This is a genomic window from Roseospira goensis (genome assembly GCF_014197795.1).
In the GTDB taxonomy this organism is placed as follows: domain Bacteria; phylum Pseudomonadota; class Alphaproteobacteria; order Rhodospirillales; family Rhodospirillaceae; genus Rhodospira; species Rhodospira goensis.
Window position 1 is genome coordinate 112,213 of the sequence record NZ_JACIGI010000001.1, and the last position, 55,632, is coordinate 167,844.

The following is a 55,632-nucleotide window of genomic DNA, read 5'->3' on the forward strand; positions in this document are numbered from 1 at the left end:
CATCCGCGTCCGCGTCCGCGTCAGCATCCGCGTCAGCGTCAGCGTCCGCGTCGGCATCGGCGTCCGCATCCGCGTCGGCGTCCGCATCCGCATCCGCGTCGGCATCGGCGTCAGCATCCGCATCGGCGTCAGCGTCCGCATCCGCGTCGGCATCGGCGTCAGCATCCGCATCGGCGTCAGCGTCCGCATCCGCGTCGGCGTCAGCATCGGCGTCGGCGTCGGCGTCGGCGTCAGCGTCGGCATCCGCGTCGGCATCGGCGTCCGCATCCGCGTCCGCATCCGCGTCATCGTCGGCGTCGGCCCCGCCGTCCGGGATCACGCCGGCCGCCGGCGCCGCCGCGGCGTCCGCATCGTCGACCAGCCCGTCGTCCTCGACGTCGAACACCACGTCGAACGCCAGATCGAGGTTCCCCAGCAGATCAAGGGGCGTCAGCCCATCGCCGATCGCCCCGATCGCATAGAGGTCGAATCCGGCGCCACCGCCACCGCCGGCCGGAGCCGGCGCGGCCGGCGCCGCGGCCGCCGGCGCACCCGCGGCCGGGGCCAGGTCGCCCAGGTCGACGCCGTAGTCGGCGGAGAGAATCTCGGGGGTGATGACCGTTCCGTCCGCCAGCGTCAGCACCGGCGGCAGCGCGCCGGAGTCCGGCGCGGCAAAGGTCAGGAAGTCGGCCAGCACGATGGCACCGCCCCCCTCGGCGGTGATCACGAGGTCGCCACCATCCTGACGGATCGACACGCGGTCGGGGTCCGCGTCGATCACATAGGCCTGGCCGGGAATGACGAACTCTTCGAGCGTCTCGCCGGGCGGGGGCGGCGACAGCGTCACCGCGTCGGCGGCCACCGGCGCCGGGGGCGCACTGTCCTGCGCCTGCGTGGTCTCGTCCTGCACCGGCCCGTCGGGGCTTGGCGTGGCCGCGGTTTCCGCGCTGTCGGGCGCGTCCGGCTGCGCCGCCTGACTCACCTGCTGGGAGGATGGCGTCCCGCCCGTTGTGTCGGCCATGATCGGTCTCCCCGAAGGTCCCGGCGCGGAGGGCCCTGGGCCCGGTTTCCGCCGTGGACTGAATCCATCATCGCAGCACACACGGGTGCTGACCTATCGTCCGAGGCTACGGCGCGGCGGCGGCCGCGGCATCCCCCATATGAGGGAAAACGGCGCCGGCTTGTGTTCCCGGCAGCCATGGCACATACACATACAGGAGGGCACATTCAGAAAGGCACATCCGGAACGGAACGTACTCGGGACCGGACGAAGGCGGACCATGCTGCGGCGGCGCGCGACCATCACCGAACAGTGGGACCCGGGGTTCGAGACCGCCCTGATGGCCGCCCTGGACGCTGCCCCGGACGGCGCTCCGGACGGCGCCGCCGTGGCCTGGGGCGGCGGTCGCGACCCGCGCCGCTTCTTTCCCGCCCTGCGCGGGCGCGTCCATGTGCTCGACCTGGACCGGCTGGACACCCAGGAGCCGGCCGCGGCCGTCGCGGCGCTGCGCCGGGCCGGCGTCGCCCTGGTCGTGACCGACCGCACCCTGCCCCGCGTCGCACCCTGGCTGGAGCCGGATCTGTCGCGGCTACGGGTGCGGCTGCGCGACGGGCTGGACACCCCCGGCTTCGCGCCGCTGGCGCTGTCCAGCGGCTGGGCGTTACATCGCCTGGTCGACCCCGCCGCCGGCCCGGCGCGGCCGGACGCGGACGGTGCGGCCCTGGTGGCGCGGGCCCGCGCCCTGCTGGCGGACCCCGCGACGAGCGACACGGACATCGACGACCATGGCGGCGGCGCGGTGACCGTCACCCTGCTGCGCCCCGAGGGCGGCCCCCTGGCCGAGCGCACCGCCGCCGATCTGGCCGGCGCGGTGGCGGCGCTGCGGCGCGACTGGCCGGCCCTGAGGGTCGAGGCGGCGGCGATGGAAGATCTGGCCCTGCCCGAGAGCCTGGCGGCGGCGGCGGTATCGCTGCGTCTCGGCGTCTCCGTGGCGCGGGACCCGTGCCTGCTGGCCGACCGCGACGTGGCGGCGCTGCCCTGGCTCATCGACCTCGGGCGCGACGGGCTGGCGGCCGGGACGGTGGCGGTCGGGCCCGAGGCGGTGCTGGCCGACGGCCTGACCAGTCCCGTCCTGCATCTGGAGGCACTGTTGCGTCGGCTCGATCCGGCGCGCTTCCTGCGCCCGGCGCGCTCGGCGGCGGTGGCCCGGACCCGCCCGCAGGTGGTGTTCGAGGCCGCCTGGCGGGCCGCCGACGACGTGCCGCTGTGGCGCCGCCGGGCCGACGCCTGGACCGAGCCGGCGCCGGCCGCCGCGCCGCTCCGCCTGGTGCGGGGCCAGCCGCTGTGGTCCGTCGAGTCCGTGGATCGGACCGCGCTGCGCCGGGCCCTGGCGCTGGGCGCGCGCCGGCTGGTCGCGGACCAGCGCCCCGACGGCTCGTTCCGCCCGTTCCACCGACCGGACGCGTCGGCCGCGCCCGCGGGGGTGCCGGCCCTGGCCCGCCACGTTCCGGTGCCGCTGGCGCTGCTGCGGGCCTACCGGCGCCTGGGCGATGCCGCGCTGCTGGACGCCGCCGGCCGCGGCCTTGCCCACGGCCTGGAGCGTCGCGCCCAGGCCGGCCGGCGCACGCTGGCCTTCCTGGTGCTGACGCTGGTGGAACTGGCCGAGCTGGGCCACCTGGGCGGCTGGCGGCCGCTGCTGGCCGAGCTGGGGGCTGCCCTGGCTCGCCCCGAGGCGGCGCCGCCGGAGCGCGCGGCCGACGACGCGGACGGCGACGCCGAGGCGGAGACGAGCGGGACGGCCGATGCGGTCGCGGCCCTGGCGCTGGCACGGCTGTTCGCGCTCGCGGTGCGCTCGGGCGAGCCGGACAGCCCCCTCGGCCCGGTGGCGCGGGGTGCCGTGGCGCGCCTGCGGGACGCCTGGGAGACATGGGCGGCGGACCGCACGGACGCGGACGGGCCCGACGGCGGCATTCACCCCGAGGCGGCGCGCGAAGGCCTGACCTCCGCCGCGCCTTGGCTGGCGGCCGCGGCGGGGGCCGTGTTCGAGGCCACCGCTGACGCCGAGGCCGCGCAGACGGTCCGGACCGTGCAGGACTGGATCGAGCGCACGGTGCTGGTCACGCCGGCGCGCTGTCCCGCCCCGGACTGGCTGGGCGGGCTGTTCACCCGGCCCGGCGGGCTGCCGACCGTGGCCGGCTGCCATGGGCTGATGACGGCGGCCGCCGCGCTGACGGTCGCGCGCTCCGACGCCGAGGCCGAGGCCCGAAGGCGCGCCGCCCGGCTCGGCGCGCGCTTCTGCCTCCAGCTTCAGGTGGACGGGCCGGCGACCCGGGACGCGCTGCCCGCCGCCGTGGCCGCCGCCGTCGGCGGGTTCCGGTTCGGCCTGGGGCAGGCGCTGGTCCGCACCGACTGGTCCGCCCGGGTGGTGATGGCGCTGGCCGACGCCGAGGCCGCGCTGTGGCCGATGGCGGCCGGCGAGGAGGCGGCAGCATGACCGCGCCGGACGCAGCCGGGCCGATCTGGACCGCGCAGGACGTGGTGGCGGCGACCGACGGCACCTGGTGGCGGGCGCCGCCCGACGGCTGGGTGGCGGGGGGGGCCTGCTACTATCACGGCCTGTTCCAGCCCGGCGATCTGCTGATCCTGCGGTCGCGCCAGGGCGAACTGGGCATGACCCCGGAGCAGGCGGCGCCGCTGCTGGCGGCCGCCAGTGGTCTCGTCTGCTCGACGCCCGCCGTCGCCCCGGACGGGCCGTGGCCGGTCTTCGTGGTGCCAGAGACCTATGCGGCGCTGATGGACCTGGGCCGCTACGCCCGGGGCTGCTTTCGTGGCCGCGTCTACGGCGTCACCGGCAGTGCCGGCAAGACCACCATCTGCCACCTGCTGGCGTTCGCCCTGAGCCGCCTCGGCCCCACCGTCCAGACCAGCCACAACACCAACCTGCCGCCGGGGGTGGCGCGCACCCTGGCCGGTCTGCCCGGCGACGTCGACCACGCCGTTCTGGAACTGGCGATCGGCCGCATGGGGCCAAGCACGCGGCTGGCCCGCCCGTCGGTGGCGATCTTCTCCAACGTCACCGCCGCGCATATGGAGTACCATCGCTCCATCGAGCAGATCGCGGACACCAAGGCCTTGATCTTCACCGGCCTGACTCCGGACGGCGTGGCCATCGTCAACCGCGACATGGCGCCGTTCGAGCGCGTCGTCGCCGTGGCGCACCGGCACGCCGCCCGTGTGGTGACCTACGGCGAGCATCCCGACGCCATGGTGCGCCTGCTGGACCACGATCCCGACGGCCAGGTGCGGGCCGCGTTCGACGGGGAGACCCTCACCTACCGCCTGGGCGCGCCGGGCCGGCACATGGCGGTCAACAGCCTGGCGGTGCTGGCGGCGGTGGCGACCGTGGGCGCCGACGCCGACGCCACCGCCACCGCCAACGCCGGTACCCTCGGCGGGGCGGACTGGCGCGGCCTGGTGCTGCCCGCCCTGGCCGACGCGACCCCGGTGGCCGGGCGCGGGGTCGAGCATGACCTGATCGTGGACGGCCGCCGGGTGCGCCTGATCGACGATGCCTACAACGCCAACCCGGCGTCGATGCGCGCCGGCCTCGCGTTGCTGGGCGACCGGGTGCCGGGTCCCGGCGGGCGGCGGATCGCGGTCCTGGGCGATATGCTGGAGCTGGGGCCGGACTCCGCGCGCTACCACGAGGCGCTCGCCGAGCCGCTGGAGGCGGCCGGCGTCGACGTGGCGCACTGCGTGGGGCCGCAGATGGCCCACCTCTGGCGGCGACTGCCCGGCGACCGCCAGGGTCTGCGGGTGGACGATCCGGCCGACCTGCTGGCGCCGCTGCGCACCGACCTGCGCGACGGGGACGTGCTGCTGGTCAAGGGGTCGCACGGCGCGGGCGTACACCGCCTGGTGACCCGCCTGGTGCAGGCCTCGCACGGCGGTGCGGCCGGTGATAAGGACGGGGCCGGGGCCGGGGCCGGGGAGGGAGAGGAGACCGCGTCATGATCCTGCCCGACGTGCCCCCGGGGGCCTTCGACGCCCCGGAACGCCGCCTGCCCCAATACGGGGCCCGCGCGGCGGACGAGGCCCTGTTGGCCGCGCTGCGCGTGGTGCTGGCGGGGCCGGACGCGGCGGCCGCCGAGGCCGCGGGCCGGTTGCCGGCGCTGGCGGCGGCGAGCGGCTTCCCGACCGTCTGCGATCGGGTCGTCCTGGTGCTGTACCAGCCGGGCGAGCGCCGTCTGCTGGGGGTGCGGCGGGGCGCGGACCTGGGCGATGCGCTGGCGCGGGTGGCCACGGCGCTGCGCGGTCATGCCCGCCGGCCCCGTTTCGCGGTGGACGACCCGGCGCGTTGCCGCCTTCAGATGGACATCGTGGTCGACCCGCCGCGCCCGTGCGACGCGCGCGCGATCGGCATGACCCGGACCGGCGACGCCCATTTCGAGATCGGCCTGGACGGCCTGATCCTGTCGCGCCCGGGCCAGCGCCGCTACGTGCTCCCGGGGGATGCCTATGTCTCCTCGTACATGAGCATGCAGCCGATGCGCCAGCGCATCGCCCGCCTGTACGGCGACGACGTGTTCGACACCCACACCGCCGAGCGGTTCACCAGCGAGAGCTACGTCAGTTACGGGACCACTTGGCTGCGCCTGTACCGGGGCCATCCGGTCAACGGCGCGCTGACCGTGGAGCGCATGCAGCGGGCCACGCGGCTGGCGATCGACCACGTGGTGCGCCACCTGGGGGGCGACGGGCGGTTCCTGTACTACTACGACGCCGCCACCGACTCGCGGCGCGATCACGAGCATCCGACCCGCGATCCGGACACCAACCCCTACTACAACATCGTGCGCCACAGCGGCGGCCTGCTGCTGCTGCTGTATCATGCCCGCCTGACCGGCGACCTGTCGGTGCTGGAGCCGCTGCATCGCGCGGTCGCGTTCCTGGTGGCGCAGACCCGCGCCTACACGACCAGCCGCGGCGAGGAGGCGCTCTACGTCTACTACAATCGCAAGGCCAAGCTCGGCGGCAGCGGGGTGGCGCTGTACGCGCTGGGCGAGTACCGGCGCCTGACCGGCGATCCGCGCTACGACGATGTGGCGCGCAAGATCGCCCGCCACCTGGTGGAGCAGATCGCCGACAGCGGCGAGTTCGTGTACTACAAGTACTACCTGGACCAGCATGTGACCGCCGCCGAGAACCACGCCTACTTTTCGTTCTACTATCCCGGCGAGGCGCTGTGCGGGCTGGCCGGTTACTGCCTGCACATCCTGGGCGACGGGCCGGACGACGCCGATGAGCGGGCCTGCATCCTGGACGCGGCCCACAGGGCCATGCGGTTCCTGATCGTGGAGCGCCCCGGGACCCGCGCCGAGCACTACCGCTCGCTGCCGTCCGACGCCTGGCTGATGATGGCGGTCATGGAGTTCTGGGACGATCCGGCCTTCCGCCAAGACCTCTACAAGGATTTCGTGTTCAGCGATGCCGACGCCATGGTGCGCCAGCTCTACACGGTGCGGGATGCGCCGTATCCGGACTACGCCGGCGCCTTCTTCTATGAGTTCGGCGAGTTCCCCTACGCCGACGGGGCCCGCGCCGAGGGCCTGATGGGGGCCTTCACGCTGGCCCACAAGGTCGGTGACCGGGCGCGGGTGACGCTCTACGGCAACGCCCTGCGGCTGGTGGCCTGGGCCACCATGCACCTGGTGAACACGCCGGAGTCCGTGTATTTCGCGCGTGCGCCGGATATCGCCATCGGCGGTATCCGCTTCAAGTACACCCGGCAGTGGTTCCGCATCGACACCATCCAGCACGTGGCCGCGTTCTACCTGAAGATGATGCTGGACGGCCGCTGCCCGGTGCCCACCGAGGCCGACCTGGGCCCCGCTGCGGCGACCGAGGCCGCCCCGGCCGTCCCGTCCCCCGCCCCCGCAGACTGAGGCCGTACCCATGCCGCGCCGCCCAACGCTTCGTGTACGCCGCCCGCGCGGGATCGTCGCCCCCGTGCGGGCGGTGCTGGCGGTGCTGATCCTGGCCGGGCTGATTCTGGCCGGGGGTCTGGCCGCGCCGGCCGTGGCCGACTGGAAGGACGAGCGCGAGGCGCTGGACCAGCGCCGCCTGTCCGGCCCCTACGCCATCTTCCACACCGAGGAGGGGCCGCACGCCTTCCCGGCGCGGCGCCGCAACGCTCACCTGGCGGGGTACTACCTGGATCGGCTGGAGGAGCGTCTGGCGCTGGCCGATCGGGTCTACCAGCGCGACCTGGGGCTGGCCCCACCGCTGACGCTGCCGCGCTACGCCGGCGGCGCCCGCATCGACGTGCACATCTACGACATCGGGCGCGGCATGGGCTCGACCGGCGACGAACTGCATCGCTTCGACTACGACCGGTTCGGGGAGGCCGGGCCGGCGCTCACCGTCAGCCTGTCGCACCGCTGGCATCCGCCCAACCTGACGCCGGAGCACGAGGTGTTCCACGTGTACCAGTACGCCTACACGTATTTCAAGAATTCCTGGTATCTGGAGGGGATGGCGCGGGCGCTGGAGTCCCTGTTCCGCGACCGCCCGGCGCCCACCGAGCCACTGCCGGCCGACGACGCGGCGCTGGACGCCTGGCTGGGGCGCAGCTACGCCGCCGCCCCCGTCTGGACCCGGCTGTTCCGGCGCTGTCAGCCGGGTTGCACCCAGGTGGCGGAGGCCGCCGGGGGGCCGCCGGGCGCGGTCTGCGGCCGTGCGGTGGTGCGGCCGCTGCTGGAGGCGCTGGACCGGGCCGACGACGCCGTGGCGGCGGCCCGCGGCCTGGACGGGCCGCGCTGGCCGGAGAAACAGCAGCGCGCGGCCGCCAACACCGGCCCCATGCTGGCGGCGCTGGCGGAGGTGGTGGCGGCCCACTGTCCGGTGTCGGCCGATCCGGACCTGGCCCGGTTCCAGCGCCTGCTTACGGCGCGCGCCGCCGCCGCCGCCGGGAGGGCCGAGCCATGACCCAGCCCCGCACACCGAAGCCGGACCTGCGCGCCCTGCTGGCGGCGGCGTGGCCGCGCCTGGGCGAGCGCCTGGGCTGGGCGCCGGAGCGCGTCGAGCGCGTCGCCGTGGTCACCGTCGGCCATCGCAACCCCACCCTGGACGTCACCCATGCCGGGGTCCGCTACGCCGTCCGCCTGCCGCGGCCGGTGTTGCAGGCGCCGGACTGGTACCGGCGCGAGGCCCACAACGTCGCCATCGCCGCCGCCGCCGGGGTGACGCCGCCGCCGTTGGTCCTGGACCCCGCCGACGGGCTGATGGTGCTGCCGTGGATCGAGGGCCGGCCGGCCGAACGGGGCCTGACGCCGGCGGCGGCGGCCCGCGCCGGGGCGGCCCTGCGCCGCCTGCACGACGGCGGGGCCTTCGAGGCCGGGGACGACGCGCTCGGCCGGCTCGACCGCCGCCTGCCGCGGCTGCGGCGGGACGGCGCGGCGGTGCTGGCCCATGCCCGCGGCCTGCCGGCCCTGGCCGAGGCGGTGCGCCCGATCCTGGAGGGCCTGAGCGCCACCCGGCCGCCGCCGCGGCCCTGTCACGGCGACCTGGTGCTGGGCAACATGGTGGACACCGGCCGCGACATGGTGCTGCTGGACTGGGAGACGGCGACCATGGGCGATCCGCTGTTCGACCTCGCCACGGTGTGCGTTCGCGCCCGCCTGGAGGGGCCGGCGCGGGCGGCGCTGCTCGACACCTGGTTCGGCCTGGTGGGCGATCCGGACGGCCTGGGCGCGGTGCGGGTGCGGCTGTGGGAGGTGGTCTATTGCCTCGACAAGGCGGTGACCTACTGGGCCAACGGACGCGGCGCCGCGACGCCGGACCGCCGCTGCGCGGGCTGGACCGCGCGCGGCTGGTCCCTGCTGGCGGCGCCCGGCACGCGCGCCGCCGCCGTGCGCCTGGAGCACCAGGCCGCCGGCATCGTGGCGGCGCGGGCGGGATAGGGCCGGCGCCGGACCCCGCAAGGGCGGCGGCCGGGGACCGCGGTCAGGGACGGCGGCCCCCGGTCCTGTGCTACCCCTCGACCCGCACCAGGGCGTGGTGTTTGCGGCCGGCGGACAGCTTCAACTCGCCACCCGACAGGTCGGCGTCGGTGACCAGGCGCCCGATGTCGTCCACCACGGCATCGTTCAGGCGCGCGCCGCCGCCCTTGATGAGCCGCTTGGCCTCGCCGTTGGAGGCCGTCAGGCCGGCGCGGGTGAACAGCGTCGGCGCCGGCACCCCGGCCGCCAGCTCGGCCGCCGGCACGGTCACGGTGGGCAGGTCCTCGCCCACGCCGCCCTGCTCGAACACCGCACGCGCGGTCTCCGCCGCCGCCAGCGCCGCCGCCTCGCCGTGGGCCAGTGCGGTGGCCTCATGCGCCAGCACCTTCTTGGCCTCGTTGATCTCGGCCCCGCCCAGCGCCTCCAGGCGGGCGATCTCGTCCAGCGGCAGTTCGGTGAACAGGCGCAGGAAGCGGCCGACGTCGGCATCTTCGGTGTTGCGCCAGAACTGCCAGAAGTCGTACGGGGCCAACTGCTCGGCGTTCAGCCACACGGCGCCCTGGGCGCTCTTGCCCATCTTGGCGCCCGAGGCGCTGGTGATGAGCGGCACCGTCAGGCCGTACAGCGAGACGCCATCGCAGCGCCGGCCCAGCTCGACCCCGTTGACGATGTTGCCCCACTGGTCGGCGCCGCCCATCTGCAGGCGCACCCCGTCGCGGCGGTTCAACTCCAGGAAGTCGTAGGCCTGGAGGATCATGTAGTTGAACTCCAGGAACGACATGTGGGTCTCGCGCTCCAGCCGCATGCGCACCGAATCAAAGGTCAGCATGCGGTTGATGGAGAAGTGGCGGCCGTAGTCGCGCAGGAACGGGATGTAGGCCAGGCCGTCCAGCCAATCGGCGTTGTTGACCATGCGGGCGTCGGTGGGGCCGTCGCCGAAGGTCAGGTATTTGGCGAACACGCTCTGGATCCCCGCCATGTTGGCGGCGATCTCATCGTCGGTCAGCAGCTTGCGCATATCGTCGCGGCCGGTGGGGTCGCCGATGCGGGTGGTGCCGCCGCCCATCAGCACCAACGGGCGGTGCCCGGTCTTCTGCAACCAGCGCAGCAGCATGATGGAGACCAGGGAGCCGACGTGCAGACTGCGGGCGGTGCAGTCATAGCCGATATACGCGGTGACCACCTCCCGGTTCAGCAGGGCATCCAGCTCTTCGGCATGGGTGCAGGCATCCACGAAGCCACGCTCGTGGATGATGCGCATGAAGTCGGAGGCAAAGGCGGTCATCGCTTTCGGTCTCGATTTCGATGGTGTGGGGGAGTGCGCTGGCGCTTGCCGCGCGCCCGGTCGTTTAGCACACTCCCCGGGTCCCGGAAAGCAAGGTGCCCCGCCCATGATCCCGTTTCCCGAAGGTCTGCCCCGCACGCCGCGCGCCCGTCCGGCCCGCCGCCCGAGCCGCGCCCCGGCGCATGCGCCGGACGCCACCCTGCTGGTCGTCGGCCTGATGAGCGGGACCTCGATGGACGGCATCGACGCCGCGCTGATCGAGACCGACGGCGAGACCGTGGCCGGCATCGGGCCGCACCTGACGGTGCCCTACGACGACGCCTTCCGCGCCCGCATCCGCGCCCTGCTGGGGCGCACCAGCCTGGACGACGCGGACGGCCGGCGGCTGCACCGCGACCTCGCGTTGCGCCACGCCGACGCGGTGCGGGGGCTGCTGGCCGGGGCCACCGTGACCCCGGACCTGATCGGGTTCCACGGCCACACGCTGTGGCACGACCCGGTGGCGCGCCTGACGGTCCAGGCCGGCGATCCGGCGCAACTGGCCAGCGAACTCGGGATCCCGGTGGTGGCCGACCTGCGCCAGGCCGATATCGCCGCCGGCGGCGAGGGGGCGCCGCTGGCGCCGGTCTATCACGCCGCGCTGGCCGCCCCATTGGAGCGGCCGCTGGCGGTGCTGAACGTGGGGGGGGTCGCCAACGTCACCTGGATCGGCAAGCGCGGGGTGGACGACCTGGTGGCCTTCGACACCGGTCCGGGCAACGCCCCGCTGGATGACTGGGTGGCGCGCCACACCGGCCAGGCGTGCGACCAGGACGGCCGACTGGCCGCCGCCGGCCGCCTCGACGAAGCCCGCCTGCTGACCCTGATGGACCATCCCTATTTCGCCCGCCCGGCGCCCAAGTCGCTGGACCGGCGGGACTTCGACCATGTGCCGGGGGTGCTGGAGGGGCTGTCGGCGGCGGACGGGGCGACCACCCTGGTGGCCTTCATCTGTGCCGCCGTGGTGCAGGCCGCCGCCCATATGCCGGTGCCGCCGACGCGGTGGCTGGTGACCGGCGGCGGGCGCCACAACCCGGTGCTGATGGAGACCCTGGCCGGGTGGCTGGAGGCGCCGGTGGCGCCGGTCGAGGCGGTGGGCTGGGACGGCGATGCCCTGGAGGCGCAGGCGTTCGCCTTCATGGCGGCGCGGTTCCGGCGTCAGTTGCCGATCACCTTTCCCGGCACCACCGGGGCGCCGTTTCCGATGGTCGGCGGTCGCCTCTATCAGCCCTGACCGGTCCGCCGGCCCCGCTGCTGCTGGTGCTGCTGCGGCGGCGGGCCGGCCGGTCAGGCGTGGCCGCCCTCGCTGGAGAGCAGCGCCGGGTCGATGCCCAGCCGCCCCAGCGCCTGTGCGTACTTGGCCTCCAGGTCGGGGGCGAACACAAGGTCCGAGTCGGCGTCAACCGTCAACCAGACGTTGCGGCGCAGTTCGTCGTCGAGCTGCCCCGGGCTCCAGCCGGCGTAGCCCAGGGCCATCAGCGTGCGGCTGGGGCCGGTGCCGACGGCGATGTCGCGCAACACCTCCAGCGTGGCGGTCAGGGCCACGGTGTCGTCGACCACCAGGGTGCCCTCGTGGATGTAGTCCGCGGTGTGCAGCACAAAGCCGCGCTGGCTCTCCACCGGGCCGCCGAACTGGACCTTGATCTGCTGACAGCGCGGCGTGGCCGGAATGCTGAGCTGCTCCAGCAGGTCCACGAAGCTGAAGTCGGGGATGGCCCGGTTGACCACCAGACCCATGGCGCCCTCGGCCGTGTGCGCGCAGACGTAGATGACCGCGCGCACGAACCGCGGGTCGCTCATGCCCGGCATCGCGACCAGACACTTGCCGGTCAGGAAGCCGTCGGCCGCGCCGACGCTCGCGAACGTATCGACCATGACGATGGCGCCTCCGTTGGCTCGCCGGGGGGCAGACGGCGATTCGACCACGTCCGCCCGGCGATTCCAAGCGGAACCGTACCCGCTCGCCCTGGGCCGACGCCACCCCCCGCGCGCGGTCGGTCGGCCCTTGCGGGAGGCACCACCCTGTCCGATATGCTGGAGACCGATGCGCCCTGCGGATGCCGGCCGGACCGAGGCGAGGACGAGACCACCATGACCCACCGGAGTGTCGCCGGGCCGTCGGCCCGGTCCGTTGCCGCCTGGACCCGTGCCGGGGCGCTGCTGGTCCCGCTGATGGGGGTGCTGGCGCTGGCGCTCGGGCTGGCGGCGCTGGCGCCGGGGGGCGGGGCACGCGCGGAGCTGCCGTCGTGGACGCCGCCGGGCACCAGCGCCTGGGCCGAGACGCCGGAGGGTCGGGTGCGACTGATCGCCGCCCGCGGCGCCCTCAACGGCGAGTCGACGGTCCGCCTCGGCCTCGAATTCGACATGGTGGACGACTGGAAGGTGTACTGGCGCTCGCCGGGCGACGCCGGCTATCCGCCGTCCATCGACTGGAGCGGCAGCGCCAACCTGACGGACGCGGCGATGCTGTGGCCGGCGCCCGAACGCTTCTCGGTGCTGGGCATCGAGACCCTGGGCTACAAGGATGGGGTGGTCTATCCGCTTCACGCCACCGTGGCCGACGCGGGCGAGAGCCTGCGGCTGCGCGCCGACGTGGATTATCTGACCTGCGCCGACCTGTGCATCCCGCGCACGGTGTCGCTGAGCCTCGATCTGCCGGCGGGGCCGGGCGCGCCCACCGACCACGCCCACGCCATCAACCGCGCCGAGTCGGCGGTGCCGGGGGACGGCACCGCCCACGGCCTGCGCCTGGACGAGGCCGCCGTGGTCGGCGACGGCACGGTGCTGCGCGTCGCCGTCGCGGCCGATCCGCCGCTCACCGCCCCCGACCTGTTCGTGGAAGGGCCGGAGGGGAGCTGGTTCGATCCGCCGACCGTGGCCCGCGATCCGGACAGCGGCCTGGCCGTGCTGTGGAGCCGCGTCGGCGGTCTCGACGACCTGCGCGGGGTGCCGCTGACGGTGACCGTGGTCGAGGGACCGCGCGGCATGGAGGCCGAGGTTACGCCCGTGGCGGCGGCCGCGCCGCACCCGCTGGCGGCCCTGGCCGAGGCCGGGGGGACCGGCGGCGGACCGGGCGTGGGTGCGGGGCTCGGCGGCGGCGCCCCCCAGCCGCCGCCGCTGGACGCCGCGACGCTGCTGACCATGGTGGGGCTGGCGCTGCTGGGCGGCCTGATCCTGAACCTGATGCCCTGCGTGCTGCCGGTGCTGTCGCTGAAGGTGCTGGGGCTGGTGGGGCACGGCGGGGCGGCGCCGGCGCACGCGCGCACCAGCTTCCTGATGAGCGCCGCCGGCATCGTGACCTCGTTCCTGGTGCTGGGCGCCGCCGCCATCGCGGTCAAGGCCGCCGGGGTCGCCGTGGGCTGGGGGATCCAGTTCCAGCAGCCGGCGTTCCTGGTGGTCATGATCGTGCTGTTGTCGCTGTTCGCGGCCAATCTGTGGGGCCTGTTCGAGGTGGCGCTGCCCGGCTGGCTGGCCGGCGCGGCCAGCGCGGGCGCGACCCGCGCCGGCGGCGACGACCCCGGCTCGCCCTGGGGCGCCTTCGGCACCGGTGCCTTCGCCACCCTGCTCGCGACGCCGTGTTCGGCGCCGTTCCTGGGGACGGCGGTCGGCTTTGCGCTGTCGCGCGGCTGGGCCGAAATCGGGCTGATCTTCCTGGCGCTCGGCGTCGGCATGGCGCTGCCCTACCTGCTGATCGCGGCCCGGCCCGGGCTGGCGACGCGGCTGCCGCGCCCGGGACGCTGGATGATCGGCCTGAAGGCGGTGCTGGGGCTGGCGCTGGCCGGCACCGCGGTCTGGCTGGTCACGGTGCTGGCGGCGCAGGTGCCGCCGCTGGCGGCGGCCCTGGTGGCGGCGTTGATGGCGGTCATGGTGCTGGCGCTGGCGATTCCCCGCCGGCCGCTGCGGGCCGGCCTGGCGGGGCTGGCGGCGCTGGCCGCCCTGGCGCTGCCGGCCTGGGCCGGGCTGATGCCGGGGGCCGGCGGCGCCGACGGGCGCGGCCCCGACGCGACGGCGCCGGCCGCCGGGGCCTGGCGGTCGCTGGACGTGGCCGCCATCCCCGGACTGGTGGCCGAGGGCCGCACCGTGTTCGTGGACGTCACCGCCGACTGGTGCGTGACCTGCATCGTCAACAAGCGCGCGGTGCTCGATCAGGATCCGGTCGCCGCCCGCCTTGCCGGCGACGACATGGTGCTGATGCGCGGCGACTGGACCCGGCCCGACGCCGCCATCGCCGCCTATCTGGCCAGCTTCGGCCGCTACGGCATTCCCTTCAACGCGGTCTACGGGCGGGCCGCGCCGGATGGCCTGACCCTGCCCGAACTGCTGACCCCCGGCGTGGTTCTGGACGCCATCGACGCCGCCGCCGCGCCGGTGACGGCGGCCCGGCCCGAGTCGTAACGGTCCAGGGGCCGCCACCGGCACTGCCTTCCCTCCATCCCCGAACCCAGGAGAGACGCCGATGTCCACCATCCAGGCCGGAGACCGCATGCCTGCGGTGACCCTGCACATGATGAGCGAGGGCGGCATCAAGCCGATCACCACCGATGAGCTGTTCGCGGGCAAGACCGTGGTGCTGTTCTCGGTGCCGGGCGCCTTCACCCCCACCTGCTCGGCCCAGCACCTGCCGGGGTTCGTCGCCCACGTCGACGATTTCGCCGCCAAGGGCGTGGACGCCGTGGCCTGCGTCGCTGTCAACGATCCCTTCGTCATGGCCACATGGGGCGCCAGTGCCGGCGCCGACGGTCAGGTGCTGATGATCTCCGACGGCAACGGCGCCCTGGCTGCCGCCACCGGCACCGAGATGGACGGCTCCCAGGTCGGCCTGGGCACGCGCTCGCAGCGCTACGCCATGGTGGTGAAGGACGGCGTGGTCGAACAGATGTTCCTGGAGGAGCCCGGCGCGTTCCAGGTTTCCAGTGCCGAGAACGTACTGGCCCACCTGTAGGCGCGGCGCCGGAAAACCCCGGTTCAGGCTGGCGTTGACGGGGCGGGTCGTGCATGCCAAGTCACGAAGCATGACTCATGCACTTGGCACGGTCGCGGGCGCCCCGGCGCCGGCGACGGCGATCCGCGAAACCCGCCTGCCCAACGGCCTGCGGGTGGTCACCGATCCCATGGACACGGTCGAGACGGTCTCGGTGGGCGTCTGGGCCGACGTCGGCGCGCGCCACGAGCCGGCCGACCTCAACGGTGTGTGTCATATGCTGGAGCATATGGCGTTCAAGGGCACACGCCGGCGCACCGCGCTCGACATCGCGGTGGAGATGGAGGACGTGGGCGGCCACATGAACGCCTACACGTCCCGCGAGCATACCGCGTTCTACGCCAAGATGCTGCATCAGGACCTGCCGCTAGCGGTCGACATCCTGGCCGATATTCTCCAGCACTCGGTGTTCGACCCCGAGGAACTGGCGCGCGAGCGCAGCGTGGTGGTGCAGGAGATCTACCAGTCCATCGACACCCCGGACGATATCGTCTTCGATCACTTCCAGGCCACTGCCTACGGCGACCAGCCGCTGGGCCGGCCGGTGCTCGGCACGGTGGAGAGCGTGGAGCGGCTGGAGTCGGACACCGTCGGCGGCTTCCAGCGCACCCATTACAGCCCCGACCGCCTGGTGGTGGCCGCCGCCGGCAAGGTGGACCACGACGCGCTGGTCGGCCTGGTCGAGCGCCATTTCACGGCCCTGGACCGGCGGCTGCCGGCCACCGGGCAGGGGGCGCGCTACACCGGCGGCGAGTACCGCGAGCCGCGCGCGGTCGAGCAGGCCCATATCGTGCTGGGCTTCGACGGCGTGGCCTACGAGGACCCGGACTACTACGCCAGCATCGTCCTGGCGACGCTGCTCGGCGGCGGCATGTCCTCGCGCCTGTTCCAGGAGGTGCGCGAGAAGCGCGGGCTGGCCTATACCGTCAGCGCCTTTGCCAGCGCCTACGTGGACGGCGGCCTGTTCACGCTCTACGCCGGCACCGGCCCCGAGGACCTGGCGGCGCTGACCCCGGTGTTGTGCGAGGAGATCAACAAGGTGCGGGTCTCGGTCGGATCGGACGAGGTCGCCCGCGCCCGCGCCCAGCTCCGCGCCGGTGTCCTCATGGGCCAGGAGAGCACCAGCGGCCGCTGCGAACAGCTCGCCCGGCAGATCCTGGTCTACGGCCGGCCGATCTCCAACGCCGAGGTTCTGGAGGCCCTGGAGGCGGTGGACGCCGCCGCCGTGGTGCGCGTGGCCGAGCGCCTGTTCCGCACCGCCCCGACCCTGGCCGCGCTGGGCGCCATCGACGCCATGGATCCGCTCGACCGGCTGCGGGCGCGGCTGTAGCGGCGCGGCCGGCGTCGGACCCGCCTACCCCATCAGCGCGCGGGTGTGGGCGGCGATCATGGCCTCCTCGTTGGTGGGGATGACGTGGACCGCCACCGGCGCGTCGTCCTTGGAGACCCGGGTCTCGCCGGCCGCGTTGCGGGCCGGGTCGATGTGCACCCCCAGGAACGCCAGACCCTCGCACACCCGGGCGCGCAGGCGGGCGTCGTTCTCGCCGATGCCGCCGGCGAACACCAGCGCGTCCAGCCCGCCCAGGACCGCCGCCTGAGCGCCGATCTCGCGCCGCACCCGGGATTCGAAGTAGGCGATGGCGCCCAGCGCCTCGGGCGTGCCGACCTCCTCCAGGGTGCGCATGTCGTGGCTCAGGCCGGACAGCCCCTTGAGCCCCGAGTGCTTGTACAAGAGGTCGGAGATGCCCTTGGCGTTCATGCCCTTCTGTTCGATCAGGTAGAGCACCACGCCCGGATCGAGCTGCCCGCAGCGGGTGCCCATGGCGAGCCCGTCCAGGGCGGTGAAGCCCAGGGTGCAGTCGATGCTGCGGCCGTTCTCCATCGCGCACAGGCTGGCCCCGTTGCCCAGGTGGGCGACGATCACCCGGCCGGCCAGGCGCTCCGGCGCGACCCGCGCCAGTTCCCCGGCGACGTACTCGTAGGACAGCCCGTGGAAGCCGTAGCGCCGTACACCCTCGCGGTACAGCTCTCGCGGTAGGGCATAGGTGTCGTTGACCCAGGGGTGGCGGCGGTGAAAGGCGGTGTCGAAGCAGGCCACCTCCAGCGCGTCGGGGAACGCCTGGCGCGCCGCCTTGATGCCGCTGATGTTGTGCGGCTGGTGCAGCGGCGCCAGCGGGGTGTAGGTCTCCAGCCGGGCCAGCAGCTCGTCGTCGAGCACCGCCGGCGCCGCCAGGTGTGGGCCGCCGTGCACCACGCGGTGGCCGATGGCGGCGACCTCCAGATCGCCCAGGTGCTCGCGCTTCCACGCCAGGATCAGGTCGAGGGCCTGCTTGTGGGTGCCGGGACCCTGACCGGGCGGCCAGCGGGTCTCCAGCAGCACGGCCCCCATGGGGTCCTTCAGCACCACGTGGGGCGCGTCGCCGACGCCCTCCACCTGACCGCGGGCGCGCTCTTCCAGCGCATCGCCGTCGCCCAGGTGCCAGAGTGAAATCTTCAGGCTCGACGAGCCCGCATTGAGGGTGAGGATGTGTCGGGAATCGGTCGTCATCGGCGTATCCGGGCCTGGAAGGGGACGGGCGCGGGGCGGCGGCGCGCCGGCGGGCGGCGCCGCCGGCGCCGCTACTGGGCGGCCTTCAGCGCGTGGTCGTCGGCGGCGAGGCGCGAGACCCCGCCGCTCTTCCAGTGCTGGTACAGCAGCGCCACGGCGCAGGAGACCAGCCGGGCCTTGTCGTTGTCGGCGCGGCTGGTGACCATCACCGGCACCTGGGCGCCCAGCACCAGCCCGGCGCTCTCGGCGTGGGCGATGAACGCCAGTTCCTTGGCCAGCATGTTGCCCGATTCCAGGTTGGGCACGACCAGCACCTCGGCGCGGCCGGCCACCAGCGAGGTGATGCCCTTGGTCTCGGCGGCGTGGATGTCGATGGCGTTGTCCATCGCCAGCGGGCCGTCGACGATGCCGCCGGTGATCTGGCCGCGCTCGGCCATCTTGGACAGCACGGCGGCGTCCAGCGTCGAGGGGATCTTCGGGTTCACGGTCTCCACCGCCGACAGCACGCCCACCCGCGGCCGCTCCAGGCCCACGGCGCGGCCCAGGTCGATGGCGTTCTGGGTGATGTCCACCTTGGCGTCGAGGTCGGGCGCGATGTTGATGGCGGCATCGGAGATCAGCAGCAGGTGGTCCAGACCCGGCACGTCCATGACGAACACGTGGCTGATGCGGCGCCCGGCGCGCAGGCCGCCGTCGCGCTTGGTGACGTGATGCAGCAGCACGTCGGTGTGCAGATGGCCCTTGAGCAGCGCCTGGGCGCGGCCCTTGTGCACCAGGGCGACGGCCTCGGCGGCGGCGCGGTCGTGGTCGGCCACGTCCAGGACCTCGCAGCCGTCCAGGGACCGCCCCATCTCGTCGGCCAGCGCGCGCATGCGGTCGGCGCGCCCGATCAGGACGGGCGCGATCAGGCCGCGCTCGGCCGCCATCAGGGCGCCGGCCAGGGCGGACTCCTCCTCCGGCGCCACCACGGCGGTGGGCAGCGGCGGCAGGCCCTCGCACACCGACAGCAGGCGGTCGAAATGGCGGTGGCTCTCGACCAGCAGCCCGGGCAGGCCCGGGCCGGCGGTCTCCTGCCGTTCCGCCGGCGCCACCACCTCGGCGGTGCCGTCGCACAGCAGCGTGCCGCCCGCGCCGGCGTCGGTCGCGCCCTTGAGGACCTGGCACTTCAGGATCACCACGTGCCCCGGACGCTTGTCGGTCACGGTGACACGCACCGTGAGACGATCTCCGACATGGGCGCGGCCGTGGAACTGCAACGTCTGGCCCAGGTAGAGGGTGCCGAAGCCCGGCAGCATGTTGCCGAGCACGGCCGAGAACAGCGAGCCCACCCACATGCTGGGGGCCACGACCTGGCTTTCGTCGCCGTCGTTGGCCTGCGGCAAGTGGACCGGATTGAAGTTGCCCGAGGCGTGGGCGAAGATCACCATGTCGCGGGCGGTGCACAGGCGGTGCACCATGGCCTCGTCGCCGATGGCGATCTCGTCGTACAGGCGGCTGCTGGGGCCGCGCGCGGCGGCGGCACCCGCGCCGGTGCCGGGGGCGGACTCGGGCGAGAAACGGTCGGCTGTCATGGCGGCTCCCTTCTGGATGCGGCTCGGGACAATGCTGCGGCGCACACTATCACTTTCGCGCTTGCGGAACCAATGACCGCTCCGTGGCGGCGGCGGCGTCCGGACGCTGCCTTGCACGGGGCGCATGTCGGCTCTACTGTGACGCAGCAATGCACACGGCACGCCAGGGGAGGGCCGCGCCATGGAGGGAATCGTCCACACCTATTTCGAGGATCTGGCGGTCGGCCAGTCGGCCAGTCTGGGCAAGACCATCACCGACGCCGATCTGGTGATGTTCGCCGGCGTCTCGGGCGATACCAACCCGGCCCACATGGACGAGGAATACGCCGCCACCACCCTGTTCAAGGGGCGCATCGCCCACGGTCTGCTCAGCGGCGCGGTCATCTCGGCGCTGTTCGGCACCAAGTTCCCCGGGCCGGGCTGCATCTACGTCTCGCAGACCCTCAAGTTCAAGGCGCCGGTGCGCCCCGGCGACACCCTGCGGGTCACTGCCGAGGTCACGGCTCTGAACGAGGCCAAGAAAATGGCGACCTTCAAGACCATCGGCACGGTCGGCGCCACGGTCGTGGTGGAGGGCGAGGCGACCCTGATGGTGCCGTCGCGCGGCCCCGCCGGGGGCTGAGCCCGCCGTCGGCGCCGGCACCGGATCCGGATCAGAACGGGTTGGCGCTCGGCTTGGCCCCGCCGCGCCCGCCACCGAACGGGTTGGCGCCGCCCCCGCCCCCGCCGCCACTGCGGGCCGCGATCCGCTCCAGGTCGTCGTAGCAGTCCACCCACTGGCGGAACGTGGCCATGGTGCCGTTCAGGTTCACCGGCCAGGTCGCGCCCTGAGGGAACACGATTGCCATTTCCCACGAGCGCGCCCAGCGTTCCAGGAACGCCAGCGCCCCGGATTCGTTGGACGACAGGTCGCCGACCACGGCCGAGCGGTCGACCGCGCTGACCGGGAACGAGAAGTCGCGGCCGCCGAATCGGAAGCTGACCCAGGACTCCTGGCCCTGCTCCAGAACCCAGGCCGGATCGGTGATGTAGAAGCCGACGAAGTCGTTGGCGTTGGCGAAGATGTGGAACTCCGAGCCGTCGTCCCAGTAGGTCTCCATCGAGCAGTTCATACCGTCAGCCGGGTCGAGGTCGTAGGTCAGGGTCCAGGCCCCCTCGGCCCGCGCCGGCGTGAGCGCGGCCGCGCCCCACAGCAGGCCCAGGGCGAGGACCGCGATGGCGGCGGCGGTGACGGCGCCGGCCCGGCCGGCGTGACGAGACTCGATCCCAGGCATGGCGTCCTCCTGTCCCTCGGTTCCCTGTCCCCAGTCTCCTGCCGGCGTCATCGCGCTGACGGTTGCGCCGGCCACATCAATCGGTCCGTCACCGTAACATGCCCGGCCGCGCCGGGGGACCCGCAATGAACCCGCGACGGGGGCAGGGGCGCCGCCGCCGGCCACCGATCCAGAGCGCACGGGGCCACGTACCCCAAAACACAATACCCCTTCCTCAGGCATGGGATGACAGACGATGGCCGGACGTTCGCTTTTCGGGGTCAGCTCGCGGATCGAGCAGCCGACGTACGAGGTCGTGGACACCCTCGACGACGCCACCGAGGTGCGCCGCTACGCACCGCGCCTCGCCGCCGAGGCCCGCCTGCCCGGCGGCGACGGCACCATGGCGCGGGGCCGGGCGTTCCGCATCCTGTTCGACTACATCGCCGGGGCCAACACCGGGGGCCGCAAGATCGCCATGACCACCCCGGTCGAGAGCGGCCGCCGGTCCGGGCAGCGCATCGCCATGACGACGCCCGTCGAGACCGCCGCCGGTCCGGGCCGCGGCGGGGGCGGATACGCCATGCGGTTCTTCCTGCCGGCGTCGTTCACCCTGGAGACCGCGCCGGCGCCCACCGACGACCGGGTCGCGCTGGTGGAGATTCCGGCCGCCACGGTGGCGGTGCGGCGCTTCACCGGGCTGCGCGGGACCCCGATGGTGGACCGCCAGAAGGCTAAGCTGCGCCAGACGCTGGCGCGCGCCGCCGACCGCTGGCAGGCCCAGGGCACGCCGGTGGCCTGGTTCTACGATCCGCCGATGACGCTGCCGTTCCTGCGCCGCAACGAGGTGGCGGTGACGGTGGCGCCGACCCCCCGGACGACCCCGGACGCGGCCTGATCGCGGGCCCGGACGCGGCGGCGCGGGCGCCCTCGGCGGTCACAATTCTGATACGCTCCGGCATCAAAAAAGTCTTGCGCGCTCTGGCGGTTAGCGGCAGATTCTAGGACATGGCATTCACGCGCATTGGCAGGAGCGCACCAGTCCATGATTCTGATCCGTTTCCTCGGTTGGATCATGATCGTCGTCGCGTCCGTGGCCGCCTCGGCCGAGGCCGTGCTGGCCCTCGGTCCCGGCGCCCGGCCCGCCCTCGCCACCGGCGAGATCTGGACCCTGCTGTCGGGCGTCCCGGCCCGCACCGCCGGGGCCCCCGATCACTGGCTGGAGGTCATGGCGGCCAGCGTCATGCTGCTGCCGGCGTGGCTGGCGATCGGCCTGCTCGGCCTGGGGTTCGTGCTGATCGGACGGTGGCGCCGCCGCAAGCCGCGCCTGTCCAGCTTCGGCTGATCCGGTCCTTGCGCCGTTGGTCAGGAAGCGCGGCCGACGACGGCCGATGGCTGGATCAGCCGGCGGCCGCGACGCGGGCGACTCGGTCGGCGAAGCTGCGCGTGGCCTCCTGAAGGCGGGCACGGCTCTCGGCGCGGTAGGCCATGGCCTCCCTGGCGCGCTCATCCAGCCGCTCGATGGAGCCGGCGACGTCGTCCATCATCTTCAGCAGCACGTCGGTCGAGACCCCACCCTCGCGCATCTGCTCGGCCATCAGGTCGGCGTTGTATTCGAGCTGGCCGGCGACCTGACCGATGATCTCGTCGGTCATCTGCCGGGTGGCCTTCAGGTTCTCCAGCCGCCGGCCCTGGCGCGCCTGCTGCACGAAGAGGGCGATCTGCTGGCGGATGGCGGGGATGAACTGGGTCAGGGCGGTACCCAGTTCCTCCATCACCACGCGTTCCATTTTCAGGGTCTGGTAGACCGTGGGAATGGTGGTGCCCATGATCGAGCGTGTCTTGGTCAGGTTGGTCACCACCCGGTCCCAGTGGTCGAGCCGGGCCTGCCATTCGCGCTGTTCCATCGCGTCCATGAGCTGCTCGGTCTCGCTGCCGCGGGCCGTCGGCTGGCCGGCGTTGGCCGGTCCCTGGGCGCGCCACTGCTCCAGCTTGCGGTGACCGGCCTCCACGTGCAGGGCCAGTTCGCGGAACGCGGCGGTGACCTCCTGGCCCATGGTGGCCAGGGTTTGGATGGCGATGGCGCTCTCGCGCTGATCGGTTTCGAGCTGGGCCACCACCCGGTCGACGGTGCCGCGCGCGGATTCGAACCTCTGGCGGAACTTCTCCAGTTCCTTGTGGAAGCTGAACATCAGCTTGCCGACCAGGCCGTGGTTGTCCTTGCGCAGCCGGTCGGCGCCCAGGCCCTTGTAGAGCATCTGCAACTCGACCAGCTTGTCGTGCACGCCGTCCAGTTCCGAGGCGGTGACGTGCTCCAGCACCCGGTTGCTGTAGTCCGACGCCAGTCGCGCCGGGCCGGCGGCGAAGCGGTCCGGATCCATGGCGTCCATCTCGGCCATGATCTCGTCGATGCGCCGCGCGGTCTCGGCGTCGGTCGGGTCGGGCGCGCGGGCCGCTTCCGCCCCCAAGTGTTCGATGGCCTCGGCCTCGCGGCCGCCGAGCTGGACAACCCCACTCATGCGTGCGCTTCCCTTCCGTGACGACGTGCCGGGACTGTAGCGCAGCCGGCGCCGCGACACCATGGGCGCGCTGCGGCGCCGCCTTGCTGGGGGCGTTCCGCACGCCCCCTCCCGCCGCCGTCAGGCCGGCGCGGTCGCGCGCGCCCAGGCCACCAGCGCCGCCAGCCCCTCGGCCAGCGGGGTTTCGGCGGTCATGCCCAAGGTTTCGTGCAGCCGCGCCGGATCGCCCACGCTGTGCCGGATGTCGCCGACACGGGCCGGGCCGTGCGAGACCCGCGGCGTCACGCCGATGACCCTGGCCAGGGTGTGGGACAGTTCCAGGACGCTGGTCGAACGGCCGGTGCAGACGTTGGTCACCGGGGCGTCCAGGGCGGCGGCGCCGAGCGCGGCGCGCAGCGCGCGAACCACGTCGGCCACCGCCACGAAGTCGCGCGACTGGGCGCCGTCGCCGTGGACGACGATCGGGCGGTCGGCGAGCAGGCGGTCGCAGAACACGCTCACCACGCCCGAGTACGGCGAGCGCGGGTCCTGGCGCGGACCGTAGACATTGAAGAACCGCAGGCCGTGGGTCGGCACCCCGTGCACGCCGCCGGCGACACGCGCGTGCAGCTCCGAGGCCAGCTTGTCGGCACCGTAGGCGGTCAACGGCCGCAACAGGGCATCCTCCGCCTGCGGCAGGGCGATCGGGTCGCCGTACACCGCCGCCGACGAGGCGTAGACCACCGGGACGCCGTGGTCGCGCGCGGCCTCGAACACCGCGATGGTGCCGCGCGCGTTGACGTCGTGGCAGCCGGCCCAGTCCTCGGTGCCGCGCTGCACCGAAGCGACGGCGGCAAGATGAAAGCAGCCGTCGAGGCCGCGCCACAGGTCGGGGTGGGCGCCGATGCGGTTGATGTCGTCCACCACCAGGGGTGCGTCCGCCGGCAGGTTCTCGCGCCGCCCCGTGGACAGATCGTCGAGCACCGCGACCGCGTGGCCGTCGCTGTGCAGGGCCTCGACCAGATGGGAGCCGATGAAGCCGGCCCCGCCCGTGACCAGATAGCGCGCCATGGTCGGTTGGCCCCCCCTCTTTTCGACCGGACCGTGGCCGGGTCAGAGTCGCTCGGACACCCAGATGGCCAGCCGCGAGCCGCCCTTGATGAAGCCGGACAGCACGGGATAGGCCGGCGCCCCCTCGGCCCCGTTGCGCAGGCCGATGTCGCGGTGCTCCAGCTCCTCGGCCCGGAAGCGTTCGATGGTCTCGCGCAGCGGCGCCTCGTCGTCGCCCAGGGACTCGGCCTGAGCCTTGTAATGGCCGTCGATGGCCTCTTCGACCGCCACCGTGCAGGCCATCGCCGCCTTCTCGCCCATCAGTGCGGTGCCGGCCCCGAGCGCGAAGCCCAGTGCGTGCCACACCGGGGTCATCAGGGTGGGGCGGACGCGACGCTGGCGGATCAGGTCGTTGAAGGTGTCCAGGTGAACCTGCTCCTGGTCGCGCATGTGCTTGAGCACCGCGGCGTTGGCGGTGCGCCGACCGAGAACCGCCATCTGGCCCTCGTAGATCCGCACCGCCCCGTACTCGCCGGCCTGGTCGACGCGGATCAGGCGCTCCAGGGTCGCGCGCGGCGTGCGGTCGCCGGGCAGGCGGCGCGCCCCGGTGCGCCGGTGCGGCGGGACATCGGCGCGGGGTGGCGGGGCGGTGTCTGTCGCGGTGTCGTGGGTCATCGGTCTCTCCAGCACGCCGGCTGGCGGACCGCCCATGCGGCCAGGGTCGCCAGCCCGAGGGACAGGATCATGTTGTAACCGGCCAGCGAGATCCCGAACAGGGACCACGGCACGGCGTCGCAGGGCACCACCTCCGGCGCGTCCAGGGCGCTGCGCAGGTCGGAGAGGTTGGTGGACAGGCTGGGCGGCGGCGCGCCCTCGCCGCCGCACTGCTCGGTGCCGGCCCACCAGTGCTGCTCCACGCCCACATGATAGCCGGCCAGCAGCGCCCCGGACAGGAACACGACGCCGATCACGGCGGTCAGGCCGCGCGCCCATGGCGTCGGCAGCCGCGGCCACGCCGCCAGCGCCCCCAGAGCGGCCGCGATCGCCGGCGGAAACCGCTGGTAGACGCACAGGATGCACGGCGGGATGCCGCCGACATGCTCGATGATGAGGGCACCGGAGAGCAGGCTGGCGCCGGCCAGCAGGAACAGCAGGGGCAGGGTACGCGGACCGCCCGGGGCGGTGGTGGCAAGGGAGGCGCTCATGGACGGCCAGTGTGGCGTGGGGGATCCGCTGCGGTGCGGACTCGGAGGTGTCCTGAAGGGTGGGGCGGCGGTCCGCCGAAGGCAAGGGGGAAGACGGCGCCGCCCCCCCGGGTCAGTACTGGCCGACGCCGTGGGCTTGGCGCATGGCTTCGAGGCGTGCCTGGTTGGTGCGAATCCAGCGGTTCAGCGAGGCGATCAGGTCCGGGCGCGTGACGGAGGCGGCATGGTACCGATCGGGCTGATGCGGCAGTCCGGTGTCCATCACCAGCGCGCCGGGCCGGTGCAAGTCCTCGATCAGGATGCGGGCCAGGACGTCGGCGTTCACGTAGATCGCATCGACCCGTCCGGTCAGGCCCTGTCGCACCAGCCCTTGCAGGTCCTTGTTCGGTCTGAGGACCGTCAGGCCGGCGTCGGTCCATGACCGCCATGGTCGGGGCGCGAAGCCGATCAGCACCCCCAGCGAGCGGACGCCCTCGGCCGGGGCGCCGAGCGCTTCGGGGCGCACATAGGTGCCGATCCGGCTGCGGACGATGACGTCGGAGTACATCACGGCGGCGCCCTGTTTGTCGGCCGGGTTCCACTCCGGTGCGGCCGGGTACTTCAGGTCGATGGCGCCCACCACCAGCCGCTGCATCAGGCGCGGGATGGGGAAGGCGTGATAGGTCAGGGTGTGGCCTTCGTCGCGCGCCCATGCCTCCAGAACCTCGGCGCCGAACCCGACGTAGCGCCCGGCCACCCAGCCGAAGTGCGGCAGGTAGTTCTGAGGCTCGACCCCGACCACCAAGGGGTCGGCGCTGGCGCCGGGGGCCGCCGCAAGGGCGACAATGAGGGTGGTGAGGGCGATGAGGGCCGCCTTCAGAGGCCGCGCGGTGCGGTCCGGCGGGGCCGGGGCCGGAGCGGGTCCCGAGGGCGGCCGACGAAAAGCCATCACCGACCTGACGCGGACCTGGCGGAAAAAACGCACAGGTCGCGTAATAGTCAGTCGGTGCATGCCAGAACTCTTTTTGTTGGTTTTGTCCCTTATATATCAGGACGATAACATATGGATTTCCAAGTAATCAATCTGAGTTCCAACTGTTTTCTACAATATCTCCAAAAAGGTGCGGCGCGTGTCTGCGTTTGAGAAATGAGCGCGTCCCCCCAAAGCGTGAACCGCGTCCCAGCCACCGCCATCAGTGGGGGAGGCGGCAGGGGGCGATCGCCGTCACCCCACCGGTTCCACCACCCCGCCCAGCTTGGCGGTGATGGCCCGGGCGGTGCGCGCCACCAGTCCGCCCAGAGTCGGCAGTCGGGCATCCGTGATGCGCGCCATGGGGCCGGACAGCGAGACCGCCGCCATCGGCCCGCCGTGCTCGTCGCGGATCACGGCGGCGACGCAGCGCAGCCCGATCGCCTGTTCCTGGTCGTCCAGGGCGTAGCCGCGCGCCCGCGTCACCTCCAGGTCGGCCAGCAACCGGTCCGGTGTGTCCAGGGTGCCGGGCGTGGCGCGGGTCGGCGGGCGCTCGGCCAGCAGGCGCTCCACCGCGCTCGGGGCCATCGCCGCCATCAGCGCCTTGCCGACGCCGGAGCAGTGCAGCGGCACCCGCGCCCCCGGCTTGGCGAAGGCGCGCATCATCTCGCGGCATTCCACCTGGGCCAGGTAGGTGGCCTGGCCGTCGTCCTCGACCGCCAGATTCACGGTCTCGCCGCTGTCGTACATGAGTTGGCGCAACTCCGGGCGCGCCATCGACACCAGGTCGCGGGCGCGCAGGAAGCCGTTGCCGACGCTGAAGGCGTCCACCCCCACCGACCACAACCCGGTGCCGGGGTCGACGCGGGCGAAGCGCTCTTCCTGAAGCGTGGTCAGCAGGCGGTGGGCGGTGGACGGGGCCAGCCCGACCGCCTGGCAGACCTCGGTCAGGGTCAGGCCCTCGTCCGCCGTGGTGAGCGCCCGCAGCACGGCAATGGCGCGCCGCACCGACTGCACGCCGCCGGCCTCGCCACGGCTACTCGGGCTCCGGCCGCTCATCCGGGCGCCCTCTTTTCGGGGCTGAGGGTTTCGTGATACGCAGGTCTGTGTTCGCAGTGCAGCATAGATGCCGGGTCCCCGACGCCGGATCCGGGCGGTTGACGGCCGCGCTGATGCGGCGCCCGGGCGGACGCCAACAGCATACGCCGGTGCCGGGTCGGGCCGAAGCCCGTTTTTCCGCACAGTGGAATTGACTCTCATTTCTGAGTTTCTGGCGTCCGAACCGGACGCCGACACCCATCGCAATCCTGGAGGCATCCCGATGAGTTTCACCGTGTTCGAGCAGGCCCCCGCGCGCCTGAACCGCAGCGAGCTGGCCGTGCCCGGCTCCAGCGTCCGGTTCCTGGAGAAGGCGGCGCAGGGCGACGCGGACGTCGTCTTCCTCGACCTGGAGGACGCGGTGGCGCCCGACGAGAAGGAAAAGGCCCGCAAGAACATCATCCAGGCGCTCAACGACCTGGACTGGAGTGGCAAGACCGTCTCCATGCGCATCAACGGCCTGGACACCCCGTACATGTACCGGGACCTCGTGGAGGTGCTGGAGGGGGCACCGGGCAAGCTCGACCTGGTCATGATCCCCAAGGTGGGCACCGCCGCCGACGTCTATACCGTCGACTGCCTGATCAGCCAGATCGAGGCCGCCACCAAGGCGACCAAGCGCATCGGCATCGAAATCATCATCGAATCGGCCCTCGGCATGGCCAACGTGGACGCCATCGCCGCCGCCTCCAAGCGCAACGAGAGCCTGCACTTCGGTGTCGCCGACTATGCCGCCTCGACCAAGGCGGCCACCGTCGGGATCGGCGGGCCGAACCCGAACTACGGGGTGCTGACCGACCCGCTGGAGGACGGCGAACGTCACTACCATTGGGGCGACATGTGGCATTACGCGCTGAGCCGCCTCGTGGTGGCAGCGCGCGCCCACGGCCTGCGCCCGCTCGATGGCCCGTTCGGCGACATCAAGGACGCCGAGGGCTTCAAGGCCCAGGCGCGCCGCGCCATGGTGCTGGGCTGCGAGGGCAAATGGGCCATTCATCCGACCCAGGTGGCCTTGTCGAACGACATCTTCACGCCGTCCGAGAGCGAGGTCGCCAAGGCCCGCGCCATCCTGGACGCCATGGAACAGGCCGCCAAGGAGGGCCGCGGCGCGGTCACCCTGGACGGCAAGCTGATCGACATCGCCTCGATCAAGCAGGCCGAGGTCCTGGTCCACAAGGCCGAGCAGATCGGCGCCGCCTGACGTCCGGGCCGGCCGTACCGGTCCCGCGTGCCGGGACCGGCCCGGCCGGTGCCCGCCCGCCGGCGGTCCGGGGGCTTCCGTCGCGGCCCGAAGCGGTCTATGGTCCGCCGCTTCAGGCGCCGGCGCCCGGCGGGCGGGCGCACCACCCGGAGGAGAGCCACGCCATGACGACGATCAAGGACCGCGGGCAGTTCGTGTTGACCGGCGCCGAGGCCCTGGCCCAGGCGGCCGGCGCCGACGCCGACCGGGTGGCGCGCTTCACCGGCCTGTCGCAGCCGGTGGCCGCACGGGTGCTGGCCGGCCAGAAAACCACCTGGGTCCGCTGCGCCAAGGTGGCCCGGGCGCTGAACGCGCTGGGCGCGCGCGAGGCCGGCCCCCACGCCGTGGTCCGCCAGGACGGCTAGGGCCGGGCCGCGGGTGCGCCGGCGGCCCCGTCGCCCGGCGCGCCCCGCACGGCCCGCCCGCGACAGGGGAAACCGCCCTCATCATGCACGCCGTCAACCTCTTCGTCAGCCTGTACGCCCTGTGGCTGCTGCTGTCCGGCCACTGGTCGGACCCGCTGCTGCTCGGGCTCGGCGCGGCCTCGGCGGCGCTGGCCGTGTTCGTCGCCTGGCGCATGGAGGGCCTGGACCACGAGGGCGTGCCGGTGCGCATCGCCCTGCGCACCCTGGCCTACTGGCCCTGGCTGCTGGGCCAGATCGTGCTGTCCAATCTGGCGGTGGCGCGCTGCGTGCTCGATCCCGGGCGCATCCGCCCGCGCATGGCCTGGGTGCCGGCCAGCCAGAAGAGTGATCTCGGCCAGGTGATCTACGCCAACTCGATCACCCTGACGCCGGGCACCATCGCCGTGCACATCGACGGCGGCCGCATCCTCGTCCATGCCCTGGAAGGGGCCAGCATCGACGACCTGCGCGCCGGCGACATGGATCGCCGCTGCACCCGCGTCGAGGGCGACGTCGGCCCCGGCGAGACCGTGGGAGGCACCTGAATGTTCACGGTCGCCAGCCTGTTCGTGCTTGCCACCATGGTGCTCGCCCTGCTGCGCGCGGTGCGCGGCCCGACGGTCTACGATCGCATCGTGGCGGTGAACGTGTTCGGCACCATGACCGTGCTGCTGCTGGTGCTGATCGGCTTCCTGACCGACCGGCCGGAGTTCGAGGACATCGCCTTGCTCTACGTGCTCATCAACTTCGTCGCCATCATCGCGGTGCTGAAGTTCGAGCTGTACAGCAGCCTGGCCGGCCCGCGCGCCGCCTCGGCCGAGGGGGCGACCGAGAAAGCGCGCGACGAGGCCGCCGACGGCGCGGGAGTGGACGGGCGATGACGCTGGCGCTGGAGATCCTGAGCTGGGCCTGCATCGTGGTCGGCGGCGCCTTCTGCCTGCTGTCCGGCATCGGCCTGATGCGCATGCCGGACGTGTTCACCCGCATGCACGCCGCCAGCCTGGGCGACACCCTGGGGGCCGGTCTTATCATCCTGGGGCTGGTGTTCCAGGCCGGTCTGGGCGCCGATCTGGTCGGCGTCAAGTTGCTGCTGATCCTGGTGTTCCTGCTGTTCACCGCGCCGGTGGCCACCCACGCCCTGAGCAAGGCGGCCCTGCTCGACGGCCAAAGGCCCTGGACCGCGGACGGACAGCCGCCCGAGGCCACCCTTGAGCGCGGCGACATCGCCGACGACGACTTCCTGGAGGAGATCCGCAAGGACCGTGCCGGCGGCGGCGCCGGGCGGGCGGACTGACGCCGCCATGGAACAGATCATCGACATTGTCTTGCTGGCATTCATGGTGGTGGTCGCGATCGCCATGATCCGGCTGCGCAATCTGTACGCCGTGGTGATGCTGTCCGGCATCTACAGCCTGCTGTCGGCGTCCATGTTCGTGGTCCTGGATGCGGTCGACGTCGCCTTCACCGAGGCCGCCGTTGGCGCCGGCATCGCCACCGTGCTGATGCTGGGTACGCTGGCGCTGACCTTCCGCGAGGAACGCCCGCCGAAACGGCGCACCCCGCTGCTGCCGCTGGCGGTGGTGGTGGTGACCGGGGCGGCGCTGGTCTATGGCACGCTCGACATGCCGCATTACGGCGATCCGGAGGCGCCGATCCACCAGCACGTCGCGCCGCGCTACATCGCCGACAGCCCCCTGGAGGTGGGACCGCCGAACATGGTGACCAGCGTGCTGGCCAGCTATCGCGGCTACGACACCCTGGGTGAGACGACGGTGATCTTCACCGCCGGCATCGCCGTGCTGGTGCTGCTGTCCGGCGTCACCCGGCGGCGGCAGCGCCGACGCCCGGCGCGCGGCGACGAGTCCCGGGAGGCGCGGCGATGAGACTGCATTCGGTGTTGCGCACCACGACCAAGCTGCTCATGCCGCCGATCATGCTGTTTGCGCTGTATGTGCAGTTTCACGGCGATTACGGCCCCGGGGGCGGGTTCCAGGCCGGGGTGATCTTTGCCGTTGCCTTCATCCTGTTCACCCTGATCTTCGGTCCGGTGCGCGCCCGCCGGGTGGCGCCGGCCTGGGTGACGACGCCGCTGTGCGCGGCCGGCGTGTTGCTGTACGCCGGGGTCGGCCTGGTCACCATGGCGCTGGGCGGCGCCTACCTGGACTACGACGTGCTCGCCCACACGCCGCTGCACGGCCAGCACCTGGGCATCCTGCTGGTCGAACTGGGCGTGGGTCTGACGGTGTGGGCGGTGATGGTGTCGATCTTCCTGGCCTTCGTCGGCCGCGACACCGGCGCGCTGGCGGACGAGGCGGACACGGACACGGACACGGGCGCGGACACGGGCGCGGGGGACGGTCATGCTTGAGACCGTCCTCGGCCTGTACAACTACTGGATCGTCATCGTGCTGATGATGGCCGGGTTCTACACCGTCATCGTGCGCGGTAACCTGGTGAAGAAGGTGGTCGGCCTGAACATCTTTCAGACCTCCGTCTTCCTGCTGTACATCACCATGGGCACCGTCGAGGGCGGCACCGCGCCCATCGTCGATGCCGGCGCCGACCTTTACACCAACCCGCTGCCCAGCGTGCTGATCCTGACCGCCATCGTGGTCGGGATCGCCACCACCGCCCTCGGCCTGGCGCTCACCGTGCGCATTCGCGAGTCCTACGGCACGCTGGAGGAGGACGAGATCATCGAGATCGAGGACCGCATGGACGGGGAGGTCTAGGCGCGCCATGCCGCTGGTCCAGAACCTGCCCGCCCTGCAGGTGGTGCTGCCCCTGGTCGCCGCGCCCCTGTGCCTGTTCCTGCGTGCGCCGCGCCTGGCCTGGCTATTCGCGCTGGCGGTGAGCGCCGCCGCCTTCGCCATCGCCGTCAGCCTGACCGTCTCGGTGACCGAGGTTGGCGCCTTCACGTATGCGATGGGGGGGTGGGCAGCGCCCTGGGGCATCGAATACGTCATCGACCCGCTGGACTCGTTCATCCTCTGCCTGGTCACCGGCATCGCCACGCTGGTGCTGCTCTACGCCGGGCCCAGCGTCGAGGCCGAGGTGCCGCACCGCCTGATCCCGGCCTTCTATGTCCTGTTCCTGCTGTGCCTGACCGGCCTGCTGGGCATGGTCGCCACCGGCGATGCGTTCAACCTGTTCGTCTTCCTGGAGATTTCGTCGCTGTCCACCTACGCGCTGGTGGCCATGGGGCGCGACCCGCGGGCGCAGACGGCGGCCTACCGCTACCTGATCCTGGGCACGCTGGGGGCCACCTTCTATCTGATCGGGGTCGGTCTGCTGTACATGATGACCGGCACCCTGAACATGGAGGATCTGGCCCGGCGCATTCCCGCGGTGGCCGATACCCGCACCATTTCGGTGGCCATCGCCTTCCTGGCCGTGGGTCTGGCGCTGAAGCTGGCGCTGTTCCCGCTGCACAAGTGGCTGCCCGGCGCCTACACCCACGCCCCGTCGGCGGTGACCGCGTTCCTGGCGGCGACCGCGACCAAGGTGGCGATCTACGTTCTGGTGCGCATTTTCTTCACCGTGTTGGGGCCCATCGAAGCCTTCCAGACCCTGCCGGCGGCGGTGCACGAGACCCAGGTGGTGGGGGTGCTGGCCATTATCGCCATGCTGTCCGGCTCCGCCGTCGCCATCTTCCAGCCCAATCTGAAGCGGCTGTTGGCCTATTCGTCCTTGGCCCAGATCGGCTACATGGTCCTGGGCATCAGCATGGTGTCGGTGACCGGCATGACCGCCGGGCTGGTGCACATGGTCAACCACGCCATGATGAAGGGCGCCCTGTTCATGGCTCTGGGCGCGGTCGTGCTGCGCATCGGCAGTCCGCGCATCGAGCGCCTGGACGGCATCGGCGCCCGCATGCCGGTGACCATGGCGGCGTTCCTGATCGCCGCCCTCAGCCTGATTGGCGTGCCCGGCACCTCCGGCTTCGTCAGCAAGCTGTACCTGGTCCGCGCCGCCCTGGAGGATCAGCACTGGATCATGGCGGCGGCGGTCATCGTCTCGTCGCTGCTGGCCATCGTCTATGTCTGGCGCATCGTGGAGGTCGCCTACATGCGGTCGCCGCCGGCCGATGCCCGGCCGGTGCGCGAGGCCCCGCTGGTGATGCTGGCGCCCTTGTGGGTGCTGGCGCTGGCGAACGTGTACTTCGGCCTGGAAACCACCTGGACCGTCGGGCTCGCGGAGGACGCCGCCGGCTTCATCCTCACCTACGTACCGGGCGAGGGGCCGCTGAGCGAGCATCCGGCCCTGGAGGAGCTGTTGGAGGGCGTCAACGGCGGCGGTCACGGACCGGCGGCCGAGGAGGGGGCGCACTGATGATCCCGCCCCTGCTCGACCCCGCCGCCACCATCGCCGCCGCCCTGCTCGTGCCGTTCACCGGGACCCTGCTGGTGCTGCTGTGCGGGCGCTGGCCCAACCTGCGCGAGGCGGTCTCGCTGGTCACCGCCCTGGGGCTGACCGCGCTGGTCTATTCCCTGCTCGGCCCGGTGCTGGCCGGGGCGCGGCCGACGCTGACCCTGTGGGAGGTCATCCCCGGCGTGCCGCTGGCGTTCACGGTGGAGCCACTGGGCCTGATCTTCGCCATGATCGCCAGCCTGCTGTGGATCGTCACCACGATCTATTCCGTCGGCTACATGCGCGGCAACCAGGAGCACGCGCAGACCCGGTTCTACGCCTGTTTCGCGGTCGCCATCCTGTCGGCCATCGGCATCGCCTTCTCGGGCAACCTGCTGACCCTGTTCTTGTTCTACGAGCTGCTGACGATCAGCACGGTGCCCCTGGTCACCCACACCGGCACCGACGAGGCGCGCCGGTCGGGCCGGGTCTATCTGGGCCTGTTGATGGGCACCTCGATCGGGCTGCAACTGGTGGCCATCATCGGCTGCTGGGTGCTGGCCGGCCACCTGGACTTCGTGCCCGGCGGCCTGCTGGCCGGTCACGCCGAGGGCTGGCCCGTGCTGATCCTGTTGGCGCTGTTCGTCTTCGGCATCGGCAAGGCCGCGGTGATGCCGTTCCACCGCTGGCTGCCGGCGGCCATGGTGGCCCCCACCCCGGTCTCGGCCCTGCTGCACGCCGTGGCGGTGGTCAAGGCGGGCGTGTTCACGGTGGTCAAGGTGGTGGTCTACGTCTTCGGGCTCGACCTGCTGACCGCCACGCCGGGGGTGTCGTGGATCGCCGCGCTGGCCGGCTTCACCATCCTGTCCGCCAGCTTCGTCGCCCTGCGTCAGGACAACCTGAAACGACGTCTGGCCTATTCGACCATCAGTCAGTTGAGCTACGTGGTCCTGGCGGCGCTGATCCTGGCGCCGCTGTCGGTGATGGGCGCGGCCCTGCACATCATGGCCCACGCCTTCGGCAAGATCACCCTGTTCTTCGCCGCCGGCTCCCTCTACACCGCCGCGCACAAGACCCACGTCAGCCAGCTCGACGGCATCGGCTGGACCATGCCCTGGACCATGGGCGCGTTCGCCATCGGCAGCCTGTCCATGATCGGGCTGCCGCCCACCGCCGGATTCGTCTCCAAGTGGTTCATGCTGGGCGGCGCCTACCAGGCCGAGGCCTGGGCCGCCATGGCGGTGATCCTGGCCTCCACGGTGCTGAACGCGGCCTATTTCCTGCCCATCGTCTACCGCGCCTTTGCCACCCGGCCGGCCCCGGCCGCCGACCCGGCGCAGGCCCACGGCGAGGCACCCTGGCCGATCGTGCTGGCGCTGACCCTGACGGCGGCCGGCAGCCTGGTCCTGTTCCTGGCCCCGGACGCCTTCCTGGCCCTGGCCGCGCAGCTCGTGGGAGGCGCCCCATGACCGACACCGGCCCCCGCCTCGTGCGGATCACCGAGACCCCGCCGTGTGGCGAGATGCCGGCCGTGCGCGCGCCGGACGAGCGCCAACCGTGGATCGTGCGGCCGGAGGGCATCCGGGCGCTGTGGTGGATCTTCGCCGGCGTGCTGGCGCTGACCGTTCTCGCCGAGTTGCTGGTGGACCTGCATCCCGAATTCGGTGTCGATGGCTGGTTCGGGTTCCACGCCTGGTTCGGGTTCCTGGCCTGCGTCGCCATGGTGCTGGGCGCCAAGGCCCTGGGTGTGGTGCTGAAGCGCAAGGACACGTACTACGATGCTGGCTAGCCTGCCCCCCGGCCTGATCCTGATCCTGGGCGGCCTGCTGCTGCCCCTGCTGCCGCGCGGGGCGCGCCCGCTGCTGACCCTGGGCGCGCCGCTGGCGGCGCTGGGGCTGGTGTGGGCGCTGCCGGACGGGGTGGCGCTGTCGGTGGACTACCTGGGCTATCGCCTCGATCTGGTCGAGACCGACGCGCTGTCGCGCCTGTTCGGCACCATTTTCGCCCTCATGGCCCTGGTCGGCGGGCTGTTCGCGCTGCCCCAGAAGACCGTCCTGGAACTGGCCGCGGCCCTGGTCTACGCCGGCGGCGCGCTGGGGGTGACCTTCGCCGGCGACCTGATCGGGGTGTTCATCTTCTGGGAGCTGATGGCGATCGCCTCCACCCTGGTGATCTGGTCGCCCGGCACCCCGGCCAGCCGCCGGGCCGGCCTGCGCTACGCCTTCATGCACTTCCTGGGCGGCGCCGTGCTGATGGCCGGCATCGCCGGGCACATCGCCGCCACCGGCTCGATCGAGTTCACCGCCATGACGGCGGACACCCCGGCCACCTGGCTGATGCTGGCCGGGTTCCTGATCAACGCCGGCGCTCCCCCGCTGACCGCCTGGCTGCCGGACGCCTACCCCGAGGGGTCGTGGAGCGGCACCGTGTTCCTGTCGGCGTTCACGACCAAGACCGCGGTCTACGTGCTGCTGCGCGGCTTTCCCGGCACCGAAATCCTGATCTGGGTCGGGCTGTACATGGTGTTTTACGGCATCATCTACGCGCTGCTGGAAAACGACATGCGACGCATCCTGGCCTATTCGATCATCAACCAGGTCGGGTTCATGGTGTGCGGCATCGGCATCGGCACCGAGATGGCGCTGAACGGGGCCGCCGCCCATGCCTTCGCCCACATCATCTACAAGGCGCTGCTGCTCATGAGCGCCGGCTCGGTGCTGTACATGACCGGGCTGCGCAAGTGCACCGACCTGGGCGGGTTGTTCCGCACCATGCCGGTGACCGCGGCCTGCGGCATCGTCGGCGCGCTGGCGATCTCGGCCTTTCCCTGGACCTCGGGGTTCGTGACCAAGTCGATGATCACCCAGGGCGCGGCCGACGAACACATGGTCTGGGCCTGGATGCTGTTGCAGGCGGCCAGCGCGGGTGTGTTCCTGCACGCCGGCATCAAGTTCCCCTGGTTCGTGTTCTTCCAGAAGGACAGCGGCCTGCGCCCGACCGACCCGCCGTGGCCGATGCGGGCCGCCATGATCGCCTTCGCGGCGCTGTGCATCGGCATCGGGCTGTTCCCGGGGCCGCTGTACGCCCTGCTGCCGTTCCCGGTGGACTACCAAGCCTACACCGGCGCCCATGTGGTCACGCAGCTTCAGTTGCTGCTGTTCTCGGGGCTGGCGTTCTTCATCCTGCTGCCCTTGATGAAGCGCACCCTGACCATCACCCTGGACTGGGACTGGTTGTGGCGGGTGGCCGGGCCGGCCGTGGGTCGGGCCGTGCTGCGCCACGGCGGACCGCTGTGGAGCGGCGGGCTGGCGCTGGCGCGCCGACGGATCGACGGCCTGATCGCCTGGACCGCCGCCACCCATGGCCCCTACGGCACCCTGGGGCGACGCTGGCCGGTACAGGCCTCGGCGGTCATGGTGGCGCTGTTCCTGCTGCTCTACCTGATGCTGTTCTTCCTGTGGCCGTAGGGCGGGCGCCTCACGGTAGCGTCTCCATCCAGGCCAGGGCGTCGTCCAAGGTCTGGCAGATGTGGATGTCGGTGCGAACCCCGGCGCGCTGGAAGACCTCCGCGACCAAGGGAACGAGGGCGGCCGTGGCCTCGGTGTCGGACAGGTAACACACCGACAGATGCTTCACCCGCGCCCGGGCCAGAACGTCGGCCTGGTGGAACAGCCCGTCCACATCGGTCCGTCGCGTGGACGCCGCGATGTCGAGGATGGCGCGGCAGCGCGGGCTCAGGACCCCATGCCCGGCCACCCGTTCAAGGCAATGGGCGAAGGCGGCCGATGTCACCTCGCCGCTGACCGTGAAGAGCAACACTGGGCGCCCGTCGCTCAGCACCCGGTCCGAGACGGTCAGGGTGATCTCGCCGCACCGTTCGGTGATCACGTCCATGAGCGCTGTGGTCCTCGGCCCAACTCGTGACCGCTCGCCGCGCCCTGAGCCCGGCCGCCGGATTCTGCACCATCGCCGGCCCGGACGCGCGACCTGTCATGGCGCCGTGGATGGGCGATCTCCTCAATGCGCCCCGGCCCAGGTCGCCGCAACCCCGGTGTCCACCACCAGCGGCACGGACAGCGTGGCCGCGCCCTCCATCACCCGCCGGACCAGGGCGGCGGTGTCGTCGGCCTCCGCCTCCGGCACCTCGAAGATCAGTTCGTCGTGCACCTGCAACAGCAGGCGCGCGCCCAGCCCGGCCTCGGTCAGCGCCCCCGGGACGCGGATCATGGCGCGCTTGATGATATCCGCCGCGCCGCCCTGGATCGGGGCGTTGATCGCCGCGCGCTCGGCCAGGCCCTTCGCCGTCGGGTTCTTGTCGGTGATCCCCGGGGTCCAGCATTTGCGCCCGAACAGGGTGCGCACGAAGCCGTGCTGGCGGGCTTCGGCCTTTGTGGCCTCCATGTAGTCCAGGATCTCCGGAAACTCCTTGAAGTAGGCGTCGATGAACGCCTGGGCCTCGCCGCGCGGGATCGACAACTGCCGCGCCAGCCCGAAGGCGGAAATGCCGTAGATGATGCCGAAGTTGATGGCCTTGGCGCGCCGGCGCAGCATCGGGTCCATGCCCTCGACCGGCTGACCGAACATGCGGCTGGCGGTGATGGCGTGGATGTCGGCGCCCTTGTCGAAGGCCTCCTTCAGCGCCTTGATGCCGGCGACGTGGGCCACCAGCCGCAACTCGATCTGGGAGTAGTCCGCCGACAGCAGCACGTGTCCGGGCTCAGCCACGAAGGCCTCGCGGATGCGCCGGCCCTCCTCGGTGCGGATCGGGATGTTCTGCAGGTTGGGATCGTTGGACGACAGCCGCCCCGTCGACGTGCCCGTCAGCCCGAAGGTAGTATGCACCCGGCCGGTGTCCGGGTTGATGTCCTCCACCAGGGCATCGGTGTAGGTGCTCTTGAGCTTGGAGAACTGGCGCCAGTCCAGCACCCGCGCCGGCAGGTCGTGGCCCTGCGCGGCCAGGTCCTCCAGCACGTCGGCGCCGGTGGACTTGGCGCCGGTCTTGCTGCTCTTGCGGCCGGCCTGCAACCCCATCTCGTCGAACAGCACTTCACCCAGTTGCTTGGGCGAGCCGATGTTGAACGCATGGCCGGCCATGCGGTGGATCTCGTCCTCCAGGTCGCCGATACGGGCGGCGAAGGTCTTGGACAGGTCCTTGAGCACCGCCGGGTCGACCCTGATCCCGGCCCGTTCCATGGCCGTCAGCAGGGGGACCATCGGCCGGTCCAGGGTTTCGTAGACCGCCACCATGCGGTCTTCCACCAGCCGCGGCTTGAACAGGCGGTGCAGGCGCAGGGTGTAGTCCGCATCCTCGGCGGCGTAGTCCAGGGCCGCCTTGAGAGTGACCGTGTCGAAGGTGATCTGGCTCTTGCCCGACCCGCAGACGTCCTTGAAGGCGATCATGGCGTGGTCGAAGTGGCGCTTGGCCAGGTCGTCCAGGCCGTGGGTCCCCTGGCCCAGGCGGGTCCCGTCCAGCACATAGGACAGCACCATGGTGTCGTCGATCGGCGACACCTCCAGGCCGACGCGGGCCAGCACGTGCAGGTCGTACTTGATGTTGTGGCCGACTTTGAGCACCCCGGGGTTGAGCAGCAGATCTTTCAACTCTGCGACGCAGTCCGCCAGCGGGATCTGGCGCGGCGCCTCGGCCGGGTCGCCGCCGTCCAGCGCCAGTTGCCCGGTCCCGCCGGCGACATGGGCGAGCGGGATGTAGCAGGCCTGGCCCGGCGCCACCGCCAGCGAGATCCCCACCAGCCCACCGCGCATGGCGGACAGGGCGTCGGTCTCGGTATCGACGGCCACGACCCCGGCCTCGTGTGCCGCCGCCACCCAGCGGCGCAGGGTCTCGACGTCCTGCACCAGCGCGTAATCCGCCTCGGCCTGCACCGCCTCGGCCACCGGGTCGGCGGCCGCCGCGCTGCCGTCCTCCGGTTTGGGGATCAGGTCGCCCTCGACCCGGGCCAGCACGGACTTGAAACCGTTCTCCACCAGGAAGGCGCGCAGGGCCTCCGGCTCGGGCGGGCGCACGTCGAAGCCGCTCAGGGGCTCGGGCACGTCCACATCGTCGCGCAGCCGCACCAGGTCGCGGGACAGGCGGGCCTGGTCGGCATACTCGGTCAGGTTCTGGCGCCGCTTGGGCTGCTTGATCTCGCCGGCGCGGTCCAGCAGCGTCTCCAGGTCGCCGTATTCGGTGATGAGCTGGGCCGCCGTCTTGACGCCGATGCCGGGCACGCCGGGCACGTTGTCGGACGAATCGCCGGCCAGCGCCTGTACGTCGACCACGTGGTCGGGGCCGACGCCGAACTTCTCGTGAACCTCGTCCGGGCCGATCGGGCGGTTCTTCATCGGGTCGAACAGCGCCACCCCGTCGCGGACCAGTTGCATCAGGTCCTTGTCCGACGACACCACGGTGACGGCGAGACCCCGGTCGCGGGCCTGCCTGGCGTAGGTGGCGATCAGGTCGTCGGCCTCGAAGCCCTCCAGCTCCACGCAGGCGACGTTGAAGGCGCGCACCGCGTCCCGGATCAGCGGGAACTGCGGCACCAGATCCTCGGGCGCCTCCGGGCGGTGGCCCTTGTAGTCCGGGTGCAGGTCGGTGCGGAAGGTGCGCCGGCCCTTGTCGAAGATGACCGCCACGTGTTCGGCGTCCATGTCCGCCAGCAGCTTCATCAGCATGTTGGTGAAGCCCAGGACGGCGTTCACCGGCGTGCCGTCCGGCCGCGTCATCGGTGGCAGGCTGTGGTAGGCGCGGAAGATGTAGCCGGAGCCGTCGACCAGGAACAGCCGGTCGGGGCGGGTGACGTCGTCGGAGACGTCTTCGGGGGTGTCGGGCATCTGGGCTCTCGGGGTCGGGGGCTGCGACGGTCGGCGGTCGCGCGGGCGCGCGGCTCCGGGCGAACGCGGTCTCCCGGTCCCACGCTCCCGCCTGGGACCGGACTCCACGCTCTGCTGTCCCTAATGCCCCGCCGCCGCGCCGGCGCCCTCCTTGAGCACGAAGCGGCGCGAGCAGTACGGGCACACCACGTCGGTCTCGCCCGGCTTGATGTGAAGGAACACGCGCGGGTGGCCGAGCGCGATGTTCAGGCCGTCGCAGGCCACCTCGCGGCGGTCCACCTCGACGGTCTCGCTGACGGGAAAGGTCGGCATGTGGGCCATGGCACGGCTCCTCGACTTCTGGCGGAGGCGCCCTATGTTGAGAGGGGCGCCGAACGGCTGTGCCGGATCATACTGCCGGCCGGGGGCCACGCAACAGCCGCGCGCGCCTCGCTTGACCACGCAGGTCCCCGCCCGACCCCGCCCACCGCCGCAGCGAAGGCGCTTCGATGCCCGATACCGCGACCCTCACCCGCGCCACCGCATCGCGGGCCGCCGCCTACCCCGACAACGCCATCGACATCGCGCATCTGACCAAGGTCTACCGCGCCCGCGCCGGCCAGGCGGCCAAGACCGCGCTGGACGACGTCTCGCTGACCGTCCCGCGCGGCAGTTTCTTCGCCCTGCTGGGGCCGAACGGCGCCGGCAAGTCCACGCTCATCAACATCATGGCCGGGCTGGTGATGAAGACCAGCGGCAGTGCGCGTATCTGGGGCCACGACATCGACCGCAACCCGCGCCAGAGCCGGGCGGCCATCGGCATTGTGCCGCAGGAGTTGAATCTGGATCCGTTCTTCACCCCGCGCGAGCTGCTGGAGGTGCAGGCCGGACTGTACGGCGTGCCGGCGCGCGAGCGCCGCACCCTGGAGATCCTGGACGCGGTGGGCCTGGCGGACAAGGCCGACGCCTACGCCCGCACCCTGTCCGGCGGCATGCGCCGGCGGCTGCTGGTGGCCAAGGCGATGGTCCACACCCCGCCGATTCTGGTGCTGGACGAGCCCACGGCCGGGGTGGACATCGAACTGCGCCAGCAGCTCTGGTCGTATGTGAAGGACCTGAACGCGCGCGGCACCACCATCCTGCTGACCACGCACTACCTGGAGGAGGCGGAAACGCTCTGCGACCGCACCGCCATCATCAACAAGGGCCGGGTGGCGGCCTGTGACACCACCCGCAACCTGCTGCAACGGCTGGACTCCAAGACCGTGATCGTGACCGTCGCCGGGAGCGCGCCGGATCCGCTGCCGCCGTCGCTGGCGGCGCTGGGGGCGCAGGTGAAGGGCGCCGAGCGCGACCAGATCTGTGTCCGCTACCGCCCCAGCGAGACCCCGATCGGCGCCATCCTCGATGCCTTCCGCGGCGCCGACCTGGAGATGACGGACCTGGTGACCGAGGAAACCGACCTGGAGGACATCTTCCTGCAGCTCACGCGGGACGCGGCGTGAGGGCGTCGCAGGGCAATCGGCCCGTCGGTTGACTTGACCGCCGCGCCGGCTATGGTCGCGGGACCCGTTACAGACTTGCACACCGGATGCCGCCCGCCATGACCCTGGACGACCTGGAACGCACCATCGAGGAGGCCTGGGAGGCCCGCGACACCGTCACCGCGACCACGACGGGTCCGGTGCGCCAGGCCGTGGACCTGGCGCTGGACGGCCTCGACGCCGGCATCTACCGCGTGGCCGAGAAGCACGAGGACACCTGGCGGGTCAACCAGTGGCTCAAGAAGGCGGTGCTGCTGAGCTTCCGGCTCAACGACATGGCGCCCATCACCGGCGGCGTCGGCGGGAGCACGTGGTGGGACAAGGTGCCGTCCAAGTTCGAGGGCTGGGACGCCGCGCGCTTCAAGGCCGCCGGCTTCCGCGCCGTGCCGCCCTGCGCCGTGCGTCGCTCGGCCTACATCGCGCCCGGTGTGGTGCTGATGCCGTCCTACGTGAACCTGGGCGCCTACGTGGACTCCGGGACCATGGTCGACACCTGGGCGACCGTCGGGTCCTGCGCCCAGATCGGCAAGAACGTGCACCTGTCGGGCGGCGTCGGCATCGGCGGCGTGCTGGAGCCGTTGCAGGCCAACCCGGTCATCATCGAGGACAACGTGTTCATCGGCGCCCGCTCCGAGGTGGTCGAGGGCGTGATCGTCGAAGAGGGTTCGGTGCTGTCCATGGGGGTGTTCGTCGGCGCCTCGACCAAGATCGTCGACCGCACCACCGGCGAGGTGTTCATGGGCCGGGTGCCGGCCTATTCCGTGGTGGTGGCCGGCAGCCTGCCCGGCAAACCGCTGCCCGACGGCAGCCCGGGCCCGGCGCTGGCCTGCGCCGTCATCGTCAAGCGCGTGGACGAACGCACGCGCGCCAAAGTCTCGATCAACGACCTGCTGCGTGACTAGTCCGCCGCCCGCGCCCGCCGCCATGCCCGCCCCCGTCCCGACATGGACGGCGGCCGCCCTGCGCGACCCGCTGCCGCTGGCCCGCGCGCTGATCCAGCGGCGCAGCGTCACGCCGGCGGACGACGGCGCGCTGGACGTCCTCCAGGCCGCCCTGGAGGCGCTCGGCTTCACCGCCCGGCGCCTGCCCTTCAGTCAGCCCGGCACCGCCGACGTCGACAACCTCTACGCCCGCCTGGGCGCGGACGGCCCGCACCTGTGCTTCGCCGGGCACACCGACGTGGTGCCGGCCGGCGACGGCTGGACCCGCGACCCCTTCGCCGCCGTGGTCGAGGATGGCGTGCTGTACGGCCGCGGCGCCTCGGACATGAAGGGCGCCATCGCCGCCTTCGTCGCCGCCTGCGCCCGCCACCTGGGCGAGCACGGCCCCCCGCCGGGATCGCTGAGCCTGCTCATCACCGGCGACGAGGAAGGCCCGGCGCTCAACGGCACCAGGCGCGTGGTGGAGACCCTCGCCGCCGAGGGCGAACGCATCGACCACTGCATCGTCGGCGAGCCCACCAGTCCCGACCATCTGGGCGAAATGCTCAAGGTGGGCCGGCGCGGCAGCCTCAACGCCCAGCTTCTGGTGTACGGCACCCAGGGCCACGCCGCCTATCCGGAGCGGGCCGACAACCCCATTCCGCGCCTGCTGGAGATGCTGGCAGCGCTGACCGCCGAACCGCTGGACCGGGGCTCGGATCATTTCCAGCCGTCGACCCTGACCATCACCAGCGTCGACGTCGGCAACCCGGCCACCAACGTGATCCCGGCCGCCGCCAGCGCGCGGTTCAACATCCGCTTCAACGACCATCACACCAGCGCCACGCTGGAGCGACACCTGCGCGCCGTGTGCGAGTCGGTGCAGGCCGGTCGCCCGGGGCGCTACGATCTGGTGATCGCGGTCTCGGGCGAAAGCTTTGTGACGCCGCCGGGGCTCCTGTCGGATCTGCTGAGCGACGCGGCCGCGGCGGTCACCGGGCGCCGCCCCGTGCTGTCCACCTCGGGCGGCACGTCGGATGCGCGCTTCATCAAGGATATCGCCGCCGTGGCCGAGTTCGGGCTGGTCGGGCGCACCATCCACCAGGCTGACGAATGCGTCGCCGTGGCCGATCTGGAGGCCCTGACGGAGATCTACCGCCGCGTCCTCGCCGGCTACGGCGTCCGGTCCTGAGGAGCGCCGCCATGCCGCCGCTCAGCATCGCCGACATTGCCGCCGCCCTGCATGGGCTGTCGCGCCTGGTGCGGCTGGACCGGGAGGGCTTCGACTACTTTGACGCCAGCCCGACCGGCCTGCTCAAGTCGTTCTGGGTGGCGGTGGTCCTGCTGCCGCTCTACCTGTTGCACCTCGCGCTCGACGTGCTGGTGCTGGACATCGGGGCGCAGGTGGCGGTGCCGCGCTATGTGGCGGTGGAACTGATCGCCTACGTCATCGACTGGGTGGCGTTCCCGCTGCTCATGCTGACCCTGGCGCCCGCGATCGGGATCGCGCCCACGGTGTTCCGCTTCCTGGTGCCGCTGAACTGGATGCAGTTGCCGATCGGCCTCATCATCCTGCCGCTGGGGGTGATCGTGCGCCTCGACGCGGTGCCGATGGACCTGGCCGGCTTCGTCGGGTTGATGGTGGTTGCGGCGTCGCTGGTCATCACCGCCTTGCTGGCGCGTCACGCCTTGGAGGTGCCGTGGTGGTCGGCCGCCGGCGTCACCATCCTCAGCTTCACCATCAGCCTGTTCGTCAACGGCATCGCGTTCTCCCTGTCCGGCTTCCAGGTGCCGGTGGCATAGCGCGGATCGCGATCAACCGGAACCACGATGAGAGTCGGCGTGATCGCGTGACTCCGCTCTGAAACCAAAAATGTCGAGCCGGTTCATGTTCGCGATCGGCTGGAGGGCGCCGTCCCGCGCCGTCCCGCATCCCACCCGCGGGGCGTCACCGCACCAGCCGGGCCAGCACCGCGTTCAGGCAGGGACGGCCCGCCGCCGTCGCGCGCAAACGCACACCGTCCCAGGCCACCAGGCCAAGAGCCGTCAGGTCCGCGAGCGCCTCCGGGTCCACCGTCTCCGGCAGCGGGCGGCCGCACAGCCGTTCGAACCGGGCGGCGTGGACCCCCTCGGTCAGACGCAGGCCCATCAGCAGCAGTTCGACCGCGCGGTCGGCGGGAGCCAGTCTCTCGCGCGCCTGCACACCGTGACCGTCGCGCTCCACCCGCGCCAGCCAGCCGGCCGGGCCGGCGACGGTGCGGGTGGCGCGCCCGCCCAGGCGGCCGTGGGCGCCCGGGCCGAGCCCCACGTAGTCGCCGCCGCGCCAGTAGACCAGGTTGTGCCGGCATTCGCCCCCGGGGCGGGCGTGGTTGGAGATCTCGTAGGCCGGCAGCCCGGCCGCCGCGGTGGTCTCCTGGGTCACGTCCCACAGGTCGGCGGCGGTGTCCTCGTCCGGCAGCACGAAGGCGCCGTCGCGGTGGGCGGCGAAGAAGGCCGTGCCCGTCTCGATGGTGAGCTGATAGAGCGACAGGTGCTCGGGCGCGAAGGCCAGCGCGCGGCCCAGCTCGTCGGCCCAGGCCTCCGGGGTCTGACCGGGGCGGGCGTAGATCAGGTCATAGGAGACGCGGGCGAACGTCGACCGCGCCAGGTCGAGCGCGGCCAGCGCCTCGGCTGCGTCGTGGCGCCGCCCCAGGAAGCGCAAGGCGGTATCGTCGAGCGCCTGCACGCCGAGCGACAGTCGGCTCACGCCGGCCGCCCGCAGGTCCTGGAATCGGACCCGGTCGACGGCGCCCGGGTTGGCCTCCAGCGTGACCTCGATGTCGTCGGCCAGCGGCCACAGCCGCGCCGCCGCCTCCAGCACCGCGGCGACGGTGGCGGGCGCCATCAGCGAGGGTGTGCCGCCGCCGAAGAATACGCTGGTGAGCGGGCGGCGTGGGGCCGCCGCGGCCAGGGTCTCCAACTCGCGGACGTAGGCGCGCGCCCAACGGTCCTGGTCCGGGCGGTCGATCATACCGGCCGACGGAAGGGCGGACCTGTCCGTCGGCCGGCCGGCGCGACCGCGCCGGCGCGGCGAAGCCGCGTATGGCCCTGATCCTGACGCGTCAGGATCAGGGCCGGCCCGTATCACATGGCTGTTGAAGTCGCAGTAGGGGCACTTCGACAGGCACCACGGCCAGTGCACGTACAGCCCGAAGCCCTCGTCATGCGGGTCGATGGCGGGGTCCGTGGGCGGCACGGTGGTGCAGGCGGGGAGGGCGGTCATCGGGACCCCGGGCCAGGGCGGATGGCGGCAGAAAAACCCCCGCCGGGCGGGCGGCCCGGCGGGGGACAGCGATGCGGGCGCGGGCCGCGCCGTCGCGGCCCGCGGGGGACGGCTTACGCCGACTTGGGCAGTTCCCACACCTCCGGGGCCTGCTCCAGCTCGGCCATCATGAGGTCGCGCATGGCCGTGATCTCCTTCGGCACGCGATCGCCGAACTTGTCGAACAGGTCGGCCTGGGTCTGCACCTCGCGCAGCGCCTTGTCCTTCTCGACGCTCATGATGCGGTTGTACAGCGCCTTGTCGAACGGCAGGCCGTTCCAGTTGATATCGGTGTAGGACGGTACGTTGCCCAGCGGGCTCTCGACCGCGTGGGCCTCACCGCGCACCCGGTTCACGATCCATTCCAGGGCCCGCATGTTGTCGCCGAAGCCGGGCCAGATGAACTTGCCGTTGTCGTCCTTGCGGAACCAGTTGACGCGGTAGATGTGCGGCAGGCTGCCGGCCAGGCGGTGGCCCAGATCCAGCCAATGCTTCCAGTAGTCGGCCATGTTGTAGCCGCAGAACGGCAGCATGGCGAACGGATCCCGGCGCAGGTCGCCGGGCTTGCCCTCGGCGGCGGCGGTCAGTTCCGAGCCCATGGTCGCGGCCAGGTAGACACCGTGGGTCCAGTCCTTGGCTTCGAACACCAGCGGGAAGTTGGAGGCGACCCGGCCGCCGAACAGGAAGGCATCGACCGGCACGCCCGCGGGGTCCTCCCAGCGTTCATCCACCGACGGGCACTGGCCCAGCGGTGCGGTGAAGCGGGCGTTCGGGTGCGCCGCCACGCGGCCGCAATCCGGCGTCCAGTCCTGGCCCTTCCAGTCGATCAGGTGGGCCGGCGGCGCGTCGGTCATGCCTTCCCACCAGACGTCGCCGTCATCGGTCATGGCCACGTTGGTGAAGATGCAGTTCCCCCGAAGCGAGAGCATCGCGTTCGGGTTCGACTTCATCGAGGTCCCGGGCGCCACGCCGAAGAAGCCGTATTCCGGGTTGATGGCCCGTAGCGTGCCGTCCGGTGCCGGCTTGATCCAGGCGATGTCGTCGCCAACGGTGGTGACCTCCCAGCCCTCGTAGCCCTCGGGCGGGATCAGCATGGCGAAGTTGGTCTTGCCGCAGGCGCTGGGGAAGGCGCCGCAGACATAGGACTTGCGGCCGTCCGGGCTCTTGACCCCCAGGATCAGCATGTGTTCGGCCAGCCACCCTTCGTCGCGGGCCTTCACCGAGGCGATGCGCAGCGCGAAGCACTTCTTGCCCAGCAGGGCGTTGCCGCCGTAGCCGGAGCCGAAGGACCAGATCTCGCGCGTCTCCGGGTAGTGCACGATGTACTTGTTGTCGGCGTTGCACGGCCAGGGCACGTCCTTCTGGCCGTCGGTCAGCGGCATGCCGACCGAGTGGACGCAGGGCACGAACTCGCCGTCGTCGCCCAGGACGTCCAGCGCCGCCTGGCCCATGCGCGTCATGATGCGCATGTTGGTGACCACGTAGGCGGAATCGGAGATCTCCACGCCGATCTCGGAGATGTCCGAGCCCAGCGGCCCCATCGAGAACGGAATCACGTACATGGTGCGGCCGCGCATGCAGCCGTCGAACAGGCCGTTCAGGGTGGCCCGCATCTCCTTGGGGTCGACCCAATTGTTGGTCGGCCCGGCGTCGTCCGGATTCTCGGAGCAGATGAAGGTGCGGTTCTCGACCCGGGCCACGTCGGCGGGGTCGGAGCGACACAGAAAACTGTTGGGCCGTTTCTCCGGGTTCAGGCGGATGTAGGACCCGCCCTGCACCAGCAGCTCGCACAGGCGGTCGTATTCCTCCTGACTGCCGTCGCACCATTCGATGCGGTCCGGCTTGGTCAGGGCGGCGATTTCATCCACCCACGCCAGCAGTCTGGCATGCTTGGTCGGTGCTTCGCTCATCAACTCACCCTCCCGTTGGCACGGCGATTCCGCGATTTTAGAATCACACTGAAGATTAAGGTAACCAGGTCATCCGGCTACGACAACAGACACCGGGGTGGACCCGGCGGTCGCCGTTGGCGTTCCATTCCGGCGCTCCCGGGCGGGCGCGCCGTCCTCCCTACTCTGGTGTTTTCTCTTATAGTGTTCGGGCCTCCGGCGCGGGCGCCCCGGCGGCGGCGCCGTCCCGCAGCAGGGACCGCACGGCCGCATCGAGGGCGTCGGCATCGGCCAGGGGCGTGGCGAAGGCGACTCGGCGCACGCGGCCGCTCTCGCCCGGGTCTTTCTCCGCCGGCCCGGGGTCCGGCGGCGCCGGCGGGGCGAGGTCGATCCCGTCCGCGTCCACACCCACCAGGCGCCAGCCGTCCGCGTCCCGGAGCGCGCCCAGCGCCGCCGCGCGCGCCTGCACGCTGGCCGCCAGGTCGGCGGGCACCAGCCAGTCGGCGGGATCGTCGATCCAGGCGGCGGCGCCGAAGCCGCCGACGAAATGGGCATGCGAGACGGTCATGCGATACACTGCGAAGTCGGTAAATCCGGCGTACAGCGCCGCATGGGGATGACGCGCGAGGAACCGGTCCCGGGCCGCCGGGTCCGGGTCGGGGACCAGCCGGCCCATGAGCGTGACGCGCGCGTCCTCCTGGGGATTGACGTGGCCGCCGGCCTCGGTGAACAGCAGGGCGGCGCGGTCATCGGCCTTCAGGTTGCGGGTGTGATCGGACAGATCGGACAGCAACACCAGGGGCGCCCCGCGCGGGTCGGTCGCGACGGTCACCAGCGATCCGTAGGGAGCACCCAACGGTGGCCCGGCCATCACGGTGGATAAGGCGGCCTGGACGCTGCGTCGCACCATCAGGCGCGCGGCCCGACTCTGCGTGCCGGTGGGCCGTTTCCGGGGCTGAACCTTCATCGCGCCGCAGTGTGCCCGGATTCGGCGGACGGGTCCAGCCCGGAGCGGGCCTCGGCGCGCGGCGCGGCACGAACCGCGGCGGTCGCGATGCTTGCCCCGCCGCCGCCGGCACGGCAAGGTTTGCGCCGCACGGGGCGGGTGCGTCCGCCCTGCGCCCATCGCCTCAGGGAGAGTCGTCATGTCGCCGCAGTCCATGTTCGCCGTTCCGTCCCTGCTGTCCGCCGCCCTGCTCGCCCTGCCCCTGGCGATCGGGACCGGCCCGGCGGCCGCCGCCGACGCGGTGACCGCCGGGGACCTCACCATCCGCGCGCCGTGGGCGCGGGCCTCCGCCGGCATGGCGCGGGCCGGTGCGGCCTTCCTCACCATCGAGAACGCCGGCGCCGCCGACCGCCTGGTGGCCGCCGACGCCGAGGTGTCGGACGTCGTCGAACTGCACACCCACATCAAGGACGGCGACGTCATGCGCATGCGCAAGGTGGAGGCCATCGACGTCCCGGCGGACGCCGTCACCCGGTTGCAGCCGGGCGGTCTGCACGTGATGTTCATCGGGCTGCACGCGCCGCTGGAAGAGGGCGAGACGTTTCCGCTGTCGCTGACCTTCGACCAGGCCGGGACGGTGGACGTGACCGTGACCGTCCGGGGTGTGGGCGCCATGGGTGCGGGCATGGGTGCGGGCATGGGCGCGGGCATGGGCCACGGCACCCAGTAGCCTCTCTCGCCACCGCGCCGCCGGTCCTACCGGTTCAACTCGCCCATGGCCCGGTCCAGGCCCTCCAGCGTGAGCGGGAACATGCGCCCGCCCATCAGCTTTTCGACCATCTGGATCGACTGGGTGTAGCCCCAGTGCGCCTGCGGCACCGGGTTGAGCCACGCCGCATGCGGAAACTGGTCCAGCAGCCGGGTCAGCCACACCTGGCCCGGCTCTTCGTTCCAGTGCTCGACCGCGCCGCCGGCATAGACGATCTCGTAGGGGCTCATGGAGGCGTCGCCGACCAGCACCAGCTTGTAGTCCCGGGGGTAGGTGTGGATGACGTCCCAGGTCGGCGTCTGCTCCTGCCAGTGCCGGGCGTTGTCGCGCCACAGCCCCTCGTAGACGCAGTTGTGGAAATAGTAGTGCTCCAGGTGCTTGAACTCGGAGCGTACGGCCGAGAACAACTCCTCGCAGATCCGCACATGGTCGTCCATCGACCCGCCCACGTCCAGCAGCAGCAAGACCTTCACCGTATTGTGCCGCTCCGGCACCATCTTCAGGTCCAGCATGCCGCCCTGATGGGCGGTGGAGCGGATGGTGTCGTCCAGGTCCAGCTCGGTGGCCGCCCCCTGGCGGGCGAAGCGGCGCAGCCGGCGCAGGGCGACCTTGATGTTGCGGGTGCCAATCTCGACCTGATCGTCCAGGTCCTTGAAGTCGCGCTTGTCCCAGACCTTGACGGCGCGGCGGTGGCGCGAGCGGTCCTGGCCGATGCGGATGCCCTCGGGGTTGTAGCCGTAGGCGCCGAAGGGCGAGGTGCCCTTGGTGCCAATCCACTTGTTGCCGCCCTCGTGGCGGCCCTTCTGCTCCTCCAGGCGCTGGCGCAGGGTCTCCATGAGTTTTTCCCAGCCGCCCAGGGCCTCGACCTGCCGCTTCTCCTCCTCGGTGAGGAAGCGCTCGCCCAGGGCGCGCAGCCACTCCTCGGGGATCTCGGCGGTGAGGCCGGCCTCGCCCTCGGGCTTTTCCAGGCCCCGGAAGACGTGGCCGAAGACCTGGTCGAACTTGTCCAGGTTGCGCTCGTCCTTCACCAGGGTGGCGCGGGAGAGGAAATAGAAGTCGTCCACGCTGTACTGGGGCACCTCCGCGACCATGGCCTCCAGCAGGGTCAGGTACTCGTTGAGCGAGACCGGTACCTTGGCCTTGCGCAGTTCGTAGAAGAGGTTCAGGAACATGACGGCGGCATCCCGTGGCGCGGTGGACGTGCATCGCAGGTGGGACGGACTCTAGCCATCGCAAGGGGCGGGGGGAAGAGACGGCCCGTCACCCCTCGGGCGTCCGCACCGTCTCCCGGTAGGCGTGCCAACTGGCGTGGCCGATCAGCGGCAGCGTCAGCGCCAGCCCGACGAACAGGGTGACCAGCCCGGCCTGGGTGAAGACCGCGATCAGCCCGGCCCACAGCGCCATCGCCGGCCCGTTGCGCAGCACCGCGACGATGCTGGTCAGCACCGCCTCGACGGCATCCACCTTGCGATCGAGCATCATCGGCGCCGAGATCACGGCGCACACGAAGGCGACGGCGGCGAAGACCGCGCCCACGGCGGAGCCCACGGCCAGGAACACCAGACCCTCCGGCGACAGGGTCTGGTTGAGCATGCTGCCCCAGGACATGCTCACATAGGGGAAGAACAGGGCGAAGATCAGGGCCGCGAAGCGCAGCCAGATCATCATCAGGAACATGAGCGCGACACCCAGCGACAGCATGTGGAACGGGTTGGCCCGCCACGCCGTCAGCGCCGAGCCCAGGCTCGGGCGCTCGCCGCGCTCCAGCCGCCGGCTGATGTCGTAGAACCCCATCGCCAGCGCCGGCGCCACCAGCAGGAAGCCGGCGCCCACCGAGGTGACGAGATAGTCCATCCCGGCCAGCACCAGACCCACGGTCAGGGCCAGGCCGAGCAGGGTGAACAGTCCGCCGAGGGCTAGGCTCACCGGCCACGCCGCCATCAGGTCGCGCCAGCCGGCGGCGAGCCAACCCCAGGGCGCGTCCATCGTCAGGGTGGTGACGCGCTCCGCCAGGGGCTGCGCCCGCGCCGGCGGATCGGCGGCGGCGGCGGCGGACGGCCGCCCCGCCGTCGGGTCCGTCGGGTCCGCCGGGTCGACCGAGTCGGACTCGGGCATGGTCGGCACGGCGCCCGATCCCGCGGGGCCGATGGTGTCCGCGGGGGTGGGGGTGGTCTGCATGGAACGCCCTCCCTGTCCGGGGCCGCCGCGCGACGACCGGGCGGCGGCCGGCGCGCCCCGGTTGATCCGGGGTTGGCGCCATCCTGACCGTTGCCAGCATGGAACAAAGCGGGAGGGAGGAAAAGGGCGGGATCGCGGCGCGGGGGGGACGCGGCCTATCCCGTCGCGCCCAGGCCGGCGGCGATGGCGTTGACCGTCTGCAACAGCGACGGCAGCCAGCGGTCCGCCTCGTACTCCTTGCCGTCGGCGCGCAGCCGCCGCCAGCGGTCCAGGATCTGGACCTGGCGGGCGTGGATCGGGGCCAGCGCCGGGGCCCGCAGGCTCAGCACCCGGTGCACCCGCGGCCGGGTTTCCGACAGCGGTCCCTCGTAGATGGCCTCCAGCGCCACCCGGGTGCGCTCGTACTCGTCCAGGATCAGGTCCATCAGGCGGTCGCGCAGGGCCTCGTCCTCGACCAGGCCGGCGTATCGGCGCATGATCCGGGGATCGGCGGTGGCCCAGGCCGTGGCGGCGTTGCTGATGAGGTAGTGCAGCGGCGGCCACTCGGTGGCGCGCTTGCAGGCGGCCAGGCGTTCGAAGGCGTCGGGGTCGTCGTCGCGCAGCCCGATCAGCGCGCTGCCGACGCCGAACCAGGCCGACACCAGGAACCGCGATTGGCTCCAGGCGAACACCCACGGGATGGCGCGCAGGTCCTGCAAGGTGCGCTGGCCCGTGCGGCGCGCCGGCCGCGAGCCGATGCGGCTGGATTCGATGACGTCGATGGGCGTGGCCTGGGCATAGAAGTCCATGAAGCCCTCGGCCTCCAGCAGCGAGCGGTAGCGCGCCCGGCTGTCGGCCGCCAGCCGCTCCATCACGGGCGCCAGGGCGTGTCCGTTGCGGCCGGCGCGGCGGCCCCGCAGAGTGGCGTTGAGGGCGCCGGCGGTCAGAAGCTCCAGGTTGTAGGCGGCGGTGACCACGTTGGCGTACTTCTGGGAGATCGTCTCGCCCTGCTCGGTCAGGCGGAACTCGCCGTCGATGGCGCCGGGCGGCTGTGCCCGCACGAAGCGGTGGGTGGGGCCGGAGCCGCGGCTGATGGTGCCGCCGCGGCCGTGGAAGAAGCGCAGGCGCACGCCGTGCCGCTCCGCCACCGCGATCATGTCGGCCTGCGCCCGGTACAGGCCCCACTGACTGGCCACCAGGCCGCCGTCCTTGCCGCTGTCGCTGTAGCCGATCATGACCTGCTGTCGTGGGGCCGAGCCCCCGGCGTCGCGGCGCTGCTGCTCCAGGCTGGCGCGGGTGACGGGGTGGGACAGGAAGGCATCGAGAATGCCGGCGCTGTGCTGGAGATCCTCGATGGTCTCGAACAACGGCACCACCGGCAGCGGGCAGCAGGCGACGCCGTCCGGATAGGTCAGCAGGCCGGCCTCGCGCCCCAGCAGGTACACCGCCAGCAGGTCGGAGAGGCCCCGCGTCATGCTGACGATGAGGGCGCCCAGGCCGTCCGGTCCCCGCTCCTGGATGCGCCGGGCGACCACCCGCAGGCAGCCCAGCACGCTGGCCGCTTCCGGCCCGGCACGGGTGCCGTCGTGCATGAAGGGGCGCGGCGAGCGCAGTTCGGTTTCCAGCAGGGCGAGGCGGCGGTCTTCGTCCCAGTCCGCGAAGCCGGCGCCGTCGAGCCCGCCGGCCACCAGCAACTGAGCCACGGCGCGGTCGTGGAAGGCGCTGTTCTGACGGATGTCGAGCGAGGCCAGGTGGAACCCGAAGGTCCGCACCATGGCGTGCACCGCGCCCACGTCGCGGTCGGCCAGCCGGCGCGCCCCGATCGCCGACAGCGTGTCGCCCAGCAGCTCCAGGTCGGCCAGGAGTTCGCGCGGCCGGCGGTAGCGCCCGGGCGCCACCGGACCCGACGGCGTCGGCAGGGCGGCAATCATCAGATTCACCATTTGCCGCCAGGGCTCGCCGCGGTTGCGTTCCAGCGCCGCCTGGGCGTCGTCCCCCAGGGCTTGGGCCATGCGGGTCAGGCGCGTGGTCAACGCCGGCGGCACCGCCTGGCGCGAGGTGGTCAGCGACAGCCCGGCGGCAAGCTTGCCGAGCCGGTCGCGCAGGTTGTCGAGCGCGGTGGTGGCGAGCTGCTCCAGGGTCCAGGCGGTGATCTCGGGGGTGACCAGCGGGTGGCCGTCGCGGTCGCCGCCGACCCAGTTGCCGAAGGTGACGCGCGGCCGATGGGTCGGGTCACGCAGCAGCGCCGGGTCGAAGCCGACGCGGCGCCAAGCCGTCTCCAGCCGCCGGTCGAGCCACGGCAGTGTCTGCGGGAACATCTCGCCCAGGAAATACAGGACGATCCCCAACTCGCCCTGAACGGTCGGCTTCTCCAGCAGGATTTCGCCGGTGCGCCACAGCCGCTCCAGGCCGGCCTTGGTCTCGTCGCGCAGCGCCGCGCGCTCGCCCGGCGTCCACATGGTGTTCTCGTTGTCCACCAGCAGGCGGTAGATGGCGCGGTGATGGTGCAGCACGCTGGACCGCTTGGCCTCGGTGGGATGGGCGGTCAGAACCGGTTCGACCCGCACCGTCCCCAGGGCATCGGCGATCTCTGCCGGGGTCCAGCCGTCGCGGGCCAGTCGGCTCAGCACGTATTCCCAGGAGCCCGAATCGGCCTCCAGCGAACCCTCGCTCTCGACCCGGCGCCGGCTCTGGGCGAGGGCGTTCTCCTCGGCCTGGTGCAGGAGCTGGAAGGCGATCGAACGCGCCTCGACGCACCGTTCGGCGAGCGGATCGGCCGGGTCTTCGGGCCACTCGTTGACGCGCTCGACGTCCACGGTCACCAGGGTGTCGCCCTCGCGCGGCCAGGGCAGGCGCGTGGCGACTCCGTGTTCGCCGATGTCGCCCAGGACCTCGGCGAAGGCGTCCATCAGAGAGCGCAGGTCCTGGTCGACCTTGGGCAGGGCGGCGGCGTCGGACAGACGCGAGGTCAGGATGGCGGGCATGGGCGGGCCTCGCTGTGAGCCGGCGGATGTCAGGGAAGGCGTGGGAACGGGGACTCGAGGATATGGGGCAGGGGCGGCGGAACCCAAGGGGTCGTGGGGCCGCAAGGCGCCTCCCCCGGCGGGACCTTAGGACAATCGGGCGGGAATGCCCATGACGGTGATAGGCGCATCGCATCCCCGGCCGCGACCGCGCCCGTCAGCCGTCGGTGGCGGGGTCTTCCAGCCCGGTGCGCACGTCGGCCGCCCCGGCCGGCTGCCATTTTCGGGCGAAGGCGCGCAGTTTCTCGTCCTTGGGGTCTTCCAGCACGAGCCGCAGGCGGACGAGTTGGTCGCCGCGCGCGCCCGCCGGGCCATCCTTCCGGGGCAGGCCCTTGCCGCGCAGGCGCAGGGTGGCCCCGGTGTTGGAGCCCTCGGGCACCGTCACTGCGACCCGGCCGTCGATGGTGGGCACCGTGATCTTGGCGCCCAGCACGGCCTCGCGCAGTCCGACCGGCACGTCGGCGATGACGTCATCGCCCTCGCGGCGGAACACGGGATGCTCGCGCACGACGATCTCGACCAGGGCGTCGCCGGCCGGGCCGCCGAAACGCCCCGCCTGGCCCTGTCCGCGCAGGCGCAGGACGGCGCCGCTCTCGGTGCCGGGGGGCACGCGCACGTCGAGCGTCTTGCCGCTGGTCAGAGTGATGCGGCGGGTGGTCCCGAGCGCGGCCTCCTCGAAGGCAACGCGCAGGCGATACTGGGCATCGCCGCCGCGGGCTGCCCCGGTCTGCGATCCGCCGCCACCTGGACCGCTGCCTGCACCGCCGCCCGCGCCGCTTCCCTTGCGCTTGGCCGACTGGGCGCGGGCGAAGATGTCCTCGAC

The 55,632-nt window shown here is 72.1% G+C and carries 51 protein-coding genes (1 of these 51 only partly in view); 29 read left to right on the plus strand and 22 right to left on the minus strand.

Going from position 1 to position 55,632, the window contains the following annotated elements; translation table 11 throughout:
* Positions 1-889 (minus strand): hypothetical protein (locus GGD88_RS00490; RefSeq protein ID WP_184430868.1); only part of this gene is annotated, 889 nt, incomplete at its 3' end.
* 370 nt (positions 890-1,259) lie between these two features.
* Here GGD88_RS00490 and GGD88_RS00495 point away from each other — a divergent pair.
* Genes GGD88_RS00495 through GGD88_RS00515 form a run of 5 tightly spaced genes read left to right on the plus strand, consistent with a single transcriptional unit; the run spans position 1,260 to position 8,940 of the window.
* Positions 1,260-3,473: a hypothetical protein gene (locus GGD88_RS00495; RefSeq protein ID WP_184430869.1), complete on the plus strand. Its 2,214-nt coding sequence runs from the start codon at positions 1,260-1,262 to the stop codon at positions 3,471-3,473.
* Positions 3,470-4,993: a UDP-N-acetylmuramoyl-tripeptide--D-alanyl-D-alanine ligase gene (locus GGD88_RS00500; protein ID WP_184430870.1), complete on the plus strand. Its 1,524-nt coding sequence runs from the start codon at positions 3,470-3,472 to the stop codon at positions 4,991-4,993. Before GGD88_RS00495 ends, GGD88_RS00500 begins: the two co-directional genes overlap by 4 nt.
* Positions 4,990-6,924, plus strand: a complete 1,935-nt coding sequence (locus GGD88_RS00505) for a glycoside hydrolase family protein (RefSeq protein ID WP_184430871.1) — start codon at positions 4,990-4,992, stop codon at positions 6,922-6,924. Before GGD88_RS00500 ends, GGD88_RS00505 begins: the two co-directional genes overlap by 4 nt.
* A gap of 10 nt (positions 6,925-6,934) precedes the next feature.
* Positions 6,935-7,966 carry a hypothetical protein gene (locus tag GGD88_RS00510; protein ID WP_184430872.1) on the plus strand — a complete coding sequence of 344 codons (1,032 nt, stop codon included), beginning with the start codon at positions 6,935-6,937 and terminating at the stop codon, positions 7,964-7,966.
* Complete coding sequence (locus tag GGD88_RS00515; protein ID WP_184430873.1) at positions 7,963-8,940, plus strand: phosphotransferase; 978 nt, start codon at positions 7,963-7,965, stop codon at positions 8,938-8,940. The genes GGD88_RS00510 and GGD88_RS00515 overlap by 4 nt, the downstream gene beginning before the upstream one ends.
* Positions 8,941-9,010: 70 nt before the next feature.
* Here the strand turns inward: GGD88_RS00515 and tyrS are convergent, their stop codons facing one another.
* Positions 9,011-10,264, minus strand: a complete 1,254-nt coding sequence (gene tyrS / locus GGD88_RS00520; RefSeq protein WP_184430874.1) for a tyrosine--tRNA ligase — start codon at positions 10,262-10,264, stop codon at positions 9,011-9,013.
* Positions 10,265-10,481: 217 nt separating this feature from the next.
* Between tyrS and GGD88_RS00525 the strand changes: the two genes are divergently transcribed.
* Positions 10,482-11,537: an anhydro-N-acetylmuramic acid kinase gene (locus tag GGD88_RS00525; RefSeq protein ID WP_246423480.1), complete on the plus strand. Its 1,056-nt coding sequence runs from the start codon at positions 10,482-10,484 to the stop codon at positions 11,535-11,537.
* Positions 11,538-11,590: 53 nt separating this feature from the next.
* Here the strand turns inward: GGD88_RS00525 and GGD88_RS00530 are convergent, their stop codons facing one another.
* A complete protein-coding gene (locus tag GGD88_RS00530) occupies positions 11,591-12,178 on the minus strand; it encodes a YqgE/AlgH family protein (protein ID WP_184430876.1) in 588 nt (195 codons plus the stop codon).
* Positions 12,179-12,394: 216 nt separating this feature from the next.
* Between GGD88_RS00530 and GGD88_RS00535 the strand changes: the two genes are divergently transcribed.
* From GGD88_RS00535 to GGD88_RS00545, 3 genes are all read left to right on the plus strand, one after another.
* On the plus strand, positions 12,395-14,698 hold the full coding sequence (locus tag GGD88_RS00535) for a protein-disulfide reductase DsbD family protein (protein WP_246423465.1): 2,304 nt from the start codon (positions 12,395-12,397) through the stop codon (positions 14,696-14,698).
* Between the two features lie 61 nt (positions 14,699-14,759).
* Positions 14,760-15,245 (plus strand): peroxiredoxin, encoded by a 486-nt coding sequence (locus tag GGD88_RS00540; protein ID WP_184430877.1) that lies wholly within the window; start codon positions 14,760-14,762, stop codon positions 15,243-15,245.
* A gap of 70 nt (positions 15,246-15,315) precedes the next feature.
* Entirely contained in the window at positions 15,316-16,614 is a 1,299-nt protein-coding gene (locus tag GGD88_RS00545; RefSeq protein WP_184430878.1) for a M16 family metallopeptidase, read from the plus strand.
* Between the two features lie 24 nt (positions 16,615-16,638).
* Here the strand turns inward: GGD88_RS00545 and GGD88_RS00550 are convergent, their stop codons facing one another.
* Both GGD88_RS00550 and GGD88_RS00555 read right to left on the minus strand, forming a co-directional pair.
* Complete coding sequence (locus GGD88_RS00550; RefSeq protein WP_184430879.1) at positions 16,639-17,832, minus strand: acetate/propionate family kinase; 1,194 nt, start codon at positions 17,830-17,832, stop codon at positions 16,639-16,641.
* 71 nt (positions 17,833-17,903) lie between these two features.
* Positions 17,904-19,403, minus strand: a complete 1,500-nt coding sequence (locus GGD88_RS00555) for a bifunctional enoyl-CoA hydratase/phosphate acetyltransferase (protein ID WP_184430880.1) — start codon at positions 19,401-19,403, stop codon at positions 17,904-17,906.
* A 181-nt stretch (positions 19,404-19,584) separates the two neighbouring features.
* Between GGD88_RS00555 and GGD88_RS00560 the strand changes: the two genes are divergently transcribed.
* Positions 19,585-20,025, plus strand: a complete 441-nt coding sequence (locus GGD88_RS00560; RefSeq protein WP_184430881.1) for a MaoC family dehydratase — start codon at positions 19,585-19,587, stop codon at positions 20,023-20,025.
* Between the two features lie 31 nt (positions 20,026-20,056).
* Here the strand turns inward: GGD88_RS00560 and GGD88_RS00565 are convergent, their stop codons facing one another.
* Positions 20,057-20,677: a hypothetical protein gene (locus GGD88_RS00565; protein ID WP_184430882.1), complete on the minus strand. Its 621-nt coding sequence runs from the start codon at positions 20,675-20,677 to the stop codon at positions 20,057-20,059.
* 235 nt (positions 20,678-20,912) lie between these two features.
* On the opposite strand from GGD88_RS00565, the gene GGD88_RS00570 reads away from it, so the two are divergent.
* Both GGD88_RS00570 and GGD88_RS00575 read left to right on the plus strand, forming a co-directional pair.
* Positions 20,913-21,554, plus strand: a complete 642-nt coding sequence (locus GGD88_RS00570) for an SOUL family heme-binding protein (RefSeq protein WP_184430883.1) — start codon at positions 20,913-20,915, stop codon at positions 21,552-21,554.
* A gap of 147 nt (positions 21,555-21,701) precedes the next feature.
* Entirely contained in the window at positions 21,702-22,001 is a 300-nt protein-coding gene (locus tag GGD88_RS00575; protein WP_184430884.1) for a hypothetical protein, read from the plus strand.
* A gap of 55 nt (positions 22,002-22,056) precedes the next feature.
* Here the strand turns inward: GGD88_RS00575 and GGD88_RS00580 are convergent, their stop codons facing one another.
* From GGD88_RS00580 to GGD88_RS00605, 6 genes are all read right to left on the minus strand, one after another.
* Positions 22,057-23,175 carry a toxic anion resistance protein gene (locus tag GGD88_RS00580; protein ID WP_184430885.1) on the minus strand — a complete coding sequence of 373 codons (1,119 nt, stop codon included), beginning with the start codon at positions 23,173-23,175 and terminating at the stop codon, positions 22,057-22,059.
* A gap of 120 nt (positions 23,176-23,295) precedes the next feature.
* Positions 23,296-24,225 (minus strand): NAD-dependent epimerase/dehydratase family protein, encoded by a 930-nt coding sequence (locus GGD88_RS00585; RefSeq protein WP_184430886.1) that lies wholly within the window; start codon positions 24,223-24,225, stop codon positions 23,296-23,298.
* A gap of 42 nt (positions 24,226-24,267) precedes the next feature.
* Complete coding sequence (locus tag GGD88_RS00590) at positions 24,268-24,879, minus strand: demethoxyubiquinone hydroxylase family protein (RefSeq protein ID WP_184430887.1); 612 nt, start codon at positions 24,877-24,879, stop codon at positions 24,268-24,270.
* Positions 24,876-25,409 (minus strand): disulfide bond formation protein B, encoded by a 534-nt coding sequence (locus tag GGD88_RS00595; RefSeq protein WP_184430888.1) that lies wholly within the window; start codon positions 25,407-25,409, stop codon positions 24,876-24,878. The genes GGD88_RS00590 and GGD88_RS00595 overlap by 4 nt, the downstream gene beginning before the upstream one ends.
* Before the next feature lie 112 nt (positions 25,410-25,521).
* On the minus strand, positions 25,522-26,337 hold the full coding sequence (locus tag GGD88_RS00600; protein WP_184430889.1) for a type 2 periplasmic-binding domain-containing protein: 816 nt from the start codon (positions 26,335-26,337) through the stop codon (positions 25,522-25,524).
* Positions 26,338-26,613: 276 nt separating this feature from the next.
* On the minus strand, positions 26,614-27,417 hold the full coding sequence (locus tag GGD88_RS00605) for an IclR family transcriptional regulator (protein WP_184430890.1): 804 nt from the start codon (positions 27,415-27,417) through the stop codon (positions 26,614-26,616).
* Positions 27,418-27,679: 262 nt separating this feature from the next.
* Here GGD88_RS00605 and GGD88_RS00610 point away from each other — a divergent pair, with 262 nt between their 5' ends.
* From GGD88_RS00610 to GGD88_RS00665, 12 genes are all read left to right on the plus strand, one after another.
* Entirely contained in the window at positions 27,680-28,657 is a 978-nt protein-coding gene (locus tag GGD88_RS00610) for an HpcH/HpaI aldolase/citrate lyase family protein (protein ID WP_184430891.1), read from the plus strand.
* A 164-nt stretch (positions 28,658-28,821) separates the two neighbouring features.
* Positions 28,822-29,061 carry a hypothetical protein gene (locus GGD88_RS00615; protein ID WP_184430892.1) on the plus strand — a complete coding sequence of 80 codons (240 nt, stop codon included), beginning with the start codon at positions 28,822-28,824 and terminating at the stop codon, positions 29,059-29,061.
* An 83-nt stretch (positions 29,062-29,144) separates the two neighbouring features.
* Entirely contained in the window at positions 29,145-29,645 is a 501-nt protein-coding gene (locus GGD88_RS00620; RefSeq protein ID WP_184430893.1) for a Na+/H+ antiporter subunit E, read from the plus strand.
* A complete protein-coding gene (locus GGD88_RS00625) occupies positions 29,646-29,981 on the plus strand; it encodes an MrpF/PhaF family protein (RefSeq protein ID WP_184430894.1) in 336 nt (111 codons plus the stop codon).
* Entirely contained in the window at positions 29,978-30,394 is a 417-nt protein-coding gene (gene mnhG, locus GGD88_RS00630; protein ID WP_184430895.1) for a monovalent cation/H(+) antiporter subunit G, read from the plus strand. Before GGD88_RS00625 ends, mnhG begins: the two co-directional genes overlap by 4 nt.
* A 7-nt stretch (positions 30,395-30,401) precedes the next feature.
* Entirely contained in the window at positions 30,402-30,983 is a 582-nt protein-coding gene (locus GGD88_RS00635) for a DUF4040 domain-containing protein (RefSeq protein WP_184430896.1), read from the plus strand.
* A complete protein-coding gene (locus tag GGD88_RS00640) occupies positions 30,980-31,468 on the plus strand; it encodes a Na(+)/H(+) antiporter subunit B (protein ID WP_184430897.1) in 489 nt (162 codons plus the stop codon). The genes GGD88_RS00635 and GGD88_RS00640 overlap by 4 nt, the downstream gene beginning before the upstream one ends.
* Positions 31,461-31,832 (plus strand): cation:proton antiporter subunit C, encoded by a 372-nt coding sequence (locus GGD88_RS00645; protein WP_184430898.1) that lies wholly within the window; start codon positions 31,461-31,463, stop codon positions 31,830-31,832. The genes GGD88_RS00640 and GGD88_RS00645 overlap by 8 nt, the downstream gene beginning before the upstream one ends.
* 7 nt (positions 31,833-31,839) lie before the next feature.
* The gene (locus tag GGD88_RS00650) at positions 31,840-33,432 is read left to right on the plus strand and encodes a monovalent cation/H+ antiporter subunit D family protein (RefSeq protein ID WP_221236929.1); all 1,593 of its coding nucleotides are present in this window, start codon (positions 31,840-31,842) and stop codon (positions 33,430-33,432) included.
* Positions 33,432-34,919, plus strand: coding sequence for a proton-conducting transporter transmembrane domain-containing protein (locus tag GGD88_RS00655; RefSeq protein ID WP_184430899.1), 1,488 nt, complete (start codon positions 33,432-33,434; stop codon positions 34,917-34,919). Before GGD88_RS00650 ends, GGD88_RS00655 begins: the two co-directional genes overlap by 1 nt.
* Positions 34,916-35,239 (plus strand): hypothetical protein, encoded by a 324-nt coding sequence (locus GGD88_RS00660; protein ID WP_184430900.1) that lies wholly within the window; start codon positions 34,916-34,918, stop codon positions 35,237-35,239. The genes GGD88_RS00655 and GGD88_RS00660 overlap by 4 nt, the downstream gene beginning before the upstream one ends.
* Positions 35,229-36,917 (plus strand): Na(+)/H(+) antiporter subunit D, encoded by a 1,689-nt coding sequence (locus GGD88_RS00665; protein ID WP_184430901.1) that lies wholly within the window; start codon positions 35,229-35,231, stop codon positions 36,915-36,917. The genes GGD88_RS00660 and GGD88_RS00665 overlap by 11 nt, the downstream gene beginning before the upstream one ends.
* A gap of 10 nt (positions 36,918-36,927) precedes the next feature.
* On the opposite strand, the gene GGD88_RS00670 is transcribed toward GGD88_RS00665, so the two are convergent.
* The 3 genes from GGD88_RS00670 to GGD88_RS00680 all read right to left on the minus strand — a co-directional run bounded on the left by GGD88_RS00670 (position 36,928) and on the right by GGD88_RS00680 (position 40,602).
* Positions 36,928-37,344, minus strand: a complete 417-nt coding sequence (locus GGD88_RS00670; protein WP_184430902.1) for a hypothetical protein — start codon at positions 37,342-37,344, stop codon at positions 36,928-36,930.
* A 123-nt stretch (positions 37,345-37,467) separates the two neighbouring features.
* Positions 37,468-40,281: a DNA polymerase I gene (polA, locus tag GGD88_RS00675; protein ID WP_184430903.1), complete on the minus strand. Its 2,814-nt coding sequence runs from the start codon at positions 40,279-40,281 to the stop codon at positions 37,468-37,470.
* 120 nt (positions 40,282-40,401) lie between these two features.
* On the minus strand, positions 40,402-40,602 hold the full coding sequence (locus GGD88_RS00680) for a zinc-finger domain-containing protein (RefSeq protein WP_184430904.1): 201 nt from the start codon (positions 40,600-40,602) through the stop codon (positions 40,402-40,404).
* A gap of 167 nt (positions 40,603-40,769) precedes the next feature.
* Between GGD88_RS00680 and GGD88_RS00685 the strand changes: the two genes are divergently transcribed.
* The 4 genes from GGD88_RS00685 to GGD88_RS00700 all read left to right on the plus strand — a co-directional run bounded on the left by GGD88_RS00685 (position 40,770) and on the right by GGD88_RS00700 (position 44,527).
* Positions 40,770-41,765: an ABC transporter ATP-binding protein gene (locus tag GGD88_RS00685; RefSeq protein WP_184430905.1), complete on the plus strand. Its 996-nt coding sequence runs from the start codon at positions 40,770-40,772 to the stop codon at positions 41,763-41,765.
* 98 nt (positions 41,766-41,863) lie between these two features.
* Positions 41,864-42,706 carry a 2,3,4,5-tetrahydropyridine-2,6-dicarboxylate N-succinyltransferase gene (gene dapD, locus GGD88_RS00690; protein ID WP_184430906.1) on the plus strand — a complete coding sequence of 281 codons (843 nt, stop codon included), beginning with the start codon at positions 41,864-41,866 and terminating at the stop codon, positions 42,704-42,706.
* Between the two features lie 22 nt (positions 42,707-42,728).
* The gene (gene dapE, locus GGD88_RS00695) at positions 42,729-43,916 is read left to right on the plus strand and encodes a succinyl-diaminopimelate desuccinylase (RefSeq protein ID WP_184430907.1); all 1,188 of its coding nucleotides are present in this window, start codon (positions 42,729-42,731) and stop codon (positions 43,914-43,916) included.
* An 11-nt stretch (positions 43,917-43,927) separates the two neighbouring features.
* Positions 43,928-44,527 carry a hypothetical protein gene (locus GGD88_RS00700; RefSeq protein ID WP_184430908.1) on the plus strand — a complete coding sequence of 200 codons (600 nt, stop codon included), beginning with the start codon at positions 43,928-43,930 and terminating at the stop codon, positions 44,525-44,527.
* A 145-nt stretch (positions 44,528-44,672) separates the two neighbouring features.
* On the opposite strand, the gene hemW is transcribed toward GGD88_RS00700, so the two are convergent.
* The 3 genes from hemW to GGD88_RS00720 all read right to left on the minus strand — a co-directional run bounded on the left by hemW (position 44,673) and on the right by GGD88_RS00720 (position 49,076).
* Positions 44,673-45,986 carry a radical SAM family heme chaperone HemW gene (gene hemW, locus GGD88_RS00705; protein ID WP_221236930.1) on the minus strand — a complete coding sequence of 438 codons (1,314 nt, stop codon included), beginning with the start codon at positions 45,984-45,986 and terminating at the stop codon, positions 44,673-44,675.
* A gap of 113 nt (positions 45,987-46,099) precedes the next feature.
* The gene (locus tag GGD88_RS00715; RefSeq protein ID WP_184430909.1) at positions 46,100-47,935 is read right to left on the minus strand and encodes a phosphoenolpyruvate carboxykinase (GTP); all 1,836 of its coding nucleotides are present in this window, start codon (positions 47,933-47,935) and stop codon (positions 46,100-46,102) included.
* Between the two features lie 178 nt (positions 47,936-48,113).
* Positions 48,114-49,076, minus strand: a complete 963-nt coding sequence (locus GGD88_RS00720; RefSeq protein WP_343056167.1) for a HugZ family pyridoxamine 5'-phosphate oxidase — start codon at positions 49,074-49,076, stop codon at positions 48,114-48,116.
* On the opposite strand from GGD88_RS00720, the gene GGD88_RS00725 reads away from it, so the two are divergent.
* Positions 49,060-49,590 (plus strand): copper chaperone PCu(A)C, encoded by a 531-nt coding sequence (locus GGD88_RS00725; RefSeq protein ID WP_184430911.1) that lies wholly within the window; start codon positions 49,060-49,062, stop codon positions 49,588-49,590. The two genes, GGD88_RS00720 and GGD88_RS00725, sit on opposite strands and share 17 nt — an antisense overlap.
* 26 nt (positions 49,591-49,616) lie before the next feature.
* Here GGD88_RS00725 and GGD88_RS00730 read toward each other — a convergent pair whose 3' ends face one another.
* The 4 genes from GGD88_RS00730 to GGD88_RS00745 all read right to left on the minus strand — a co-directional run.
* Positions 49,617-50,801 carry a vWA domain-containing protein gene (locus GGD88_RS00730; RefSeq protein WP_184430912.1) on the minus strand — a complete coding sequence of 395 codons (1,185 nt, stop codon included), beginning with the start codon at positions 50,799-50,801 and terminating at the stop codon, positions 49,617-49,619.
* 88 nt (positions 50,802-50,889) lie between these two features.
* Positions 50,890-51,807: a DUF2189 domain-containing protein gene (locus GGD88_RS00735; protein WP_246423466.1), complete on the minus strand. Its 918-nt coding sequence runs from the start codon at positions 51,805-51,807 to the stop codon at positions 50,890-50,892.
* Between the two features lie 155 nt (positions 51,808-51,962).
* Positions 51,963-54,770 (minus strand): phosphoenolpyruvate carboxylase, encoded by a 2,808-nt coding sequence (locus GGD88_RS00740; protein WP_184430913.1) that lies wholly within the window; start codon positions 54,768-54,770, stop codon positions 51,963-51,965.
* Between the two features lie 196 nt (positions 54,771-54,966).
* Positions 54,967-55,632, minus strand: partial view of a DnaJ C-terminal domain-containing protein gene (locus tag GGD88_RS00745; protein WP_184430914.1) — the 3' portion only. 402 nt of this gene lie beyond the right edge of the window; 666 of the gene's 1,068 nt are visible here — the last part of the coding sequence; its start codon lies off the right edge, out of view; it ends in the stop codon at positions 54,967-54,969.

Bases quoted from the DNA above. Each gene is read 5' to 3' on its own strand.
- GGD88_RS00680 (WP_184430904.1), bottom strand. From the start codon at position 40,602: ATGGCCCACATGCCGACCTTTCCCGTCAGCGAGACCGTCGAGGTGGAC.
- GGD88_RS00615 (WP_184430892.1), top strand. From the start codon at position 28,822: ATGACGACGATCAAGGACCGCGGGCAGTTCGTGTTGACCGGCGCCGAG.
- GGD88_RS00525 (WP_246423480.1), top strand. From the start codon at position 10,482: ATGAGCGGGACCTCGATGGACGGCATCGACGCCGCGCTGATCGAGACC.
- GGD88_RS00560 (WP_184430881.1), top strand. From the start codon at position 19,585: ATGGAGGGAATCGTCCACACCTATTTCGAGGATCTGGCGGTCGGCCAG.
- GGD88_RS00585 (WP_184430886.1), bottom strand. From the start codon at position 24,225: ATGGCGCGCTATCTGGTCACGGGCGGGGCCGGCTTCATCGGCTCCCAT.
- GGD88_RS00665 (WP_184430901.1), top strand. From the start codon at position 35,229: ATGCTGGCTAGCCTGCCCCCCGGCCTGATCCTGATCCTGGGCGGCCTG.
- GGD88_RS00515 (WP_184430873.1), top strand. From the start codon at position 7,963: ATGACCCAGCCCCGCACACCGAAGCCGGACCTGCGCGCCCTGCTGGCG.
- GGD88_RS00625 (WP_184430894.1), top strand. From the start codon at position 29,646: ATGTTCACGGTCGCCAGCCTGTTCGTGCTTGCCACCATGGTGCTCGCC.
- GGD88_RS00550 (WP_184430879.1), bottom strand. From the start codon at position 17,832: ATGACGACCGATTCCCGACACATCCTCACCCTCAATGCGGGCTCGTCG.
- GGD88_RS00740 (WP_184430913.1), bottom strand. From the start codon at position 54,770: ATGCCCGCCATCCTGACCTCGCGTCTGTCCGACGCCGCCGCCCTGCCC.
- GGD88_RS00620 (WP_184430893.1), top strand. From the start codon at position 29,145: ATGCACGCCGTCAACCTCTTCGTCAGCCTGTACGCCCTGTGGCTGCTG.
- tyrS (WP_184430874.1), bottom strand. From the start codon at position 10,264: ATGACCGCCTTTGCCTCCGACTTCATGCGCATCATCCACGAGCGTGGC.
- GGD88_RS00715 (WP_184430909.1), bottom strand. From the start codon at position 47,935: ATGAGCGAAGCACCGACCAAGCATGCCAGACTGCTGGCGTGGGTGGAT.
- GGD88_RS00635 (WP_184430896.1), top strand. From the start codon at position 30,402: ATGGAACAGATCATCGACATTGTCTTGCTGGCATTCATGGTGGTGGTC.
- GGD88_RS00535 (WP_246423465.1), top strand. From the start codon at position 12,395: ATGACCCACCGGAGTGTCGCCGGGCCGTCGGCCCGGTCCGTTGCCGCC.
- GGD88_RS00500 (WP_184430870.1), top strand. From the start codon at position 3,470: ATGACCGCGCCGGACGCAGCCGGGCCGATCTGGACCGCGCAGGACGTG.
- GGD88_RS00700 (WP_184430908.1), top strand. From the start codon at position 43,928: ATGCCGCCGCTCAGCATCGCCGACATTGCCGCCGCCCTGCATGGGCTG.
- GGD88_RS00570 (WP_184430883.1), top strand. From the start codon at position 20,913: ATGGCCGGACGTTCGCTTTTCGGGGTCAGCTCGCGGATCGAGCAGCCG.
- GGD88_RS00605 (WP_184430890.1), bottom strand. From the start codon at position 27,417: ATGAGCGGCCGGAGCCCGAGTAGCCGTGGCGAGGCCGGCGGCGTGCAG.
- GGD88_RS00640 (WP_184430897.1), top strand. From the start codon at position 30,980: ATGAGACTGCATTCGGTGTTGCGCACCACGACCAAGCTGCTCATGCCG.
- dapE (WP_184430907.1), top strand. From the start codon at position 42,729: ATGCCCGCCCCCGTCCCGACATGGACGGCGGCCGCCCTGCGCGACCCG.
- GGD88_RS00730 (WP_184430912.1), bottom strand. From the start codon at position 50,801: ATGTTCCTGAACCTCTTCTACGAACTGCGCAAGGCCAAGGTACCGGTC.
- GGD88_RS00600 (WP_184430889.1), bottom strand. From the start codon at position 26,337: ATGGCTTTTCGTCGGCCGCCCTCGGGACCCGCTCCGGCCCCGGCCCCG.
- GGD88_RS00655 (WP_184430899.1), top strand. From the start codon at position 33,432: ATGATCCCGCCCCTGCTCGACCCCGCCGCCACCATCGCCGCCGCCCTG.
- GGD88_RS00735 (WP_246423466.1), bottom strand. From the start codon at position 51,807: ATGCAGACCACCCCCACCCCCGCGGACACCATCGGCCCCGCGGGATCG.
- GGD88_RS00510 (WP_184430872.1), top strand. From the start codon at position 6,935: ATGCCGCGCCGCCCAACGCTTCGTGTACGCCGCCCGCGCGGGATCGTC.
- GGD88_RS00495 (WP_184430869.1), top strand. From the start codon at position 1,260: ATGCTGCGGCGGCGCGCGACCATCACCGAACAGTGGGACCCGGGGTTC.
- GGD88_RS00725 (WP_184430911.1), top strand. From the start codon at position 49,060: ATGTCGCCGCAGTCCATGTTCGCCGTTCCGTCCCTGCTGTCCGCCGCC.
- GGD88_RS00565 (WP_184430882.1), bottom strand. From the start codon at position 20,677: ATGCCTGGGATCGAGTCTCGTCACGCCGGCCGGGCCGGCGCCGTCACC.
- GGD88_RS00580 (WP_184430885.1), bottom strand. From the start codon at position 23,175: ATGAGTGGGGTTGTCCAGCTCGGCGGCCGCGAGGCCGAGGCCATCGAA.
- GGD88_RS00650 (WP_221236929.1), top strand. From the start codon at position 31,840: ATGCCGCTGGTCCAGAACCTGCCCGCCCTGCAGGTGGTGCTGCCCCTG.
- GGD88_RS00545 (WP_184430878.1), top strand. From the start codon at position 15,316: ATGACTCATGCACTTGGCACGGTCGCGGGCGCCCCGGCGCCGGCGACG.
- GGD88_RS00720 (WP_343056167.1), bottom strand. From the start codon at position 49,076: ATGGACTGCGGCGACATGACGACTCTCCCTGAGGCGATGGGCGCAGGG.
- GGD88_RS00590 (WP_184430887.1), bottom strand. From the start codon at position 24,879: ATGACCCACGACACCGCGACAGACACCGCCCCGCCACCCCGCGCCGAT.
- GGD88_RS00595 (WP_184430888.1), bottom strand. From the start codon at position 25,409: ATGAGCGCCTCCCTTGCCACCACCGCCCCGGGCGGTCCGCGTACCCTG.
- GGD88_RS00660 (WP_184430900.1), top strand. From the start codon at position 34,916: ATGACCGACACCGGCCCCCGCCTCGTGCGGATCACCGAGACCCCGCCG.
- GGD88_RS00555 (WP_184430880.1), bottom strand. From the start codon at position 19,403: ATGACAGCCGACCGTTTCTCGCCCGAGTCCGCCCCCGGCACCGGCGCG.
- polA (WP_184430903.1), bottom strand. From the start codon at position 40,281: ATGCCCGACACCCCCGAAGACGTCTCCGACGACGTCACCCGCCCCGAC.
- hemW (WP_221236930.1), bottom strand. From the start codon at position 45,986: ATGACCGCCCTCCCCGCCTGCACCACCGTGCCGCCCACGGACCCCGCC.
- dapD (WP_184430906.1), top strand. From the start codon at position 41,864: ATGACCCTGGACGACCTGGAACGCACCATCGAGGAGGCCTGGGAGGCC.
- GGD88_RS00575 (WP_184430884.1), top strand. From the start codon at position 21,702: ATGATTCTGATCCGTTTCCTCGGTTGGATCATGATCGTCGTCGCGTCC.
- GGD88_RS00645 (WP_184430898.1), top strand. From the start codon at position 31,461: ATGCTTGAGACCGTCCTCGGCCTGTACAACTACTGGATCGTCATCGTG.
- GGD88_RS00530 (WP_184430876.1), bottom strand. From the start codon at position 12,178: ATGGTCGATACGTTCGCGAGCGTCGGCGCGGCCGACGGCTTCCTGACC.
- GGD88_RS00685 (WP_184430905.1), top strand. From the start codon at position 40,770: ATGCCCGATACCGCGACCCTCACCCGCGCCACCGCATCGCGGGCCGCC.
- mnhG (WP_184430895.1), top strand. From the start codon at position 29,978: ATGACGCTGGCGCTGGAGATCCTGAGCTGGGCCTGCATCGTGGTCGGC.
- GGD88_RS00610 (WP_184430891.1), top strand. From the start codon at position 27,680: ATGAGTTTCACCGTGTTCGAGCAGGCCCCCGCGCGCCTGAACCGCAGC.
- GGD88_RS00670 (WP_184430902.1), bottom strand. From the start codon at position 37,344: ATGGACGTGATCACCGAACGGTGCGGCGAGATCACCCTGACCGTCTCG.
- GGD88_RS00505 (WP_184430871.1), top strand. From the start codon at position 4,990: ATGATCCTGCCCGACGTGCCCCCGGGGGCCTTCGACGCCCCGGAACGC.
- GGD88_RS00540 (WP_184430877.1), top strand. From the start codon at position 14,760: ATGTCCACCATCCAGGCCGGAGACCGCATGCCTGCGGTGACCCTGCAC.